This window comes from Stenotrophomonas genospecies 3, assembly GCF_054473855.1.
This window is the reverse complement of record NZ_JBTMUR010000001.1, coordinates 441065-495564: the sequence shown is the minus strand read 5'-3', so window position 1 is coordinate 495564 and position 54500 is coordinate 441065. Positions and strand designations below refer to the sequence as shown.

Genomic DNA, 54500 nt, shown 5'->3' with positions numbered 1-54500 from the left:
AGCTGGCGGCATTCACCGGCGTCACTCCGCCAAGGCCCTGTACCGTCATCAGCTCGCAGCGGCCGGGCGCGGCTTCGTACTCGTACAGGTAGCCGCCGCCCTGGCTGTCGGTGCACTGGAAGATCGGAGGAAGCGGCGGCTTCGGTGGACCGTCACCTGCGGCGGCGCGGGCCTCGGCATCGCGGCGCAGCGTCGCGCTGTCGAGGATCTGGTCGTCTCCTGCGTGTTCGACCATGCCTGCTTCCATGATCGTGCGTCCTTCGTCCGCGCGTCGCGGTTTTGCTGGGGCCGCAGGGGCAACAGCCGGTCCGGCCGGCACCGGCGCGGGTGTTTCAACGGGCGCGGATGCAGGTTCGGCGGCTACAGGCGCAGCGGCGGCCGCCTGCGAGTTGGCCGGGTCGGGGATGCGCAGCACCTGCTGCTTGCTGCCGGTGGCGCACGGCGTGCGCTGCAGGGTAGGGACGTCACTGCTGCTGGAGGTACAGCGGTAGATCACGCCCTCTTCGGCCAACGCGCTTCCGGGCAGCAGCACCAGGAGCAGCCAGATCACTCGGTTCATGCGCACAGCGTACAGGCTGCGACGGCGTGCTGCGCTCAGCGTTCGCAATCGCGCGACAGGCGCGCATCGATACCGCGCTGTTCGTTGCTGATGGCGGTGCGTTCACTCTGCAGCGCGCTGTTGTAACGGCGATCCAGCTCCCAGCGGCGGTCACTCAGCCGTGCGCAGACTTCCTGTGGTGGCAACGCATGGCAGCTGTCGCGGACCAGCACGCTGCCGGCCGGCACCTGCACGTCCATGCCGATCGAGGGGCGGCGATAACCCGTGCCTTCGCCGATCGGCGTGCCGATGGCCGGGCGTGGTCCGGGATAGGCTGGACCACGATGGCCGTGCGGCAGCCAGACACTGGTCCACAGTGGCACCCAGCGCGGATTGCCTTCGTTGTTGTCGCTGGTATAGCGCCGTCCGTCCTCGCTCACGCACTCGTACATCGGCTGCGGCGGCTGGATGTAGACGTGGCGGACTTCGCGCTCGCGGATGACCGGGGTTTCGCTGGGCGGCGGAGGCGTGGCATCACTGCGCACCACCCGTGGAGCGGGATCGCGCGGGCGCTGCAGGTCGCGCACCTGCTGGCGGCCGCTGTTGCACGGCCTGTCCTGCAGGGCGACGGCACCGTTGCTGGCAACGCAGCGGTAGACACGCACGTCCTCGGCCGCGGGTGCCGTCCACGGCAGCAGCAGGCACAGGCTCAAGGTGGCGCGCAGCAGGGTCATGGCGGCAGGGTGCGTGATTGTCCGCAGCAGCGCAATCGCCGGCTCAGGAGCGCAGCACGTTGCCGCTGAGCGCGTCGCGGATCGGGGTGGGCTGGGCCAGGCCGCCGGTCTGCCCATCGAGGATGCCGTCGAGCAGGCGCAGCAGGCGCGGGTCCAGTTCTTCGCGGCTGCGCGCTGGTGGTTCGCCGGCCAGGTTGGCACTGGTGGAGACCAGCGGGCCGCCCCAGGCGCGGCAGAGTTCGGCCACCAGCGGGTGCGCGCTGATGCGCACCGCGATACCGCTGTGTTCGCCGGTGACCCAGGGCTGCGCGCGCGGGCCGGCAGGCAGGATCCAGGTGTTGGCACCGGGCCAGCTGGCCAGCACCGCGCGCTGGCGGGCGTCGGGCAGCGCCTGCAGTCGCACCCAGCCTTCCAGCTGCGCCAGTTCGGCCGCGACCAGGATCATGCCTTTCTCGATCGGGCGCTGCTTCAGCCGCAGCACCATGTGCACCGCAGCTTCGTGCGAGGGATCACAGCCCAGGCCCCAGACCGCTTCGGTCGGGTAGGCGATCACGCCGCCCGCGCGGAGCGTGGCGACAGCAGAGTCCAGGGTGAGTTCTTTCATGGCGGCGACCGGCCCGGCGTGGGCCTTCATTATCCCCCTGCCGCGTGCAGAAGGGGTGGACCCTGGCACACGGTAGTGCCGGCCGCTGGCCGGCATCAGCGGTAGGTAATGACTGCTTATGGTGGGTGCGGACCGTTAGTCCGCACACCTTGACCCTCATCCACGCATGGCGTGGATCTACTTCTTTGCAGCGGCCTTCTTCGCCGAGGCTTTCTTCGCAGCAGCCTTCTTCACCGCTTTCTTTGCCGGGGCCTTCTTGGCAGGCGCTTTCTTTGCAGCGGCCTTCTTCGGCGCCGCTTCCTTCTTCACCGCGGCCTTCTTTGCCGGGGCCTTCTTCGCGGCAGCCTTCTTGGCGCCGAAGCCCTTGCGCACCGGCTTGCCGGTTTCTTCCATCAGCTGCTGCACTTCGGCCAGGGTAAGCGAGGCCGGCTCGCGATCCTTGGGGATCTTGCCGTTCATCTTGCCGTCGCTGATGTACGGGCCGAAACGGCCGTTCAGCACCTGGATGTCGCTGCCCTCGAACTCCTTGATGATCCGGTTGCGCGCGATCTCTTCCTTCTCTTCGACGAGGAACACGGCGCGGGCCAGGTCGATGGTGTACGGGTCGTCTTCCTTCTTCAGCGAGGCATAGGTGCTGCCGCGCTTGGCGAACGGGCCGAAGCGGCCGATGCCGACGCTGACCGGCTCGCCCTTGTCCTCACCCAGCGCGCGTGGCATCAGGAACAGTTCCAGCGCGTCTTCCAGGGAGATGGTGTGCATCGACTGGCCGGGGCGCAGCGAGGCGAACTTCGGCTTCTCCTCGGCGTCCTCGGCGGTGCTGCCGATGGCCGCATAGGGCCCGAAGCGGCCCAGGCGCACGCTGACCGGCTTGCCGGTCTTGGGGTCGGTGCCGAGCTCGCGCGCGCCACTGGCCTCGGCACGGTCGACCGATTCCTTCTTGTCTTCCACCAGCTCCTTGAACGGCTCCCAGAAGCGGGCCATCAGCGGGATCCACTCTTCTTCGCCACGCGAGACGGCGTCGAGCTCGTCTTCCAGCTTGGCGGTGAAGTCGTAGTCCACGTACCGGGTGAAGTGGCTGGACAGGAACTTGGACACCGCGCGGCCGACGTCGGACGGGCGGAAGCTGCGGCCTTCCATTTCCACGTACTTGCGGAACAGCAGGGTCTGGATGATCGAGGCGTAGGTCGAGGGACGGCCGATGCCGTACTCTTCCAGCGCCTTCACCAGCGCCGCTTCGGTGTAGCGCGGCGGCGGCTGGGTGAAATGCTGTTCGGCCTGGATGCGTTCCAGCGGCACGCGGTCGCCGGGCTTCATCGCCGGCAGCTTGCGGCCTTCGTCCTCGTCTTCGGCGCTCTTGTTGTCCTTGCCTTCTTCGTACACGGCCAGGAAGCCGGGCACCACCACGGTGGTGCCGCTGGCGCGGAACACGTGTTCGCTGCCGGCGGACAGATCGACGCTGACGGTGTTGAGGGTGGCCGGAATCATCTGGCAGGCCACCGCACGCTTCCAGATCAGCTCGTACAGCTTGCGCTCGTCATCGGTCAGGTAGCGCGCCACCTGCGCAGGCGTGCGCAGCGCCGAGGTCGGGCGCACCGCTTCGTGCGCTTCCTGGGCGTTCTTCGACTTGGTCTGGTAGGTGTTCGGCTGGTCCGGCAGCGAGGCGATGCCGTAGTCGCGGGCGATCACGTCGCGGATCTCGGCCAGCGCGTCCTGCGACAGGTTCACCGAGTCGGTACGCATGTACGAGATCAGGCCGACGGTGCCTTCGTCACCGATCGCCACGCCTTCATACAGCTTCTGCGCCACCTGCATGGTCTTGCGGGTGGTGAAGCCGAGCTTGCGCGAGGCTTCCTGCTGCAGGGTGGAGGTGGTGAACGGCGGCGCCGGGCGGCGCTTGCGCTCCTTGCTGGCCACATCGGTGACATGCAGCGAGCCCTGCGCGGCCTGCTGGATGCGCAGGCGGGCGGCCTCGGCGGTGTCGCCGTCGGTGATGGTGAACTGTTCGAACTTCTGCCCGTCCAGCTTGATCAGCTTGGCGTTGAAGTGCTGCGACGGGTGCGCGCACTCGGCGGCGATCGACCAGTATTCGCGGGCGATGAAGGCTTCGATCTCTTCCTCGCGCTCGACGATCATGCGCAGCGCCGGGCTCTGCACGCGGCCGGCGGACAGGCCGCGCTGGACCTTGCGCCACAGCACCGGCGACAGGTTGAAACCGACCAGGTAATCCAGCGCGCGGCGCGCCTGCTGGGCGTCGACCAGGTCGCTGGCGATCGCGCGCGGCTGGCTGATCGCTTCCTTGATGGCGCGCGGGGTGATCTCGGTGAACACCACGCGCTGCATCGGCTTGTCCTTGACCAGCCCGCGTTCCTTCAGGATCTCGGCGATGTGCCAGCTGATCGCTTCACCCTCGCGATCCGGGTCGGTCGCCAGCAGGATGTCGTCGGCGCCCTTGGCGGCCTTGGCGATCGCATCGACATGCTTTTCGTTCTTGTCGATCACGTCGTAGTGCATGGCGAACCCGTTGTCCGGGTCGACTGCGCCTTCCTTCGGGATCAGGTCGCGCACGTGCCCATACGAGGCCAGGACCGTGTAGTCCTTGCCGAGGTATTTGTTGATCGTCTTGGCCTTGGCCGGCGATTCGACGATGAGCAGGTGCTTGGGCATGTCAGGAAAGGTCTGTGGGCGGACCGGGGGAGAGGGGCCGCTAGGGTGGAGCAAACGGCCGCATTAGTGAAGCGGCCACGGGCAAATCCATAAACTGAACGCCCGGTAATGTGCCGGGCGTTCAGGTTTCACCTTATTAGAGGAATCACGCCCGGCCAGCCCATGTCAAGCAGCCAGGCGTGAGGATGGCCGTTCATGAGGCCATCTTGGCGATGAAGCCAACCGCGAACACCATGAGCGCCAGGCCCACCAGCGACAGCAGGCCGGTCAGTACGAGCACCAGCACGGTCACCGTGCCCAGCTCCCGGCGCTGCAGCTGCGGCTGGTCGGTGTAGGCCCAGCGGTCGACCACCAGGGTGTCGCAGATCATGTCGTGCAGGCCCTGCTTGCGCTCGGTGAAGGCGGCCATCAGGAAACCGATGCCGAGGGTGAAGGTGCTGAGCACCGCGGCCCAGTAGCGACCAAATGCGCGGGCCTTGGTCAGGCGCTCGCCATTGCTGCGCACGACCTTGATGCCGACCGCCATCTTGCCCAGCGTGGCACCGCCCTGCGAGGCATGGAACCAGGTGTAGTACGCCATGCCGATGGCCAGGTTGATCAGGGCACTGGCCAGCTGGGCCACGATTTCGATGGCCGATTCGCCGCTGCCCACCGCACCCATGCTGGCACCAAGCGCCACACCGAGGATGGCGCCGATGATGCCGCCGGGGATGGCCAGCACGAAGTAGTCGATCATGTAGGCCGCCACGCGCTTCCAGAAGCCCGCGTAGACCACTTCGCCGCCCATCACCGGCTGGGCATGGCCGCCGCCGCCGAGCGCCGCAGGGGCGCTGTAGGGCGAACTGCTGAGCGCGCCGGTGCCAGGCAGTGGCGCCGTACCGTTGTCGATCGCGGCATAGTCGCCACGCAGGTCGAAGCCGCCACTGCCGGTGGCGGTGCTGGCATCGGCCAGGGTCTGCAGGCCGAGCTCGTCGACCACCTGGCGCAGTGCAGCCCACTGGGCCATGCCCTCGCGCCAGACCAGGGTGTCCAGGTTCAACTGGCCGCGCTGGAAGCGCTGGCGGATCTCCTGGACCGGCAGCGGGCCCTGGCGTTGCTGTCCTTCGGCGTAGTACCACTCAGTCATTGCATGTTCCCTGTTGAATCATCCTTGGAGGTGCTGGCGTGCGCGTGGCTCAGCCGCGGCACGTCGGCGGCAGGTACTTGTCGTTGCTTTCGCCACTGCATTCCCAGCGGCCGCTGTCGCGATCGTATTCCAGCCACAGCAGGTCGCCGTCGATGCCCTTGCCTGGTACCGCCAGCGTTGCTTCGATGCCGCAGTGACCGTTGTTGAAGCGGCCGATGTTCACCGCCGACAGGCCCGCGTTGGCGAAGTCGCCCGGGGCCGGGAAGCCGGCGTCATTGGCACCCGGGCAGCGGCCTTCGTCATCGGCGAAATGCTGCACCTGGTCCTTCAGCGGCTGCAGCGCGGCCACGGCGCTGGCGACTTTGCTGCGCACGGTGTAGTCGTTGTAGGCGGGCAGCGCGATGGCAGCCAGGATGGCCACGATCGGGACCAGCACCAGCAGCAGGCCGCCGCCGATGATGGCGGTCAGGGCGCAGCCGGACAGCTTCTTCTTCGGCGCCGGCAGGGCGGTGGCCGATGCACTGGTGGTGTAGGGCGTGGACGGCGGCAGTACCGGCGGCTGCGGCGGAGGCGGTGCCACCGGTTCCGGATCGGGCTCGGGTTCCACCGGCGGTGCGGCAGCGTCCAGCGCCGGCACGATCAGGCCGAGTTCGTCGACCACGGTGCGCAACGGCTGCCATTGCGGCAGGCCGTCGCGCCAGACCAGGGTGTCCAGGGAGATCTGGTTGTTGCGGAACAACTCGACCAACTGTTCCGCCGGCAGCGGACCCTGCTGCCGGTTGCCTTCTGCATGGAACCACTCGCTCACGGGGACGCTCCTGAATGCGCTATGCCCCCAAGTGTACGGTCAGTGCAGGGGTTCTGGCTCGTCCATGAACATCTGCGTCTCCATCCAGGCGTACGCCGCCTCGGAGCCGGGCTGGTTGAACAGCACCATCAGCACGACCCACTTCAGGTCGTCCAGGTCCAGTTCGTCCTGGTCCAGGGCCATGGCCCGGTCCAGCACCAGCTCGCGCTGGTCGGCGTCGAGGATGCCGTGCTGTTCCAGGTACAGCAGGAAACCACGGCATTCCACGTCCAGCTTGTCCAGTTCGGGGCCGTGGTAGACGCGCACGGGGCCATCGACCCGTGCCTGGGCCACGCTCGGCCGCTGCGCGGCCAGGGCATCGAGCCAGTCGAATGCCTTGTTGATCTCGGTTGGGCTGAAACCGGCCTGGATCAGGCCGTTCTGGAGCGAATCGCGGTCACGGATCAGGTCCGCATCTTCGCTGAAATAGTGTTCAAACAGGTACAGCAGTACGTCCAGGATGCTCTCTTTCATTGCCCCTCGGCCTGCGTCGCGCGACGCTGTGGAGGTGAAGAAACTAGGGAGTTCGACAGTAGCGGCCGTGTACGCACACCACGATTCCCGCCAGTTCCATGGCCAGCAGCATGGAGGACACCTGGGGCGCCGTCAATCCACAGCGCGTGATCAGTGAATCCATACCGCTTGGGTTGTGGTCCAGGGCCCGCCACAAGCACTGGTAGTCAGGGTCGTCGGCCCAGCGCGCCGGCAGGAGTACCGGCGGTGCCTGTTCAGTGGGGGTGGCGAGCCGTGATTGCAAGCCCGGCAGCTGCTGGCGAAGGGCGGGCGCCAGCAGTTCAAGGACCTCCTCCGGGCGCTCGACCAGTGCGGCACCCTCGCGTATCAACCGGTGGCAGCCCGCGGCGCGTGGGTTGAGTACCGAACCGGGCAGGGCACAGACCTCGCGGCCGGCCTCGGCGGCCAGGCGTGCGGTGATCAATGCGCCGGAGCGCTGGGCGGCCTCGACCACCACCGTCGCCAGCGCCAGCCCGGCCACCAGGCGGTTGCGGGCTGGAAAGTGACCGGGGCGTGCCGGTGTGCCCGGCAGGTACTCGCTGAGCACCGTGCCTTCGGTGGCGATCCGGGCCTGCAGCCTGGCGTGGCTGTCCGGGTAAGCCCGGTCCGGGCCGGTGCCGATCACCGCCACGGTGCAGCCCCCGGCGTCCAGCGTGGCCTGGTGGGCGGCCGCGTCGATGCCTGCCGCCAGGCCGCTGGTCACCGCCAGCCCGGCTTCGACGAAGCAGCCGGCAAACCGGGCGGCCAGGGCGCGTCCGCCCGGCGTCGGCGAGCGGCTGCCGACCAGCGCCACCGACGGGCGCCAGGCCAGGCTGGGGTCGCCGGCGATGAACAGCGCCAGGGGTGGGTTCGGGACATCCAGCAGGGGCGGGGGGAATGCCGGATCGGTGAAGGCCAGCAGGTGCTGGTTGTCGTCTTCCAGCCAGCGCCGTGCCGCGGCCCAGGCCCGGGTGTCCGGGCGTTCCAGCGCGGCGCACTGCTCGGGCGTGCAGCCGTGCGCGCGCCAGTTCGCGGCGCCCTGCGCGATCGCAATCTCCGCGCTGCCTGCGGCCTGCAGCAGTGCCCGCCGTGGCGCCAGCGCGCCGCCTGCCATCAACAGGCGCAGCAGCGCCTCGTCAGCTTGGTTGGTCATCCCCCACTATCGAGCGCATACAACAAAGGCGCCCTAGGGCGCCTTCGCATGTGGCTGTCAGGTTTTGCCGGAGGTGCCTGCCGGCCAGCGGCCGGCACTACCTGCAGTGGCCGGGCAACCCGGGACTGGTTACTTCGCGTCCGGGTGCAGTGCGTTGAACCCCACGCGTACCGGCTTCACGCCCTGCATCACCAGCGCGTAGCTGACGTTGTCGAAGGTACGGAACACCATGGCGTGCGCGGCGTATTCGTCCGGCAGCGAAACCCGGCCGGCGCCGGTGCTGAGCGAATCGTCCATGCGCGACGAGGTGGGGTACTTCATGCGGTGCGCCACGTGGCGGCCCGGGCGCCACAGCGAGAACACGGTGCCGTTGTCCACGCCCTGTGCGCGACCTGCGGAAATCGCGATCACATCGCGCGGGCCAGCGGCGGTGAACATGTCGGTAACGGCCAGCACGCGCACATCGACGCCCTCGACACCGGCGGCCGGGACATGGGGGACGAACTGCAGGTCGTACGGCTTGGCCTCGACCGGGACCAGGCGGTCGCCGGCACGCACCTCGCGGCCGCCTTCGTTCTTGTCCAGCACCAGGGTGGACGCCTCGACCTTGCCGCCGGCGACATGGGTGATGGTGCCGGTGGCGACCTGGGCCAGCTCATAGCCGAGTATGCCGCGGCGGTGGTTGGGGGCGTTGTAGGCCCGCCACAGGTTGCCGCTGCCGGGGGTGACGTCGCCGTTGGCGGTCAGGTCCTCGGTCGGCTTGGGCTGGGCGTAGCGCACGGTCGGGCGGACCACGGCCCAGCGCTGGCCCAGCTGGGCGTCGGCCAGGCGCACGTAGACCGCACTGCCGCTGGTGACGCGCAGGCGTTCTTCTTCCAGGCCGGCCACGTAGGGTAGCTGCTCGATGCTGTCGACCACGCTCAGCTGCTTCAGGAACGGCTCGACCTGGGCCAGCGGAATGGCATCGATCGGGGCTTCCTGGCGCGGGCCGGGCTTGGCAGCGACGGTCACCCGGTCCAGATAGGCCAGGCTGAGCACGTCACCGGGATAGATCAGGTGCGGATTGGCGATCTGCGGATTGGCCTGCCAGATCTCCGGCCACAGCCACGGCTTCTGCAGGAAACGTGCGGCGATATCCCACAACGTATCCCCTTTTCGGACCACATAGGTGTCCGGGTGCCCGCCATTCACTTCCACGGCGGTAGCATAGGCAGCCACGGTCAGCATCGCCGCGGCGACGACCGTACGAAAACGAAGCAACATAGGTGTGAAGCCCTGATTCCCCAACAGGTCCGCGCACTATAGTCCAGAAACCGGGGCGCAAGGCAAGCGTTGGAGCTAGAATCTGCGACGTATGCCGGCGTGCCGGCCCCCTATCCGGAAACAGCCATGGCCCTTCTCCCCATTCTCGAGTTCCCCGATCCGCGCCTGCGTACCAAGGCTGCGTTGATCGAAGCCGCCGAAGTCACCACGCCGGCCTTCCAGGAACTGATCGACAACATGTTCCTGACCATGTACGACGCCCCGGGCATTGGCCTGGCCGCCACCCAGGTGGACGTGCACAAGCGCTTCATGGTCATCGACGTCAGCGAAGAAAAGAATGAACCGCATGTGTTCATCAACCCGGAAATCGTCGCCAAGGACGGAGGCCGGGTGTACCAGGAGGGCTGCCTGTCGGTTCCGGGCATCTTCGCCGACGTGACCCGCGCCGATACCATCACCGTGAAGTACCTGGACCGCAACGGCCAGGAACAGCAGCTGGAAGCCGGCGAAGTGCTGGCCACCTGCATCCAGCACGAGATGGATCACCTGGACGGCAAGCTGTTCATCGACTATCTGTCGCCGCTCAAGCGCGAGATGGTGCGCAAGAAGCTGGCCAAGCAGCGCAAGCACGTGGCGTGATCGCCAATCCGGGCCGCCCTTCGGGTGGCCCGTGCCTGCGCGACGCGCGCGGGCTGTACGGCGCCGGCCGACGGCGCCGTTTTCTTTCCTGCACGAATCCATCCTGCAAGTGGGGTAGCCATGAGGATTGTCTTTGCCGGTACGCCGGAATTCGCGGTGTCGTCGCTGCGCGCGGCTGCGCGCCACCATGAGGTCGTGGCCGTCTACACCCAGCCTGATCGTCCGGCCGGCCGTGGCCGTGGCCTGGCGCCGTCGCCGGTCAAGCTTGAAGCCGTGGCCCGTGGCATTCCGGTCTACCAGCCCGAATCGCTGAAGGATGAAGCCGCCCAGCAGCAGCTGCGCGACCTGCAGCCGGACCTGATGGTGGTGGTGGCCTATGGCCTGATCCTGCCCAAGGCGGTGCTGGCCATTCCGACCCACGGCTGCTGGAACGTGCATGCCTCGCTGCTGCCGCGCTGGCGCGGTGCCGCGCCGATCCAGCGCGCGATCCAGGCCGGCGATGCGAAGACCGGCGTCTGCCTGATGCAGATGGAGGCCGGCCTGGATACCGGCCCGGTGCTGCTGCACCAGGAGCTGCCGATCGCGGCCACCGATACCGGTGGCCAGCTGCATGACAAGCTGGCGGAACTGGGCGCGCAGGTGCTGTCCGACGGCCTGGGCCTGCTGCGGGCCGGCATCAAGCCGATCGCGCGGCCGCAGCCGGAGCAGGGCGTGACCTACGCGCACAAGCTGGACAAGGCCGAGGCCCGTCTGGACTGGGCGCTGGATGCAGAGGCGCTGGCACGCACCGTGCGCGCCTTCAATCCGTGGCCGATCGCCGAGGCGACGCTGGCTGGCGAGCGGGTGCGCATCCATGGCGCGGTGGCGCTGGATGAGGCCCACGGCCAGGCGCCGGGCACGGTGCTGGCGGCCAGCCGCGATGGCATCGACATCGCCTGTGGCCAGGGCGCACTGCGCCTGCGTGTGCTGCAGCGGGAAGGTGGCAAGGCGATTACTGCGGCCGACTACCTCAACGCCCGTCGCGATCTGCGCGTGGGGGCATAAGCGGTGTCGAAGCAGAACGATTTCTCCGTCGCCAAGGCGGCGCCGGGCGCGGCCACGCGCATGCTGGCCGCACGTGTGCTGGCACAGGTGTTCACCCGTGGCCGTTCGCTGAAGGCCGAACTGGCCTGGGCGCTGCCGAAGCTGGCCGACAGCCGCGACCGCGCGCTGCTGGAAGCCCTGTGTTTCGCCGTCCTGCGCCGCCGCAGCACCTATGACGCGGCGCTGCAGTCGTGGATGCAGAAGCCGCTGTCGGCGCGTGATGCCGATCTGCGCACGCTGCTGATGGTCGGGTTCGCCCAGCTGGACGTGCTGGAGCTGCCGGCGCACGCGGCGCTGTCGGCCACCGTCGATGCCGCGCGTGCACTGGGCCGTGAGCGCCAGGCGGGCCTGGTCAATGCGATCCTGCGCCGCGCGCAGCGCGAAGGTTTCCCGGAGCAGCCAGCGCGCGATGCCTTCCCGGAATGGCTGGCCGATGCGGTGCAACGCGATTGGCCGGCACAGGCCGACGCGATCTTCAGTGCCAGCCTGCAACCGGCGCCCCTGTGGCTGCGCGCCAACCGCCAGCAGGGCGGTCGTGACAAGGCACTGGCCGCGCTGGCCGAAGCCGGCATTGCCGCAGAAGCCAGTCCGCTCAGTGCCGACGCGTTGCGCCTGGCCTCTCCGGTTGCCGTGAATCAGCTGCCCGGCTTCGCCGAGGGCGCGATCTCGGTGCAGGACCTGTCGGCGCAGTGTGCCGCCGATGCGCTGGCCCCGGTGGCCGGTGCCCGCGTGCTGGACGCTTGTGCGGCACCCGGCGGCAAGTCGGCGCACCTGCTCGAGCGCGACCCCAGCCTGCGCCTGCTGGCGCTGGATATCGACGCGCGCCGCCTGGCCCGTGCACGCGATACCTACACCCGTACCGGCGTGGGCGAGCATGCGCAGACCCTGGCGGCAGATGCCAGTGATCCGGGCGCCTGGTGGGATGGCGTGCCGTTCGACGCGATCCTGCTTGATGCGCCGTGCTCGGCGACCGGCGTGATCCGCCGCCAGCCGGATGTGATGTTCCACCGTCGCGCCGAAGACATCGATGCACTGGTCGGCGTGCAGGCGCGCCTGCTGGAAGCCTGCTGGTCGATGCTGCGCCCGGGCGGCGTTCTGTTGTATGCCACCTGTTCGATCCTGCGCGCCGAGAACATCGATCAGGTGCGCGCATTCCTGAAGTGGCATCCGGATGCCGTGGCGCAGCCGCTGGGCGATGCATTCGGCGTGGATTGCGAAGGGGTGGCGCGCCAGCGGCTGCCGGGTGAAAACGATGCTGACGGTTTCTTCTACGCGCGTCTGTTAAAAGCAGCCTGACCCCCGCTGCCGTTTCGAGTCCCATGCTGAAAGCCCACGCGTCGCGCCAGACGTGGTTGTTGGTGGTGATGGCCCTGCTGGTGCTGGGGGCCGGCCTGGGCCTCCGTGATCCATGGCCCTCGGATGAGCCACGTTTCGCGCTGGTGGCCAAGCAGATGGTCGACAGTGGCTACTGGTTGTTCCCGCATCGCGGCCCCGAGCTGTATTCGGACAAGCCGCCGATGCTGATGTGGTTGCAGGCGGCGATGTACAGCCTGGTCGGCCACTGGCGGGTGGCGTTCCTGCTGCCCTCGCTGCTGGCCGCGCTGGGCACGCTGTGGTGCGTGGTCGATCTCGGCCGCCGCCTGTGGACGCGGCAGGTGGGGCTGTACGCGGGCTGGGCACTGCTGTTCGCGCTGCACTTCACCTTCCAGGCGAAGAAGGCGCAGATCGATCCGCTGGTGGTGCTGTTCATCACCCTGGCCAACTACGGCCTGCTGCGCCATCTGCTGTTGGGTCCGGCCTGGCGCTGGTGGTGGCTGGGCTGGTTCTTTGCCGGCGTCGGTGTGATCACCAAGGGCGTAGGCGTGCTGGCGCTGATGATGATCGCGCCGGCGGCAGTCGCATCCGTGCTGCACTGGCCACGGGTACGCCTGCACGTGCGCGACCTGCGTTTCTGGCTGGCACCGTTGGCCTTCCTGCTGGCGGTGTCGTTGTGGCTGGCGCCGATGCTGCTGGCAGGCTTCGCCACCGGTTCGGAGCCGTACCGCGCCTACATGGACGACATCCTGTTCCGGCAGACCGCGCGGCGCTATACGCAGTCCTGGGACCATCACCAGCCGTGGTGGTACTTCCTGGCGATCATGCCGTCGATGTGGATTCCCGCGTTCCTGCTGCTGCCCTGGGCGCTTCCGGCCTGGTTCCGGCGGCTGCGCCGGCGCGATGCGCGCTACCTGCTGCCGTTGGCCTGGTGGCTGCTGGTCGTGCTGTTCTTCTCCCTTCCGCACGGCAAGCGCGACGTCTACATCCTGCCGGCATTGCCGATGTTCTGCCTGGCGTTGGCGCCGTTGCTGCCCGGGTTGCTGAGGCGGCGCGATGTGCAGCGCGTGCTGGGCGCATTCACCGCGTTGCTGGCACTGGCGCTGGGGCTGGTGGGTGCGCTGGCGCTGCTGGGTGATCCGGATTTCGAAGTGCGCCTTACCCATGGCCGCGGGTTGCTTCCCGGTGCCACCGATGCGCTGGCCTGGGCGGCGCTGGCGATGGCGGTCTGGTCGGCCTTGAGCCTGTGGGTGTGCGGGCGCCAGCGTCGGCACGTTGCCCTGGTCTCTACCCTGGCAGGAGTCTGGGTGCTGTACAGCCTGGTCGGTTATCCGGTATTGAACGACTCCAGCTCGGCCCGTGGCCTGATGCGTGAAGTGAGTGTACGCATCGGCCCGCAGGCCGAGCTGGGACTGGTGGCATGGAAAGAGCAGAACCTGCTGATGGCCGATCGCCCGGCGGCCACCTTTGGATTCGAAGCACGTTGGCATCAACAGCTGCAGGCGGCCGTGCGCTGGCAGCGGCTGGTTCCGCAGCAACGCTGGCTGCTGGTGAACGAGGATGCGATGCAGGCCTGCATCGATCGTGCGCGGGCCGAGATGGCGGGCATTTCCAATCGTCGCCGCTGGTGGCTGGTGCCTGCCGATGCGGTCGCCGGCGACTGCCGGCCGTCAGTGGCGGAACTCGAGCACGAGCGCCGCCTGCAGGGGCCCGGCATCACCGATTGAGCGTTCGGGGAGCGTGGCTCAGGTGCTGGCCAGGGCGGCGTGGTAGCTGGCCAGCGTGGCGTCGGCGAATGTCTGCAGGCCGAACTCCCGCTGTGCATGGCGGCGTGCTGCGCGGCCCTGTTCCGGCAGCGCATCGCGCTGTGCGTACAGCGCCTGTACCTGGGCGGCGATGGCGTCGATGTCGCGTGTGGCAACCACCCAGCCATCGACGCCTTGTTCGATGTTCTCCGGCAGGCCTGCGTAGTCGCTGACCAGCATCGGCTTGGCGCTGGCCATCATCTCGCGGCAGGCGAAGGAGATCGTCTCGACGTCATGGGACAGTACGAAACCAGCATCGCCGGCCGCGATCAGGACGCGGGTATCGGCCAGCAGGCCGGTGAAGTGCACCTGCGCGGCCACCTCGCCCAGCGCCAGCACCTGTTCGCGCTGCTGCGCGCTGGGCAGGTGGCCGGCCACGGCCATGTGCACATGCGGACGCACCGCATCGGGCAGCCGTGCGATGGCCCGGGCCAGGTCGATCCAGCCCTTGTAATCGTCGGTGCCGGCGTTGCTGACCAGCACCAGCGCCTGTGGATCCTGCGTCCACTGCTGGCGCAGCGCGCTGCCGGTGCCGGCCGGCTGCGGTGAGTAGCGCTCCAGGTCAACGCCATTGCGGACCACGTCGATCGGGCAGCGACGGTACGGGCCCTGTTCCAGCAGGCGCTTGGTGTCGGCCGAGACCGCGATCAGTCGATCGGTGGCCCAGCGTGCGCGCAGCGCATTGCCAAAGGTATTGGTGGGTTTGCTGTTGTGCTTGGTCAGCACGATCGGCGGGCGGCGCATGCCCAGCAGCCCCTGCATCACGAAGCGGTGGTCGCGTGCACCGTTGACATGGATCAGGTCGATGCCTTCATCGTGGACCAGCCTGCGCAGCGCGCGCTGTTCGGCCAGCTGCCGGGGCAGCGTTGGCAGGCCGCTGCCGAACGCAATCGGCAGTGTGCGGGCAATGCCTTCATCGGCCATGGTCCGCAGCAGGCGGCTGTCGGCCGGCGCGGCGACGTGGAGCGTGTGCTGGCCGTGCAGCGCACGCGCCAGCGAGACGATGTACGTGGTGTGGCCGCCACCGTCGCCGTAGTGGAAGTTGGTGTACAGGATTTTCATGGGGGGTCTTCAGGCAACGCCCACGCAGTGTGACACAGCGTGGTCAAGGCCGGTCCGCGGAAGGTGCCGGGTCGGCCACCGCCTGTCCATTTCCCAGCATCCACAGCATGATGGTCTTCTGCCGCACGTAGTTGGCGCGGACGTAGGCGTAGACCAGGCCGTGCCAGCCGTCGCGGAAGCCGCCACGGAACAGGAAGCCGCGCCAGAACCGCCAGGCCGGCGCCAGCACCAGCTTGCCCAGCGTGGCCCGCTTGCCGCGTGCGAACTCGTGCTCGGCCATCATCCGCGCGTACTTCTCGGTCTTGGCCAGCTGCTGCTGCAATGACCGGTACGGATAGTGGATCAGGTCGCCGCGCAGGGTGCCCACACTGCCGTCGACACTGGCCGCCTCGTGGATCTCGCGCTTGCCGCGCCAGCCGCCGCGGCGGCGGTCGAACAGGCGCATCACCCGGTCCGGGTAGGCATTGCCATGGCGCAGGAACTTCCCGAAGTACTCCGAGAGGCGGGCGAAGCGGTAGCCGGCCTGGCCGGCGAAGCCACCGTCGCGGGCCTGCTCGATGGCGGTGCGCAGCTCGGGGCTGATGCGCTCGTCGGCGTCCAGGCACAGCACCCAGTCGTGGCTGGCCTGCTCGACGCAGAACGCCTTCTGGCTGCGGAAGCCCTCGAACCGGCGCTGCAGCACGCGGGCACCGGCGGACTCGGCGATGGCTACGGTGGCATCGGTGGACTGCGAGTCCACCACCACGATCTCATCGCAGAAGGCCAGCGAGGCCAGGCAGTCGCCGATGCGCCCGGCCTCGTTGAACGCGATAATGCACGCCGAGATGCGAGGCCGTTCGATGGGAGCGGTCGTGGAGGACATGATGGCCGGGTACCTGTTGTTTGCGACGGAGCGCTATGCGCTGCCTATTCTCGCCCCGTTGGCGCAGGCCTTGCACGCGTCCGGGCAGGAGGTGGCGGCCTGGTTCGAGGACGGCGCGGCCGGCAGCAGCCTGCCGGGGGTGCCCAACGTGGGCCTGAAGCAGGCCCTGGCAATGCGTCCGCGGGCGGTGTTCAGCGCGGCCAACTGGGTGCCGACCTTCCTTTCGGGGGCCAAGGTGCAGCTGTTCCATGGCTTCAACGTGGAGAAGCGGGACAGTGCGCGCGGCCACTTCCGGGTGCGCGGCATGTTCGACCTGTACTGCACGCAGGGGCCGGCCACGACCGCACCGTTCCGCGAGATCGCCAGCCCGCAGGGCCACTTCGCCGTGGCCGAGACTGGCTGGCCGAAGCTGGACCCGCTGTTCCGCGATGACGGAGGCGAGAGTTCCGCGCTGCGCGCACCGGCCGGTGACCGCCCGGTGATCCTGTTCGGTTCCACCTTCACCGAGCGGCTCAGCGCGGCTCCGCACCTGCATGCGCAGATCGCCGCTGATATCGCCGCCGGTGACCACTACTGGCTGCTGACCCTGCACCCGAAGTGCCCACCGGAACTGTTCGAACGCTACCGCGCGCTGGCCGGTGCCAATGCCCGCTTCATCGAGCCGGAGCAGGTGATGGCCGCGCAGCGCGCCGCCGATGTGCTGGTGTCGGACACCTCATCGATCGTTTCGGAGTTCATCGTGCAGCACAAGCCGGTGGTGACCTTCCGCAACCGCGTGCCGAAGCCGCACATGATCGACTTCGATGATCCTGCGCAGCTGCAGGCGATGCTGCAGCGCGCGCTGCACCCGGACGCCGCGCTGCAGGCGGAAATCGTGCGCTACGCCGATGCCATCCACCCTTACCGCGATGGCCGCTCCAGTGAACGGGTGATCGCGGCCACCGAGGATTTCCTGTCCGGTGAAATGGGTGCGTTGCGGCGCAAGCCATTCGGCAGCTGGGTGCGCGATCTGCAGATCCGCAAGGACCTGGGGTATTGGGGCCCGTCGCAGCGCTGATGCCTCGCTGACCCCGCTCGCGGTAGTGCCGGCCGCTGGCCGGCAACCTCGGGAATGGCGGCAGTTGCCGGCCAGCGACCGGCACGACCTGTAGTGCTTACCAGCGCAGCTTGCGCCGCGCCAGCGCCGCCGCCAGTTGCTCCATCACGTGTTGCGCCTGCGCCTGCGGCAGATGATGCAGCGTCAGCGCCACATCACCATGTGCACCGGCGGTGTCCAGCTGCAGGCTGCTGGTGCCCAGCAGTTTGTCCAGCGGCGAGCGTTGCAGGCGCAGGCCCTGCACCTTGTCCAGCTCGGCCCAGCGCCACCAGCGCTTCCACCAGCCGCCGCGCACCGCCACATAGTGTTCGTCCAGGTACCAGCCCATGCGTGCCATCTGCCGGTGCGCGACCAGCAGCGCCACCGGTAGCCACGCCAGCACCAGCAGGCCCCATGGGCCCCAGCGCCAGTACGCGGCCGCAGCCAGCAGCGGCACCAGCACCAGTGCGCCCAGGCACAGCCGCCACCAGCCGCGCTGCGGAATGGACTGCCATTGCAGCGGAGGCCACTGCAGCTGCGGCAGCAGGTGCTGCACCAGCTGCTCACAACGTGTACTGGACGCCAGCGGCGCGAGTTCGCGCAGGGCGCGGTCCTCATCGCGCGCGGGGCCACCGGCGGCACTGTCGATGCGCAGCTGACGCAGCCCGAACCAGCGCTGCAAAGTACCTTCGCGCAGCGTCCAGGCCTGGATGCGCCGGCGCGCCACGCTGCTGCGGGTGCGGCTGAGCAGACCGGCCGATACGGTCAGGCGTCGGTCCTGCTCGCTGAGGGTGAAGCCGTGGTAGCGCAGCAGCGTCAGCACCACCGACAGCACGCGCAGCGCAAGCCAGCCCAGCAGCAGCGCGGCAGCCAGCAGCAGAAACGCACCGGTCACGCCGGGGTGCAGATGGCTGGCGTAGCCAAAGGCTTCGCGTCCACCGCGCTGGAGGGCATCGTCCATCACCGGCCGTGGCACGGTCTGGAACAGCACGCCGAACGCGGCGATCGCCAGCGCCCAGCCGCGGTTGGAGAGCAGGCCCATGCGTACCACGTCCCAGCTCGACAGGCGCAGCAGTACCTGCTCGTTCTCAGTCGCGGTGCTGGCAACCGGGTCGGGCTCGGTGATGCCGGCGGCCTGCGGCGCCTGCCCGCGCTGGCGGACCAGCCGTTCCAGCGCCAGCGCCTGGTCCAGCTTCAGCACCCGCATCTCCGCTTCCGGGCGCACGCCACCGGCCGATTCCAGGCGCAGCTCGGCCACACCAAACAGACGGTGCAGCGGGTTCTGTCGCACCTCCACGTTGTGGATGCGCGCGAACGGAATCTCGCGCCGGTTGCGCGCGAGCAGACCGCTGCGCACGGTGATCGCATCACTGCCGATACGGTAGCGGTAGCTGAGGTACTGCAGCACCGACACCAGTACCAGTGCGGCAATTGCCGTCAGCGGAATCAGCTGCGCCCACATCGGGTCGCGGTCGCCGCGCTGGCCGAACACCAGCAGTGCGACCAGCGGCAGGAAGTAATGGCGCAACTGCATCAACAGTACGAACAACCACGACCACGGATGCAGGCGATGGTCCTCGCCACCGGCAGGCAGCGATGCGGGCAGGGGCGGCGGCAGGCTCACAGGGCGTCGGCGTCCTGGTCGAGCTGATGGGACAGGGTGTCACGCAGGCGCTCGGCGTCGGCCTCGTCCAGGCCGCTCACGGTCACTGCGCTCATGCGGGTCCCGGCGGTGTGCACGATCAGCGTGGCCAGGCCGGCACGGCGTTCCAGCGGGCCGCGGCGCAGGTCCAGGTGCTGCACGCGCGAAATGGGGATGCGCGTTTCCAGCTGCCACATCAGGTCGCGGCGCAGGCCCAGCCCTTGGGCATCCAGCCGCCAGCGGGTGCGGGTCAAGCGCCGGCGGCCGAGCCAGGCGCCGAAGACGATGCCGATCAGCAGCCCAAGGGCGGCCGTCCACAGGTCGCCGGGCAGGTCGAAGAACCACGCGGCTGCGGCCAGCGGCAGGCCCGGCACAAACAGGCCGCCGAAGGCACCTTCCAGTGCGGCCAGCCGCGCGGCGCGGCGCGGCAGCGACTGCCAGGCATCGGTGGTCGGAGCAGTAAGGGGAACGTCGGTCACGCGGGCTCCGTCAGGTGGCAGGGCGGGCGGTGGCGGCCGTGGCCGCACCGCGCAGACGGTAGCAGGTCGGCTGCGTTACTGGGCAGCCTGGATCAGCGCGTCCACATCCAGCATGTGGCCGGCACGATCAGCCTTGGTGCGCAGGTAGTGCTCGTTCTCGGCGGTGATCTCGCCGGTGACCGGAATGCAGTCCAGCACCTCGATGCCAGCGTTGCGCAGGCGCTGCGCCTTGGTCGGGTTGTTGCTGAGCAGGGCCACGCGCGAAATGCCCAGGCCGCGCAGCATCGCCACCGCGCTGCCGTAGCGCCGTTCGTCGGCGCCGAAGCCGAGCTGTGCATCGGCATCGATGGTGTCCAGGCCGTCATGCTGGTAGCCATAGGCGCGCATCTTGGCGGCGATGCCGGTGCCGCGGCCTTCCTGGTCCAGGTACAGCAGCACGCCGCCGCCCAGTTCCTTCAGCTTGCGCAGGCCGCGCCGCAGCTGGTCGCCGCAGTCGCACTTGAGCGAACCGAACAGGTCGCCGGTCAGGCACGAGGAGTGCACGCGTACCGGTACCACCGCCGACAGATCCGGTTCGCCGACGATGATCGCGACCTGGTCACGCTGGGCGACGCCACCACGGAACACCGCGAACGTGGTCATGCCGACATCGCGCAGCGGTACCGGCGAACGCGCCACCAGTTCGTAGTCATGCGCGGCATGTGCTGCGCCCTCGGCCAGGTCGCACAGCGCAACCTCGGCCGCGCCATCGAAGGTGTGGTCTTTGGCGTCCAGGCGCACCGCCACCATCGCCGGCAGCAACAGGCCGAGGCGGGCCAGTTCCACCGCGCCTGCATCGAAGGCGTCACCGGCGCTCCAGCCGTCCGGCATCGGGCCCGGTTCACGCAGGTAGCCCAGCGAGGGCAGGGCATCGAAGGCAACACCGGCCAGCGGCAGGCGCGCACCCTGCGGGGCCTCCACGCCAAGCACGCGGGCGCGGGTGGCGGTCAGGAACAGGTAGTGCCGCTCGCGGGCGGCATTGGCGAAGGCAGCGAAGCTGCTGGCCGTGGCGCTGTCCAGCGCGATCACCGCCAGGCGCTGGCCCTGGCCATCGTGGAGAAGCACCGGGCGACCGGCACGCAGTTCGGCCACCGCGCGCTCGCAGCGGATCGCGGCCGGATCGCCGAACAGGGAAGAAGCAGCAGACATGGCAGGACCGGGGGAGTCGGACATCGCAGTCTCTATGGGGGCGCCGGCGTCGTATTCAACGTGGTGCGGCCGCCGGTCGCAGGGGCCGGATGGGCCTGGGTGCGGCGGCCGTCAGTGCGGATGCTCTTCGGTCGCGTACGGGTCTTCTTCGCCGCTGCCCGGTGGCCGCAGCGTATAGCGCTTGTAGGTCCACTGGTACTGCGCCGGATCGCGGCGGGCAATGCGCTCGATGCCGGCATTGAGCGCGGTGGCGGCCACCTGCGGGTCGGGGTCGGCCACGGCGGCGTCGGTCGGTTCGATGTGCAGGGCGAATTCCATGTCCGGGCCGATGCGCTCGCACCAGCCATACAGCACGGTGGCGCCGGTGCGCTCGGCCAGCCGGTTGACCAGGGTCATGGTCAGCGCCTGCACGCCGAAGAACGGCACGAACACGCCATCGCCGGCCTTGGGCTGCTGGTCGGGCAGGATGCCGGTGGCACCGCCGTCCTTGAGCACCTTGAACAGCTGGCGCACGGCCGGGCCTTCGGCGCGCACCTGCTGTACGTTCTGGCCGCCCCGCACCAGCTGCAGGAAGGCATCGCTGGCCTCGTCCTCCGGTGGCTTGTAGACGATGGCGATCTGCCCGCGCGAGGCCAGCCACTGGTTCAGCAGCTCCCAGTTGCCGAAGTGCGGTGCGGCCACGATCACGCCCTTGCCGCTGGCCAGGGCCGCGTCGTACAGGGCCTCGCCGTGGCGCTGCTTCAGGTGCAGGCGCAGGTTGTCGGCCGGCGCCTGGCTCCACAGGCGCAGGGTCTCGATGGCCTGCAGGGCGGTGGAGCGCAGCAGCTCCCGGTGCAGGCGGTCGCGCGTGGCGCGGTCCAGGTCCGGGTAGGCCAGCTCCAGGTTGCGTCGGGTGACGCGGCTCTCACGGGCATTGAGACTGATCCAGGTCCAGGACAGGGCACGGGCGATTCCCCGCAGCAGCGGCCAGGGCAGGCGGGCGAACAGGGTGGTGGCGCGGTAGACCAGCCGGGCTTTGCGTTGCGGATTCATCTGCGCCAGTTTAGCCAAGGGCGCTGCTATCGTGGCCGGCCCCGTTCATTGGAGCCCACGATGCTCGTCCTTATCCAGCGTGTCAGCCAGGCTGCCGTCCACGTCGATGACGAAGCGGTCGGCCAGATTGGTCCGGGCCTGCTGGCGCTGGTGGGCATGGAACCGGGCGATACCGAGGCCCAGCTGCGGCGCATGGCCGAGCGCCTGCTGGGCTACCGGGTGTTCGCCGACGAGGCCGGGAAGATGAACCGGTCGCTGCGCGATACCGGCGGCGGCCTGCTGCTGGTCAGCCAGTTCACCCTGGCGGCCGATACCCGTTCGGGCATGCGGCCCAGCTTCACCAGCGCCGCACCGCCGGACGAGGCTGAACGCGGGTTCAATCGATTTGTCGAGATCTGTCGTGAAAATCACGCACCAGGGGTGGAAACGGGCCGATTTGGTGCCCATATGGTCGTCAGCCTGGTCAATGACGGTCCCGTGACCTTCCTTCTCAGGCCCTGAGCCTGCGGGACCACCGCCCGGCAGGCGGGGCCCCGGGCTGGTATAATGCTACGTTCCCTATTTCTCCCTAGCCGGTGGCGCGAGCACTACATGGCCAACGAACGTCCTGCCCAATCCGAAATCAAGCAACTGATCAGCAAGGGCCTGGAACAGGGCTACCTGACCTACGCCGAAGTCAATGACCATCTGCCGGACGACATGGTCGACCCGGAACAGATCGAAGACATCATCGGCATGATCAACGGCATGGGCATCGATGTCCATGAAGTTGCGCCGGATGTGGAAACCCTGCTTCTCAACGATGGCAACACCGGTAACCGCGAAGTCGATGACACCGCGGCCGAAGAAGCCGCCGCCGCGCTGAGCGCGCTCGATACCGAAGGTGGCCGTACCACCGACCCGGTGCGCATGTACATGCGCGAAATGGGCACCGTCGAGCTGCTGACCCGCGAAGGCGAAATCGCCATTGCCAAGCGCATCGAGGAAGGCCTTTCGCAGGTCCAGGCCGCCCTGGGCCAGTTCCCGGTCTCGGTCGAGTCGCTGCTGACCGACTACGAAGCCCACAAGGAAGGCAAGAAGCGCCTGGCCGAAGTGATCGTTGGTTTCAACGACCTGGCCGACGAAGAGCCGGCGCCGCCGGCGGCTGCTGCCGATGACAGCAGCGATGCCGACGCCGAAGGCGACGAGGACGAGGACGATGATGTCGAGGGTGGCGAGGAAGAAGCCGCACCGACCGGTCCGGATCCGGAGGAAGTCGCTGCGCGCATGCAGGCGCTGAGCGATGCCTTCAACGCCTTCAAGAAGGCCGCCACCAAGGGCGACAAGAAGAACCTGCCGCGCCTGCGCGAAGAGATGTCGGCGGTGTTCGTCACCCTGAAGCTGCCGCTGCCGCTGACCGACGTGCTGACCAAGCAGCTGCGCGACACCATGGCGTCGATCAAGGCCCATGAGCGCCGTGTGCTGAATCTGGCGACCGTCACCGCCCGCATGCCGCGCAAGGACTTCATCCGTTCCTGGGAAGGCAACCAGACCAATCTGGAGTGGGTGGAAGACGCGCTGAAGCGCAAGCAGAAGTGGTCTTCGGCCCTGCGCGAAGTAAAGGACCAGATCATCGCCGAACAGCAGGCGACGATCGACATCGAGAAGCTGACCCAGCTGGACCTGGAAGAGCTGAAGGAAATCAGCCGTGCCATGGCCTACGGTGAAGCCAAGGCGCGCAAGGCCAAGAAGGAAATGGTCGAGGCCAACCTGCGCCTGGTGATCTCGATCGCCAAGAAGTACACCAATCGCGGCCTGCAGTTCCTCGACCTCATCCAGGAAGGCAACATCGGCCTGATGAAGGCCGTGGACAAGTTCGAGTACCGCCGCGGTTACAAGTTCTCGACCTACGCCACCTGGTGGATCCGCCAGGCGATCACCCGCTCGATCGCCGACCAGGCGCGCACCATCCGTATTCCGGTGCACATGATCGAGACGATCAACAAGTTGAACCGCATTTCCCGCCAGATGCTCCAGCAGTACGGCCGCGAGGCTACGCCGGAGGAGCTGGCCAAGGAAATGGACATGCCGGAAGACAAGATCCGCAAGGTGATGAAGATCGCCAAGGAGCCGATCTCGATGGAAACCCCGATCGGCGACGACGAGGATTCCCATCTGGGCGACTTCATCGAGGACACCAACGTGGAGTCCCCGATCGAGAACACCACCAACATCAATCTGTCTGAAACCGTGCGCGACGTGCTGGCCGGCCTCACCCCGAGGGAAGCCAAGGTGCTGCGCATGCGCTTCGGTATCGACATGAACACCGACCACACCCTTGAGGAAGTCGGCAAGCAGTTCGACGTGACCCGCGAGCGCATCCGCCAGATCGAAGCGAAGGCCCTGCGCAAGCTGCGTCACCCGAGCCGCTCGGAGCAGCTGCGCAGCTTCCTGGATATCGATTGATTTCCAGCGGCTGTTGAAGCGTTGAGAGAAACCCCGCTTCGGCGGGGTTTTTCTTTGCCCACCATATCCCTGTAAAGCCGAGCCTTTGCTCGACTGAGGCTTATGATTACGTAACAAATAATGTAACGGAAGACCCGCGTCGAAGCTGGCTCTTCGTGAACATGCCCATTATTTTCAAGCTCATAGGTGCACGGCCGCGCTTGCAGTCCCGCTTTTTTGATGCTAATTACGTAACAAATTTCGTATTACGTAATGCACATGCCACGCGCTCAACGCCCACAGGTACTGGATCTGATCGCTCAGCTGGCCCCCGGCCAGCCGCTACCTGCCGCGGCGCTGGCCGAGCGTCTGGGGGTGGACCGGATGGCGCTCAGCCGGCTGGTGGCCGCCAGTGGCCCGCAGGTGGTGCGCATGGGCAGCACCCGGGCAACCGCCTATGCACTGCGGCGGCCCACCCGGGCCGGCAGCGAATGGCCGCTGTACCGGCTGCGCGAAGATGCGACGCTGGAGGAGCTGGGGCGGGTAATTGCGCTGGTAGGAGGCGGCTTCCACGTCGATGCCGGGCCTGACTGTCCGAACCTGCGACGCGCGCCCGAAGGTGACGTTGCCGCCTTCTTTCCTGACTTGCCGTGGTACCTGGATGACCTGCGACCGCAGGGATTTCTTGGTCGCAGCTTCGCCCATGGCCGTGCGCAGGCGCTCGGCCTGCCGAAGGACCTCAAGAGCTGGCAACCGGACGATGTGTTGATGGCCCTGGTAACCGCTGGCGGGACTGAAGCGGGCGATCTGCTGCTCGGTACCGCCGCCGTGGAGGCGGCGATGGAGACGTTGCAGGTGCCGATCGATCGGGTTGCGGCCGACGATCGTCTTGCACAGTATCGCGAGCGTGCGCGTGCTGCGCTGGACGGAGAGGACGTGGGCTCCTCGCCGGGTGGCGAGCAACCCAAGTTCACCGCCACCGTAGAGGCCTACGGCAGGCGCCGCTCGGTCCTGGTCAAGTTCGCGCAGCCCGATGAAGGCGCCGCCGCCCAGCGCTGGAGCGATCTGCTGGTCTGCGAACATCTGGCGCTTGAGGCCCTGCGCGAGTCCGGACAAGCCGCGGCGTCCAGCGAACTGCTGCAGTCGCCCACGCACACCTTCCTGGAAATCGAGCGCTTCGACCGCACGCCCGATCTGCTGGGGCGGCGAGGCCTGGTCTCGCTGCTGTCGCTATCGTCTGCGTTCACCGGCGAGGTCACCCCAGCGTGGCCGGTTGCAGGCGCCGAACTGCGTGATCAAGGCTGGCTGACGGCCGACACCGTGCAGGCGATGGGCCGACGCCATGCGTTCGGGCGGCTGATCGGCAACAGCGACATGCACCACGGCAACATCGCCTTCCACTTCATTGATCGCGGCCCGCTGCCGCTGGCGCCGGTCTACGACATGCTGCCGATGTCGCTGGCGCCGTCAAAGCTGGGCGTGTTGCGCGCGGACGAGCCGCTGTCGCCGGTCGCACCGCTGGGCAGTGGTGATCTGCAGCATCTGCGCTGGGCGGCACCGGTGGCTGAAGCATTCTGGCAGTGCGTGGCTGTTGACGGGCGGATCCAGTCGCCGGCAATGCGGTCGTTGGCGGGGGCGAACGCCGAGCGGGTGCGGGAGATGGGCGCGCGGTTTGGGTGAGCCAGCTGTTGCGCAAGCCTGGGCGCGTGGCGTTGCGCAGCGATGGCTGAGGGTTTTTCAGTGTGTCTTGGCGCCGGCGGGTAGCCGGTTGAGCGCAGGCTCCACTACACTGTGACGCTGCGCAGGGCCTATAGCTCAACGGTTAGAGCAGGGGACTCATAATCCCTTGGTTCCAGGTTCGAATCCTGGTGGGCCCACCATCTACTGATCCGGCAACGTCCAGGTCAGTCCGAATATCCTAGAAAAACGACCTCATTCTCGGCTTTCATGTCCAGCCAGGTCCGGTCGCGTGCGCCTTCATCCAGCTGGAACGTGAGTAACGGTGCGAGTAAGATGACCGGAAGGTCTTCGCTTACTCACATACCGGTTACTCACAGCCATGTTGACGGACACCAAGCTGCGCAGCCTCAAGCCCCAGGGCAAGGTCTATCGCCTAGCCGACGCCAATGGGCTGTGCGTCGAGGTGAGGCCTTCGGGGGCCAGGATCTGGCGCTATCGGTACCGGTTCGCCGGCAAGGCGAACATGCTGACCATCGGCGATTACCCGGCGGTTTCCCTTGCAGAAGCTCGCGCCGAGCGGGACAAGGCCCGGGCCCAGCTCAAGAAGGGCATGGACCCGGCTCTCGTGGTGAAGATCGAGCGGGCGGCACAGGAGGAAGAGGCCGGCAATACCTTTGGCTCTCTTGCTGAAGAACTAGTGGCGCAACGGGCCAAGAAGCTGACCCCCGGGTCAGTCGTTCGGGAGCGCCGGATGCTGGAGCGCGACCTAGGGAGCATCGCTGATCTGCCCGTTCGGAGCGTGACTGCGCCAATCCTGCTGAAGGCCCTGCGGAAGATCGAGGCCCGTGGAGCGCTTGAGACGGCGCATCGGGCTCGCGCCGCTGCGGGCATGGTCTTTCGCTATGCCATCGCCACCGGCCGTGCAGAGAACAACCCCGCCCTGAGTCTTGCCGGTGCGTTGACCCCTACGAAAACCAAGCACTTCTCAAGCCTGACTGAGCCAGAGGAGGTGGCAAAGCTTCTCAAGGCGATCTACGGCTACCAAGGGTCGCCCATCGTCTCCGCTGCGCTCAAGCTTTCGGCGCTCCTGTTCGTCAGGCCGGGCGAGCTCCGTGCGGCGCGCTGGGAGGATATCGACCTGGATGCGGCTGAGTGGCGTTACATCACCAGCAAGACTCAGACCCAGCACATCGTTCCCTTGGCGGGGCAGGTCGTCGAGCTCCTGGAGGATGTCCGGCCCTACGCAAGGAAAAGCCAGTACGTCTTTCCGAGCGTGCGCAGCATCCAGAAGCCAATCAGTGAGAACACGATCAACGCTGCTCTGCGCAACCTCGGGTTCGACGGCGAGATGATGACTGCCCATGGCTTTCGGGCCATGGCGAGAACCCTGCTGGACGAGGTGCTTGGATTCAGGCCGGACTTCATCGAGCATCAACTCGCCCATGCGGTACGGGATCCGCTGGGGCGGGCGTATAACCGGACTACCCACCTAGAAGAGCGCAGAAGGATGATGCGGGCTTGGGCAAACTACCTAGACGAGTTGAGACGTCGCGCATAGGCTTCGAGTCACAGATGAGTTCGCGCATCGTCGCTCAATTGACGACAATGCGCGTGGAGCAACTCGTGGTAGGGGTGCCGCTTGGCGTCGAAGAACGCGTACTGCGTCGCCAGCTACTTGGGCTCATTCGAGTTGAGGCACGCGCCGATGTGTTCGGCTTGATGCTGATGATGGTGCGGTCCTGACCTGACTGAAATGGCGTGAATGAGCCAGCGTTGTTGTTGCATTCGACTGGACGAAGTCGTGCTTTTCGCTGAGTCAGCAGCTCCGGGGAGTGCGTCTGCTGTGGTTCGAAGGCTTGACCACACAGCCCATCGCGCGACGTAGACCCCGGGGAGCAGGTTTAATTTTCCGGCAAGGTGACAATCATGCGAATGACGGACACAAGGCGCTTTGCTGAAGCGCTAGGCAGTTGGATGCACTTCGAAACCTGCTGTTTCAGGGCAGGTCTGTTTTCCGAGAGCTCGTTCAAGAGCGCAATTGGTAATGTCGCCAGCTCTCTGCATGGGGACCACAAAGCAGCCCGGGTCCATGCGGACTACCCTCTGGCCGCGCTCCAGCGCGTCCCAGATGCCGAGCGCAAGATTGGCGGTGGTCGAAAGCGTAGCGTCGACTTCGCACTGATCTATGATGACGGAAGACAGCCTGCATCAGATCCACAAGTTCTTATTGAGGCAAAATGGGCCGGATCGTCGCACTGCTCGGTGACGAATTTGATGGCGGATTTCATCCGTCTCTGCCTCATGAAGCGAGCGCACCCGAACGCAACATGTCTGCTAGTACTTGCTGGTCATTCGAGAGATATCAACAAAGTTCTCTCGCGCAGACCCTTTGTGGGGGGAGCCCGTGATGTTATGCCCTCCAAAGACAACGCCAGCAAGAGCTTTAAGTTTCTGCATAGGGACGCCGCCCACCAGAGCGCTTTTGCTGCAGCCATCGCTGCGTTTCATCAAGCGAACCTGAAAGTGCCAATTCGATTTTCTGTTTCTGGCGGCGCTCCCTATCCGACAGGAGCAGCGAAATTTCAGGCAGTGGCGTGGGAAGTTGGTAGTGTTGACGTTAGAGATTTAAGTCGCGACGAGTGGCCGAGTCCGACGAAAAGCCGTGCTACGCAGCTAGTCGAGGATGCGATTATCTAGGCCGGCCCGCCGCCAATGCGCGTTTCAGTCGGCACAACGGTGCATGGCGGTTACGGCTAGCAAGATTGCTCTGACCTGCTGGACCAGACGGTAGGGTTCCGTGGAAAGAATGCGTCCACAGACAAGATAAACTCATGCGCGTCCGCCTTGGGTCGTAAGCCGCCCCTCAAGCGACGACCGCTTCCGGACAAGAGCGGACATCACGTAGCAACGCCAGGGATGAGAGAGCGGCCGATGACTTACCGCCAAGCAAATCGCGCTGCACGCCCCAACAGATGTCATTTGGCCAGATAGGTGTCGGCTGAAATGACTTCCGCATACCCGAATGCGAGCGTTGACATCAGGGCCGTATGCACTTGCTCGGCGGGCACGCTCTTCCCATCGAACTCGAGCTCGCGGGTTGCGCAGGCGTCGTGCACGACCGTTGTCTTGTAACCAAAATAGCCGCGGCGCAAGTTGTCGCGTCGATGCACATGTGGCTCATCGGCCAATAACCGTGACTTATTCGATGCCGTCGGAATCGAGTGTCTCCTTGAGGTCCGTCTTGTGGAACGAGTTCGGATAGTTCTTTGTGATGACGTGCTCGTCGTCTTGGGGGGCTACCTTCGGATGTATCAGCACGCCCTCGGTGCCGGGTACGAAGAACGGCAGGTCGCCGGCGCGAACGCTTACCGGATCATGGACGCAGTCCGGCACTGACCGGACCCGGCACGCAGCGGTCGTTAGCCCGGGACCTTGCTCCTGGCCTGGGAAGCGTCGGCCTCGATCCTGCGGCGCACCTCTTCCTCAAGACCCTTGAGCCCCCAGGTTCTTCCGATCGCGATCGCTTCATCGGCCTCCTTTCCGTCCACCCATGCGGCCCGGAGCGCTGCCATCGCACCGACACGGTTGCCGCTGGCACAGTGCACGAGCACCGGACGTTTCGCGTCTCGAACAATGGCATCAAACGCCATCACGTTCTCACGGGTGAGATCCACTGCACCGCGTAATGGCAGGTTGGAGTACAGAAGGCCGGCCGCGCGGACGGCTGCCGCCTCGTCGAAATCTGGCGTCTCCGCATCCAAGGTGAGGTCGATGACGTGGCGGATGCCAGCATCACGCACGCGTGAGATGTCGTCGGCATCCAGCCGCCCCGCCGACACGATGCCCGGCGCAGGTGACACCGCATCCGCAACGGTCGGCAGTGCAGTCGGGTACGTGGCGGAGGCGCAGCCGGGGCCTGCGAGCGCAACGACAAGGAAGAGCAATGGAATAGGCTTCATGGCATAACCTCAGGCGCGGTTGACGACACGGTGCAACAGGATGCCAGCCAGCATGGCCGGGATGAACCACAGCGCTTCGACCGAGCCGATCCCCAGGCCCGCGAGTGCAGGACCTGGACAGTAGCCGGCGATACCCCAGCCGATTCCGAACAGTGCCGCACCGCCGAGCAGCTTGCGGTCGACCTGCTTCAGGTTCGACAGCTGGAACGTATCGGCGAGCACCGGGCTGCCACGGCGCAGCACCAAGCGGAACAGCAGCCCGGTGGTGGTGACGGCGCCGCCGAGGACGAACGCCAGCGTCGGATCGAAATCTCCGAACACGTCGAGGAAGCCGAGCACGATGCGGGGGTCGGTCATGCCCGACATTGCCAGCCCCAGACCAAACAGCGCACCCGACAGCAGCGCGGCAATCGAGAACTTCATCATCAACTCCAGACGTGGCGCACAAGGAAGGTGGTTGCAATGGCCGTGGCCATGAAGGTCAGGACGGCCGCCAGCGAGCGCATGGACAGTCGGCCGAGCCCACACACGCCGTGGCCGCTCGTGCAGCCGTTGCCCATGCGCGTGCCGAAGCCCACCAGCAGCCCGGCGACCACCAGCCCGACTCGCGAATAGTCCGTCCGCGGCAGTGGTGCACCGGGCACCAGTGCCATGTATAGGCCCGCGGCGACGATCAAGCCCAGCAAAAACATGGCGCGCCACGACACATCACCTGCCTTCGGGAACAGAACGCCGTTGAGGATGCCGCTGACGCCCGCGACCCGTCCGTTGAGCCACAGCAACAACGTCGCGGACAGTCCAATCAGCACCCCGCCTGCCAGGGCGATCATCCACGTGGTCATGCCTCACCTCCCAATTGGTTCAGGGGCAGCCGCAGGTAGCGGATGCCGTTCGCGTCCGTCGGCGGCAGCTCGCCAGCGCGAATGTTCACCTGCAACGCCGGCAGAATCAGCTTGGGCGCCGCCAGTCTTGCATCCCGTTCGGTCCTCAACTTCACGAACGTCTCCTCATCTGCCTCGCCGCCCACATGCACATTGCGCTGCTTCTGCTCGTCGAGCGAGCTCTGCGGATGCGCCTCGCGCTCGGCCGGCGGGTAGTCGTGGCACAGGAACAGGCGGGTGTCGGCGGGCAGATCGAACAAGGTGCGGATCGATCGGTAGAGCTTGCGCGCGTCGCCCCCTGGGAAGTCCACTCTCGCGGTGCCCGTTTCAGGGGCAAACACCGTATCGCCCACGAACGCGGCGTCACCAACGAGATAGGTCAGACTATCGTCGGTGTGACCGGGCGTCGCGATCGCACGCGCTTCGAGCTCGCCGATGGCGAACGTGTCTCCATCGGCGAACAGCCGATCGAACTGGCGGCCGTCGGTGGCGAACTCCGGCTCCATCCCGAACAGCGCCTTGAAGCGCTCCTGCACCTGGGTGATACCGCGACCGATCGCGACCTTCGCGCCGGTTTCGCGTTTGAGGTATGCCGCCGACGTCAGGTGGTCGGCATGCGCATGGGTTTCAAGGATCCAGTCCACGATCAGCGAATGATCGCGCACGAACGCGAGCACGCGGTCGGCCGAGGCGGTCGAGGTTCGGGCACAGGCGGGATCGTAGTCGAGCACCGGGTCGACGATGGCGGCATGGCCACCGTCACGATCGTAGACCACGTAGGTGAAGGTGAACGTGGCCGGGTCGTAAAAGCTCTGCACCTGCGGATTCATTTGACAGCTTCTTGCTCTGTACTTTAGGTACTGCTACATTACATTCGTCACCTGTCCTTGTCAAGAACTTACTAAACTACATCCGCCATGGCCCGTTCATCAAAGAAGATACGTCCGATGCCCTCGACCGAGCAGATGGCGCAGCATGCCAATGAAGCGGCCGCACTGTTGAAGGCACTGGCCCATCCGGCACGCCTGCTCGTGCTGTGCCAGCTGGTCGAGGGCGAGGCTTCGGTAGGAGAGTTGCAGCCGATTACCGGGCTCAGCATGTCCGCCCTGTCGCAGCACCTGGCCGTACTGCGCGAGATGCAGCTCGTCACGACGCGTCGCGAGGCGCAGACCATCTACTACGCGCTAGCCGAGGGCCCTGCTGCAAGCGTGCTCGATACGCTATACGCCGCCTACTGTGGCAGCCAGGAGGCTGTCCAATGACCACGTTCCAGTTAGTGATGGGGGTCATTTCCGGCGGCGTCGTCGGCTTCACGCTCGGGCTGGTCGGTGGCGGCGGCTCCATTCTCGCGGTCCCGCTCATGGTCTACCTCGTCGGGGTGCGCGACCCGCATGTGGCGATCGGCACCAGCGCGCTTGCGGTTGCGGCCAACGCACTTATCGGCCTGACCAACCATGCCCGCAAGCGCAACGTGAAGTGGCGTTGCGCCGCGGCGTTCGCTATCGCCGGCGTGCTGGGCGCGTGGTTCGGGGCGATGCTCGGCAAGGCCATGGACGGGCAGCAGCTGCTTGCATTGTTCGCGCTCCTGATGCTCGTGGTCGCCGGCATGATGTTCCGCTCGCGCGGAAGTGAAGGGGATCCGGCGGTGGTGCTCAATCGGGGCAACGCGCCGAAGCTGCTGGGTTCGGGCGCGGTCACCGGGCTCCTGTCGGGTTTCTTCGGTATTGGAGGGGGCTTTCTGGTAGTACCGGGCCTGATCGCCTCGACCGGCATGCCGATCCTGTTCGCGGTCGGTTCATCGCTGCTCGCCGTTACCGCCTTCGGACTGACCACCGCATTGAGCTACGCGAGCTCCGGACTGGTCGCCTGGTCGCTTGCGGTGGCGTTCATCGGCGGCGGCGCGGTCGGCAGTCTGTTTGGCGCCCGCCTCGCCACACGCCTGGGCGACCGCAAGGGCGTGCTCAACACGGTGCTTGCCGGCCTGATCGTCGTCGTCGCGGTGTACATGCTGTACCGCACCGCGAGTGAACTCGGCTGGATCTGAATTTCGTTCTTCCCCGCAAACGTTCCGGAGGCTCCCATGAACACACCCTGGCGCTTCGCTGAAGATCACTACGCCGGTGGGCAGCCCACGCCTGCGCATCTGGCCGAACTCGTGCGCGAGGGCGTGCGTACGGTTATCAATCTGCGTGCCCCAGAAGAGCCGGCGGAGTACGACGAAGCCGCCGAGGCCGCCCGGCTCGGCGTGCACTACGTATCGCTGCCGATCGCCGGCGCCGCCGATCTCGACCGAGCCCGGGTGCGCGAGTTCGGCCAGACGCTGGACGATGCGCGCCGCGAAGGCGGGGTCCTGATCCATTGCGCGAGTTCCAACCGCGTGGGCGCAATGATCGCGCTTGACGCGACACTCAACCGCGGCTGCTCGCTGGAAGCGGCGCTCAAGCGCGGCCGTGAGGCCGGTCTGGCGACGCTGGAGCCGGCGGTGGTCGCGCTCGCGGAAAACGAAGGAGCCCGGTCATGATCGGTCCCGCCACCATCTTCCGCCAGCTCTTCGAGCCGGTGTCTTCGACCTACACCTATCTGATCGCCTGCCCCGAAACGCGCGAAGCCGCCCTCGTGGATCCGGTGATGCCCGCCTGGCAGCGCGACCTGCAGGTAGTCAACGAGCTCGGTCTGAATCTCGTTATGACGATCGACACGCACATTCATGCGGACCACATCACGTCGGCGTCGATGCTCCGGCGGGAGGTAGGCAGCCGCATCGCTACCCCCGCGCTCGATGCATTGTCCTGTACCGACGTGCCGATGGAAGACGGCGTCCCCCTGCAGGTCGGCGGCGTGCGCATAGACCCGATGCATACGCCCGGCCACACCGACAACCACTTCGCGTTGGTGATGAATGACCGCGTGTTCACCGGCGACGCGCTGCTGATCGACGGCTGCGGCCGTACGGACTTCCAGAGCGGCGACGCGCGTGAACTGTACGAGAGCGTACGCGGTCGGCTGTTCGGCCTCCCGGGCGAGACGCTCGTGTACCCGGCGCATGACTACCAGGGGCGGTGGGTATCGAGCATCGCGCAGGAGAAGCAGCGCAACCCGCGGCTCGGCGCCGAACGCACGCTCGAGGATTTCATCGAGCTGATGGAAAACCTGAACCTGCCATACCCGAAGTTCATCGACTATGCCGTGCCGGGTAACAAGGCGTGCGGGCAGTGTCCTCCGGACCTGCCGGAGCACCTTCGCCAGTACTGTCAGGAAATGGCGGAAAGCCCCCAAGGTTAGCGAGGGTCGGGGGTTGGAGGCATTCCACGGCCGCCGAATCTAACCGTCCTGCCTCGGCAGGACGAGCTCCGCGACCGTCCCACCTCCCTCCCTGGGACGCAAGACCACGTACCCGCCATGACGCTCGGCGATTGCCTCGACGATCGTCAACCCCAACCCGCTGCCTCCTGCGCTGCCGGTCGCGCGTCCTCGCCAGAACCGTTGCGTCGCCTGCCGGTACTCGTCAGGTTCGAGACCAGCGCCACGATCGGTCAGACGGAACCGTACCGTGGTGGCATCGGCATCAGCAACAAGGTCTACGGCACTTCCCGGAGGCGAATAGCGCAACGCGTTGTCGACGAGGTTGCGCAACGCCGCCACGGACAGCGCGGGAGGCACCGCCGGCACCGCCTGACTACCGCTTCCAGCCACGACAACGACCCGGCCATTGGCCGCCGGACTGCTGGCCGCCACCGCCTGCTCCACCACCTGCGCGGCGGTGATCCACTGTCCGTCGTCGAACGGCAGCCGTCCTTCGACCCGCGCCAGCATCAGCAACTGGTCCAGCGTCGCACGCATACGCTGCACGCCTTCACCGGCATCGGCCAGCGCACGTCGTGAGTCCTCGCCACCAGTCAGCCGCGCAACCTGCAGGTGAGTGTCGATCGCAGTCAAGGGTGTGCGCAGTTCGTGCGCAGCATGGTTGGTGAAGCTGCGCTCTCGTGACACCGCGTCGGAAACGCGCTGCAGCAGGTGGTTGAGGGATTCGACCAATGGCCGGAGTTCGCCCGGCATTGGTTGCGCGTCGAGGGGCTCGTCGGCATCGGGCTGGCGTTGCGCAAGCGTGCGACGCAGCCGATCGAGCGGCGCGAGCGCACGGCCCGCGCCCAGCCACAACGCAAGCAAGCCACCCACCGCGGCAATCAGGAACGGCAGCCCGGCCGCCAGCGCGATCTGGCGGCTCAGTTCGGCACGCTCACCGAGACTGTCGGCAGTGGTAATGCTGTAACCGTTCGCCTCCAGCGTGTAGGTACGCCACGCCGTACCCTCGATCTCACGCGTGCGATAGCCCGGCGCGTCGGTCGCCATCAGTGCGCTGGATGCGCCCTGGGTGGTGGCGATCACCTCCCCACGCAGCGAGCGTATCTGGCACGCCATCCCGCGACTGCCGGCAACGGTCACCGCATCAGCCGCCGCTACCGGCGAGGCGCCCACCAACGCGCCCTGCGCCAGCAGTCCGGACACCATGCGTGCCGACATCGCCAGCCGGTCGTCGAGGGTATGCTGCAGGTTGCGATCGAGGTCACGCAGCATCCACGCCGCCGCCACGCTCCACAGCACCGCCAAGGCGATGCCGATTGTCAGCACCAGGCGGAATCGCAGGCTCATGGCTCGGCCCTGCCGAACCGATATCCGAGTCCGCGCACGGTTTGAATGACATCGGCACCGAGTTTCCGGCGCAGGTGATGGATGTGCACGTTGATTGCGTTGCTGCCGACCTCCTGTTCGAAACCGTACAGGCTGTCCTTGAGCTGTTCGCCGGACAGGCAGCGCCCGCCTGCCTGCATCAGGCTGGCGAGCAGTGCGGTCTCGCGACGCGACAGGTCGACGGGTATGCCGTCGAGCCAAGCCTGCCCACTGGCGGGATCCAGCGCCAGTGAACCGGCTTCGATTAGGTTCACGCTGCGGCCAGCGGCACGCCTCGACAAGGCGTGCAGCCGTGCCACGAGCTCGCCGAGATCGAACGGTTTGACCAGATAGTCGTCGGCGCCGCCTTGCAGGCCGGCGATGCGATCTTCCACCGCATCGCGCGCGGTCAGCAGCAGCACCGGCAATTCATCACCGCTCTGGCGCATGCGCACCAGCAGCTGCATACCGTCCTCGTCGGGCAGCCCAAGGTCCAGCACCATCGCGTCGCAATGGGTCGTCTGTCGCGCGAGTTCGGCGTGCGCGACGCTCTCCACGCGATCGGCTGTCATTCCAAAAGCCCGAAGACCGGAGACTATGCCCCGGGCGATCAATTCGTCGTCCTCAACGACCAGGATCCTCATTGATGCCAACTCCGGAAACCAGATGCGCGCTGCACCCTAGCGCAGGGTACCCGGCGTCGCCACCGCCGGGTCATGGCTCCAGCCTGGGGGGCCTTTAATCGTGACTTAATCGCGCGCCTTCATCGTGGCCGGCCTGGATCTCCGGAGTACTGAATGATGCTGTTGCTGCGCCGGTTGTTGCTAAGCCTGTTGATGTTGCCGATGTTGGCGGTTCCCGTGCCCGCGATGGCGCAAGGCTGGCTCGCACCACCGAGCGGGCAGCAGCAGCCCGAGTTCCTCGAGGTCAGCGAGGTGTTCAGGGTCGAGGCAACGGCCGTGAAGGATGGCGCGACCCGGCTGAGCGGCACTATCGCGCCGGGCTACTACCTCTATCGACACCGCCTGAGCGTTGTTCTCGACGGCGGCAAGGCGTTGCCGCTGCAGTTGTCGAACGGCAGGGCGAAAACCGACGAGTTCTTCGGCCGCACCGAGGTCTATTATGACACTGTCGAAATCATAGTCAATGGTGGCGACGCACGCTCGGCGACGCTGCATTGGCAGGGCTGCGCAGATGCCGGCATCTGCTATCCGCCGCAGACCATGCCGGTCGATCTGCCATCGGTCGAGACGCCACCGGCAACCAATGCCGCTGTGGACACCGCAGCGACGACGCCGCCCTCGGAAAAGGCGACAAGCGACAGCGCCCCGCAGCCGCCCACCTCCCCCTCTGCGGCCTCCGTCGCACAAAACTCGGCAGGCGTCGGCGCATCATCCGTCACGGGCTCGATCAGGGAGGCCGCCCCGGCGCCTTCCGTTGCCGGCGAGGACCAGCGCTTCGCCAGCCGCCTCGCCGATGCCAGCCTGTTCGCGTCGGTCGCGGTGTTCTTCGGCATGGGGCTGCTGCTCGCGTTCACGCCGTGCACGCTGCCGATGATCCCGATCGTTTCCAGCCTGATCGTTGGCGGACAGCCGACCACGCGGCGTGCGCTCGCCTTGTCGGTGGCCTACGTTCTGCCGATGGCGTTGACCTACGCCGCGCTCGGCGTGGCCGCCGGGATCGCCGGTGCCAACCTGCAGGCGGCCTTGCAGAACCCGTGGCTGTTGGGCGCCTTCGCGGCGGTGTTCGTGGTGCTTGCGCTGTCGATGTTCGGTGCGTTCGAGCTGCAGTTGCCGGCGTGGCTCGGCAACCGCCTGGATCGCGCCGGTCGCCAGCAGCGCGGCGGCACGCTCGCTGGCGCCGCCGCGCTCGGGTTCCTGTCCGCGCTGCTGGTGGGACCGTGCATGACTGCGCCACTTGCCGGCGCGCTGCTCTACATCAGCCAGTCCGGCAGCGCGCTGACCGGCGGCCTGGCGCTGTTCGCGCTTGGGCTGGGCATGGGATTGCCCCTGCTCGCGATTGCGGTGTTCGGCGCACGCATCCTGCCGCGCCCCGGCGCGTGGATGGATCGCGTCAAGGCGGTCTTCGGCTACGTCCTGCTGGCGTTGGCGATATCGATGCTGGCGCGGGTGCTGGCACCGGCGACGGCGCTGGTGCTATGGGGCGCCTGGCTGCTCGGCGTGGCGGCGGGTTTCCTGGCCCTGGTCGCACCGCCTGCAAGCGGCCCGCTGCGCCTGTGGCTGCCGCGCTATTTTGCAGCCGCGTCGGCGGTCTGGGCACTGGCACTCATGATTGGCGGTGCCAGCGGCTCCGGCGATCCGTGGCGCCCCCTGGAACGACTCGGTGCCAGCGATGCGAGTGCGCAGACAGCCGCGCCGACGGTCGCCTTCGTCCAAGCCAAGACGGCCGACGACCTGTCACGTCGCATCGCCGAAGCCGGTGCGCGAGGCCAATGGACGCTGGTCGATTTCTACGCCGACTGGTGCGTTTCCTGCCATGTCATCGAACGGGAAGTGTTCGGTGATCCGCAGGTGGCATCGATGCTCGCCGGCATGCAGGTCGTGAGGCCCGACGTCACCGCCAACGATGTGGCCGATCGGGCATTGATGAAGGCATGGCAGGTGGCCGGTCCGCCGACGTTGCTGCTCATCGGACCCGACGGCCAAGAACACCGCGCCGAGCGCACGGTGGGCGAGATCACCCCCGAAGCATTCCTGGCCCGCCTGCAGCGCGTCCAGCAAGGAGCGCAATGATGGTCAGTCTTGGCCCGTTTCCCATGTCCCTGGTGGTGCTGCTGGTCGCACTCGCGATTGCCGCACTGGTCGCCCGGCAGTTCGTTGTGCCCTTGCCCGGGCAACCCGCGATCAAGCCGCTTTCGACGTTCCTCGACATGCTGATGGTCGGCGTGCTCGCGGCGCGGCTAGCCTTCGTGCTCGCATGGTGGCCGCAGTACCTCGCGGATCCGTGGTCAATTGTCCGCATCGGCGACGGCGGCTTCTCGATCTGGGCGGGCGTGCTCGCGGGCCTCGCATTCGGCGCATGGCGAGCGCGAAACGCTCCCGCGCTGCGACGTCCGCTGCTGTTCGGTGCGATCGCAGGGCTGGCTTCCTGGGCCGTTCTCGGTGGCGCGCTGCTGTTGATGCAGCAGTCGGTGATGAAACTGCCGGCAACCGAACTGAGCACGCTCGACGGCGGCAGCACGAAGCTTTCGGCGATGACCGGCGAGCCGATGGTCGTGAACCTGTGGGCGACGTGGTGCCCGCCGTGTCGCCGCGAAATGCCGGTCCTGGCCAAGGCGCAGGAAGAACGCGGCGACGTGACGTTCGTCTTCGTCAATCAGGGGGAATCCGAATCGGAGATCCGTGACTACCTGCGCGAGAGTCACCTGCAACTGAGCAATGTGCTGCTCGATCCATTCTCGTCCGTAATGCAGGAGTCCGGCTCGCGCGGCCTGCCAACGACGCTGTTCTTCGATGCCGACGGCCGGCTTGTGGACACCCACATGGGCGAACTCTCGAATGCGAGCCTTGCCGTAAAGCTGCGGCGCTTCGGTGCTGCGCCCTCATCGAGTCCCCCAACCCTTCCAACCAAGGAGGTGCCGTGATGGCACGAGTGAACCCCACTGCAATACTGCTTTCGTCCGCCCTGCTGCTCGCCACCGGTTGCAGTCAGGCCGCCGAGGAAAAGTCGGTTTCCACCGCACCGGCTGTCCCAACGAACGCCACCAGCAACCCGGAGACTGAAAGGCCCGCCGTGATCGAAGCCATTGAAGCCCAGGGTTTCGAAGTGCTCGGCGAGTTCGACGCCCCATCGGGTCTTCGCGGCTTTGCAGGCGTCGCAGGCCAGCAGCCCGTGGCGGTATACGCGACCAACGACGGCGAACATGCCGTCGTTGGGACGCTGATCAATGCAAAGGGCGAGGACATCGGCGCCGAGGCGCTGCAGCGACTTGTCGCCGGTCCGATGTCGGCCCGCACCTGGGCACTGCTGGAGGCGAGCGAATGGATCGCCGACGGAAAGGCCGATGCGCCCCGCGTGATCTACACGTTCAGCGACCCGAACTGCCCGTTCTGCAACAAGTTCTGGAGTGCAGCGCGGCCGTGGGTGGATTCGGGCAAGGTGCAACTGCGGCACATCATGGTCGGTGTGATCCGTCCGGACAGCGCCAACAAGGTTGCCACGATCATGACCGCCAGCTCGCCGTCGGAGGCGCTCCGTCGCAATGAAACCAGCTACAGCTCAGGCGGCATCAAGCCGGCGGCCTCCGTGCCCGCCAATGTGCGCGCCACCCTCGATGCGAACCAAAGACTGATGGTCCAACTAGGGTTCCAAGGCACGCCGGGCATCCTGTTCCGCGACGACAACGGCACGGTCCAGCGCCGAGCCGGCATGCCGGCACCAGATGACCTGGCCACCGTGCTCGGACCGCGCTGATGCGGGGCACATCCTTGCTATTGGGCCTGGTGCTGGCGGGCATGACCTACTTCGCGCAGGCGGCGACGCCGGCGACGTCTCCCGCCCACACTATCGCCATGCATGGCAAAGCGATCGTCCTGCCGGACGCCGCCCACCAACCCGACCCGAAAATGCGCCAGCGGGCGGTATTCAGCCTGACCGTGGCGCCGGCTTCACCCGCTGCGACGGATCCGGGCTTGGAGCGGGTCGCGCGCGCCGTCAACCTGCTCAAGGCAAGCGGAGTGACGAAGAAGCAGTTGGACTTCGTCGTGCTGCTCAGCGAAGGAGCAACGGATTCAGCGCTGGCTGATCCCGCGTACCGCGTCCGCCATGGGGTCGCTAACCCGAACCTCGGGCTGATCGCGCAACTGTCGGCGGCGGGAGTGCAAATGTTCGTGTGCGGCCAGGCCTTGCACTCCCGGCAGCTGGACAGCAACTCGCTGGCACCCAGCATCGCAATATCGCTTTCGGCGTTGACCAGCATCATCACGCTGCAGCAGCAAGGCTATGCGCTGGTTCCGCTGTGAACCAGCAGCAGACGCCGCTGGCTGAATCGACTGTGCCCAGCGATGGTCTCCGGACACCGATCTCGGTGCCTTCCGCAATAGGAGTTCGTCGGCAGTCACTGAGGGGGGGGGGCTCGCCGGCCCGCTGCTCCAGGGTCGGCTCCTGTACCGCTTCTAGGTATGCGGTCGAAGCGTTGATCACGAGAATCAGTCGACCGCGACGGAGACTTGGAGCCAGCGATGTCCGCTTTGGGTCGGGAGCGGACGTTGGCTGGTCGGTGCCGGCAGAGGCTGACCCGCCACAACTGATCCGTGACGCAGCGGCATCAGCGCACGCACTGTCGGCCGAGGGGTTGAACAACGCATCAATACTCGATTCAAAAATGTTTCATCCACATATCACCCCGTTGAAGCCAGTAGGGTCTGGCTTTGCGCAAGGGCACAGCGCTCCTTGTGCGCCTTCATCATGGATTCTCTATGAGTGACAGGTCGGAGGCGATCTACTGCGTCCTTGTAGTAATCGCAGCAGCTCTGGTGAGTGTTGCCAGATGCGTCCACTGTAAACGCCCGAAGTTCCCCTGTTCCAACCCGTGACAGACCACAAGGCCCGGCAATCGCCGGGCCTTGTGCGTTTATGCCCGAGATTAAGGAGATGAGACGATGCACCTGGTTGAAACAATGGCCTATGCCGGCGAGCAGCCCTGGCACGGCCTCGGTCACAAGCTGGCGCCGCAGCAGCCGATCGATGTCTGGAAGCGAGAGGCCGGGATGGATTGGTCGATCGAAGAGTCCGAAGTCCGCTACGTGGTCGGCAAGAACGGGATCGGGGCCATCAACGCCTTCCCAGACCAGAAGGTCCTGTACCGGTCCGACACGCACGCGCCGTTGTCGGTCGTGTCCAAGCGGTACAAAGTGGTCCAGCCGGGCGAGATCCTGGAGTTTTACCGCGATCTGACCGAAGTCGGTGGCTTCGAGCTGGAATCGGCCGGTGTCCTGCGCGAAGGCCGCAAGTTCTGGGCCTTGGCCAAGACCGGCCAGAGCACCGTCCTGAAGAGGAAGGATCGCGTTGACGGCTACCTGCTGCTGGCCACGGCCTGTGATGGGACACTGGCGACCACCGCCCAATTTACTTCGGTGCGGGTCGTGTGCAACAACACCTTGGCCATCGCGCTCGGCAGCAACGCGGGAGCCGTCAAGATGCCGCATCGCAGCCACTTCGATCCCGACGTGGTGAAGCGCCAGTTGGGGATCACCGTGTCGAGCTGGGACTCGTTCGTGGCCCGGATGAAGGCGCTTGTCGAGTGCCCGGTGGATCCCGACTCGGTGGATGGGCTCCTGCGCCGGGTGCTGACCTACCCCAACCCGGACGGGCAAGGGGTGGCGGTCAACGAACAGGCGTTCACGGTGGCCCGGGCCTTGTACGACGGAGCAGGCAAGGGCTCGGATCTGGCGAGTGCCAAGGGAACGGCCTGGGGTGTTCTGAGCAGCGTGACCGAGTTCGTCGATCACCACCGGCGGGCCAGGAGCGACGACCATCGCAGGGAGGCGGCATGGTTCGGGGCGGGTGCCCAGATCAAGCGGCGGGCGTGGGACGAAGCCATGAAGCTGGTGACCTGACCAATGGAAGTCGATCAGCTCGACGTTGCGTACATCGCGATAGGCGCCAAACAGGCGCTGGACAAAAGCGGGGCCCCGTACGCGAAGGTTCCGTTCCAGGGGGAGTTGGGCTACGTCCAGGTATGTATCGACCAGGCCGAGCTTCTGACTCGCGCCTGGCGCGCATGCAGTGAGGTGTTCCCCGGTGTCTGGTGCTACGAGGTGGCCGAGCCCTTCGGCGTGGCCTTCGGCAAGCACCTCTTGGCCGGAGGGGGTCCTGAGAGCGCTCAGAGCATCCTCAACGGCGTGGTGGCCGCAGCGATGGCGACATCGCCGGCCTAAGTTTCGACGTTGTCAGGCAACCCCATAAGCCCGGCCTCCCCACGGAGGCCGGGCTTCTTCTATTGGAGAATCGGAAATGAGCAGATCAGCGGCGATTCGCCTGGTCGATACACGCTCCCTGGAGCGAGAGCAGTGGTTGGAAGTTCGCAAGCAAGGCATCGGCAGCTCAGACGCGGCGGCCGCGGTGGGCTTGTGTCCGTACAAGAGCCAGCTGGAACTCTGGATGGAGAAGACCGGCAGGGCCGTTCGTGGCGAAGAGCCGGGTCAGGACAGTCCCATGTATTGGGGCACCCTGTTGGAGCCGCTTGTCGCCGCGGCCTACACCGAGCGGACCGAGCGAAAGGTGCGCCGCGTCAATGCGGTGCTTCAGCATCCGACCTACAGCTTCATGCTGGCCAACATCGATCGGGAAGTGGTCGGTGTGCCGGATGTCCAGATTCTCGAGTGCAAGACAGCTGGGGAGTTCGGGTCACGGCTCTGGCGCGACGGTGTGCCGGAGTACGTCCAGCTCCAGGTCCAGCACCAGCTGGCCGTGACCGGCAAGCAGGCCGCAGATGTGGCGGTCCTCCTGTGCGGCCAGAAGCTTGAGGTCCATCGGATCGAACGGGACGAGGAGGTGATCTCCCGCCTGATCGTGCTGGAGGCCAGGTTCTGGGAGCACGTGACCCAGGACACCCCGCCGCCGGCCGATGGAAGCGAGTCTGCCGCTCGGGCGCTACGCAGCCTCTACACCGGCAACGACACCAGCATCGACTTCAGCGAAGACGCCGAGTTGTCGGCCACCTTCGACGGGCTGGTGCTGCTGCGCGACGAGATTGCGCAGATGGACAAGCGGGCAGAGCAGATGCGCCAGCAGCTGGAGCAGTCGATGGGGGATGCCTCCCGGGCGATCTTCCCGACCGGCGAGATCACCTACCGGCGCTCCAAGGACGGCACGAGCGTCGACCTCAAGAGGTTGACCGAGGCTCACCCGGATCTCGTGGTCGGTTTCACCGTTGAGCGTCCCGGATCCCGGCGGTTCCGGATCGTCCCCAACCAGAACGAAGGAGCATGATCATGCTGAAAGGCTTGGCGATCACACCGCCCGTGATCGGGCGGATCTCAATCGGCCGCGTGGTCGAGCGCAACGGCAAACGCCTGCCGGAGAAGGATGACCAGTTCACTCTGACGAGCCAGGTCCAGAATCGGGAAGGCTGGATTTTGCATCCGCTGGATGAAACGTTGCGCAAGGAGTCCGGCGGCAAGCTGCGTTCGATTCCGGTTTGCCTGCTCTTCAACGATCCCGGCTTGAACCTGCGCGCGGACTATTCGCTCTTTGACCGGACGACCGGCAGGCCGGTGTGTGTCGGCAACGGGGAGACCAGCCGGAGGATGGGCAAGGGCGGAATCACGCAGGAAGCTTGTCCTGGCCCCGACGGCTGCCCCTTCGCCATGGGCGAGTGCAAGGCGTACGCCCGCTTGAACGTGAGGGTCGGGGACGAGGACGAACTCGGAAGCTTCGTGCTCCGCACCACGTCGTACAACACGATCCGGACGTTGGCAGCCCGGTTGGCGTACTTCGATGCCGTCTCGGGTGGTCGTCTGGCGTGCATGCCGCTCGAACTGAAGCTCCGCGGCAAGTCCACGACGATGAGCTTCAGGTCGGCGATCTACTACGTCGACCTGGTGATCAGGTCAGGCCTGTCGCTGGAGCAGGCCATCGTGGAGGCGAGGACGCTTGACCAAGCCCGCAAGGACGCGGGATTCGATCAGGCGGCGCTGGATGAGGCCGCCAGGCACGGTTTTGCCAACGGTGCGTTCGAGGACCTGGTGGAGGACGTACCGGCCGTGGTGGAGGAGTTCTATCCCGCCGAGGCGGGTGTGGGCGGGAATGGCGTCACGAACGGGCCTGCAGGCGGCAACTTGCAGGACAGGCTGGAAAACAAGGTCGCCCGATTGGGGACCGGTTAGTCGTCAACGAATAGGAGAAAGACAATGCTGAAAGCGATTGGTGGGGCTGTGGTGTACGGCTTCGCGCTTTACGGCCTCAACACCTTCATGGAGAAGGTCAAGGTCATGCAGCGCGTCAAGCGACCGCTGGATCTGGGGGATCCCGGTCAGGTTGCCGGGCAGGAGGACGTCCCCGTCGCGTAGCGGGGGCTCGTCGGAACTGCCTGGCTTGCGGGCAAGGCAGGGCAACGTGAGGGCAGGGAACAAGGGGCGCATCCGCGCCCCTTTTCTGTTGCCGTCGAATCAGGACACGAAAATTCATCGAGGAGAACCAGATGGAGTCACCACCCATGAGCTTGCCCCCGCTGTACGTTCGAAGCGGCACGCGATCCTACAAGGTTGCCAGCGCCGACGAGGTCTTGGAGGCGGCCCGCGCCGTCGTCGGGCAGAGGATGCACCGTGGGGCCGCCTTTTCGGACCCCCAGACCGCCAAGGCATTCTTCCGCGACAAGCTGGGCGGGTTGGGTCAGGAGGTCTTTGCCGCTGCCTTTCTGGACACCCGTCACCGTCTGGTCGAGTACGTGGAACTGTTTCACGGAACCATCGATGGAGCCGAAGTCCATCCGCGGGAGGTAGTCCGTCATGCACTCCGCTGCAACGCCGCCGCGGTGATCGTGGCCCACAATCACCCTTCTGGTTCGGAACATCCCTCAGCTGCCGATCGCGCCGTGACAACACGCCTCAAGCAGTCGCTCGCCCTGGTCGATGTGCGCCTGATCGATCACGTGGTAGTCGGTGGACTGCAGACGGTGACCCTGGCGGAACGTGGCTGGCTTTGACTGCCACACGCGACGCCCGGTGGGGAGCGCAACCTGATCGACTAGCCTGCCAGCCAATGGGGGCTGGCAGGCTGGGGTCGAGTCTTCATTTTTTTGGTCTTACGAGGGTGAATTAGTCTCTTCGCGCGTTGTTTCGACCAGCGGCCGACCCACTAGGCGCACCGGGTCGAACGAGAACACGTGCTCCAGCGGTGCATCATGGCAGCGACCAACCAGCCGATCCGGGAACGCGGCCCGTCCGTGGTCGAGATCCACTTCGGCCGAGCAGATCGGGCACGTGCCCCAGTGGCGCACGACGGCGAATTCGCGGGACTTCAGCTTTCGACCAGGTGCCGGCATGGTGCGAAGCTGGCGGTAGAGCTCGCTCAGAGCCAGAAATGACGGCCCTGCCATGGTGACCCGCTGTGTGGGCAGCTGGAACACCGGCCGCGACAACCACCACAGCCCGGCTGTCACCAGCATCACGAGGCCGAGCTGAGCCAGTGTTGCGGTGGTCACAGGGGCGCTCCGGCCCCATGAGGAAAACAGCAAGAACCAGGCGATTCCCATCAGCACCATGTTCATGGCGGCACTGCCGATGAGCACGTAGCCACGCCAGGACTGCACAGGGAACGGCCGGCTGCCGACCGTCAGCCTTAGCCACAGCGCAGGCTTGACCGGATCCATTTGGTAGCGCATCGAGGTCGGGTTGACCTCGGGCGTCGTGTTGTCCTCAGTTTCCGCCTCACGCGTCGGGCGAAACCCGAAGGACAGCCGGGAGGGTAGGCCACGGCCGCCACCCTTCTTGACCACGAGGTCGGGGGTCAGGGCGCAGCCCTGCTGGGCGCACCGCTGTCGGAGCTGCTCCTGTCGCGAGTCCCACCATTTCTCCAGCTCGGTCGCCCGGAATACCTTGGAGAGGCCATCGCCGGTTCCTTCGAGTTGGTGAAAGAGTGCTCGAAGTGTCGTGGTGTCCGTCTCAGGAGGCGGTTCTCCGCGCGAGATCGCCGTCAGGGTCGTGTCCATGACCTCCCGGAGGACACGAGCGTTGCGCTGCTGGCCCCCCTCCCGATCAAGCCATCCAAGGGCCAACTGGAGGGATTCAACCTGCGGATTACCCGTTTGAGCGGGTTTAGATCTGTTTTCGTCCATGGCCTGCCGCGAATTTCTGCTTTCCCTCCGATCAAGGAAAGCACCATGGACACCATCCCAGAGCGGTTCTCACTCCGCAATCCGTCGGGCAATCCGCTGGCACGGCGCGGCGGGTTTCGCGTTCCATTTGGACTGAAAGATGGCCGTGTCTTAGCGCCGAGCGAGGTCCCGAAGGGCAAAGCGTGCGGCTGCGTTTGCCCGGGGTGCCATGCCCCCTTGTCCGCCAAGGCCCAAGAAAGCCGGCGCAAGCGCCCCCACTTCGCTCACCTGGTCGACACTGGCTGCCACACTGGTCGCGAGACCGGAATCCACGAGCGAGCCAAGCAACTGATTGCCGATCATCGGCGGCTGGTGATCCCGGCCTGGACCGGTGACCCAATAGACATGCCCAATCCGCCGCATGCCCGGGACGCAGATGGTCTGCTCCACTGGGGCCGCCAGATCGATCATCCGACCCGCGGCATGGAGTTGCGCGACATCGAGATTGAGCGATCGTTTGGCACCTACCAGCCCGACGTGGTTGCCCGAGATGAGGTCGGCGAGCTCCTGATAGAGATCCGCGTGACCCATGCCGTTGGCGACATCAAGGCGGCGCGAGTTCAAGCCGAGGGCCGGAGGATGGTCGAAGTCGACCTCTCCCAGCTGCACCGGGACATTCCTCACGACGTGGCGGCCTTCGAGCATGCGGTGCTTGTCGACCCCGCCAATCGCAGCTGGATCTCCTGCCCCAAAGCAGTTGCGGAGTGGCAGGCCTCCAAGCTGGAATTGGACGAGCAGGTTGCAGCCCGGAACCTGGAGATCGCCCAGCAGCGCGACCAAATGGTCAAGGCGGCCCAGGCACGCCAGGAGCGTGAGGCCCAAGAGACCAAGGACAAGGAGGGCCGGAAGGCCTACGTGCGTCGACAGAAGCGCGCGAAACACGCCGAGGACCTGGAGCATCTAATCGAGCTGACGTCGCCTGAGCGAATCGACCGGGTCCTGCGCGAGTACCGGATCAGTGCAGAAGATCGGGTCAGCGAGCTCCTGAACTCTGTGCCGGCGGCGGTGCGCTCGGCCTGTCTGCGCGCCCACAAGGATGCTTGGATCTTTGGAGTGGATCCGGTTCTCTGGCAGCTCCTGGCCCATGACCACTTCATCACGAAACGATCCCCAGGTGATCGGTTCAACCAGAGGGACGTCGCCACTTGGGTTCGCCGGAGCTTCTACACAGAGAGGGCGCTATACAGGCTCTTCGTCACCCAATATGCCAACCGAGCCGAGGCCCAACGCGCGGGCTTTCCCAAAAGGCGGCTGGCCTACTGGGTATTCACTGACGAAGAGAACGACCGGATTCCGAACTTCTACACCCCCGTCAACGACTTCATCGACCGGCTAGAGTCCGCCAGAGTCATTCGGCAACTGCCGGCGCCCAAAGGCGAGTGCGAAGTCCTTCCGCCGCCGTCTTCGGGCTTCACGCCTGCGGCGGCAGTGGCAATGGGGCCGCTTCCGCTCGGCTAGAAGGGGGAGCGCGGAGGGCCTCTGTTCCTCTTTTCTCTTTTTTTTCAATAGGATAGAGTGCTTTTGGCACGCTAGCCTACCGAAAAAACTGAACATAATTTAAATAAACACAACCGCATTAGGCAATTACTGCAGCTTTCGCATTGACTTGCGCCGCGCATAGGTGCAGCCTACGCTTAACAGCGGAGGGAGCTGCAATGCATAAGACGAAGCACTTTCAGCAGCGGATGGGCCAGCGGGGCATCAACCAGGCGATGATCGATCTGGTTTTGGGGTACGGCGAAAACGAGGGCAGCAAGGTGGTCCTGAGCCGCAAGAAGTCGGAGCAGCTTCGCGAAGCGCTTCGCACCCTCATGAAGATCGTAGACAAGGGCGGCTTGGTGGTCGTTGCCGAGGGCGATGCCCAGATCACCACGTATAACTATGCGGGCAGGAGCCAGTGACTATGTCCAAGGACAATGCCGGACAGGTCCTGTTCCAGGTGATGGAGCACTTCCGCAGCACCTCTCTCAGCGTCGACGAGTCCAAGTTGCTCGCGTTCCAGTTGCTCACGTGGGCGCATCTGTCGGCAAAGGACAGGCTTGAGCCCAGTGTCACGCTTGATACCGCCGTGGCTCAGGGAGGCGTCGAGGGGCTGTTGAGCGTTCTGAAGAAACTGTTCTGGCAACCCGGCGCGCTCGGAATGGCGTTTTTCAATGCCAATCGATACGTCGAGCAGGCGAATGATGCGGTTTTCGCTGCGCTGAGAACGGTGAAGTACCTGGTCGACGGCGGTGTATTCGAGAGGTTCTCGCCGGTCGATGTCGCCGGTGACCTGGTCGGTGGCACTTTCGAGGGTTTCGATGTGCCCGTCGAGCTGGCGCGTCTGATGAAAGATGTAGCGGTCGGTGAGACTACGCGTGCGGCCTACTTGCCTTGGGAGACTAGCGGCCAGCTTGTCGGGGTGCTGATGGATCAGCCTGACCTCCGCGTCCACGCTGAAGCACATCTCGGATCGCAAGTTGCGGCATTGCTGGCCCTGTTTCGTGGAGCGCCTACAGACGTTGCGTCAAACGATCCGCTGCGTGCGCCTGCAGCAGTTCATGGCGGACACCTGGAAAGATTTGACGCAACTCTTTCGATTCCACCGATGGGCATGGCCGGCGGCGTCGATGACGTGGTGATGCAGGACATCTACAGCCGCTTTCCTGTGGTCAAGGCCAGCGTGACAGGTCTGATGGTGCAGCACATTGCAGCGCAGACACGTGGCATTGCCGCCATCGTTGTACCTAATGGCTTTCTCTTCAGCTCAGGCAAGGACAGGGACGTTCGCGAATACCTGTTGAAGCAAGGCTGGGTCGAGGCGGTCATTGCGCTGCCCAATGGCATCTTCCAATCCAGCGGGCTGGGAACATCCATGCTGGTGTTGAACACGCAGGCACGCCACCGTCGCGTTGGATTCGTCGATGCATCGTTGCCGCACTTCCGTGCGTCGATGGGCAGGGGGCGGGTTGCGCTGCAGAGTACTGGCCTCATTCTGGACTTCTGCAGGCAGGTGCGCGTCGAGTCTGATATCCAAGCGGCTGCTGGACGTCAAGAAGAGGACTCGTATACGCAAGTCGTCAGTCTGGACGCCATCTTCGACAACGATGCCACGCTGGATGTCGGTCGCTACGTCATTCCAGACCAGCAGCGTGAAGCGCAAGCGCGGATGGAAACCCTGCCAACCGAAACACTGGAAGATGTGGTCCGCATTCTCATTCCAATACCCAACAGGGACCGCGGAGTGGATGTGTCAGCAGGAGTCGATGTTCTCGAGGTCGGGGCCGTCGATCTTCCCAGCGCAGGCTACATCCGGACCCCCGAGAAGAGTGTCAGAGTGCAACTGGCCGCCAAGCGTTCCGGCGATGTAATGGATATCTTCCTGCGGCCGCATGATCTGCTGTTGGTCGTGAAAGGCACCGTTGGAAAGATTGGCATCGTGCCCGACAACGTGCCGCCACCCGGGGATGGTGGCTGGATTGCCGGACAGTCGTTCGTGGTCCTGCGGGGGGCAAAGCCCGGCGTGGACCTCCGTGGCCTGGGTTTGTGGTTGCGGTCGAAGATGGGCCAGCAGGTGCTGGACGGCATCAAGACCGGCGCGACCATTCCCATGATGTCCATCAGTACGCTGCGCAAGCTCAAGGTCTTTGCGCTGAACGCGGCATTGACTGAGGCCGCAGTCGAAATCATCGAACGAGAAAAAGAGCTGCAATGGCAGATTGAGAGCTTGCAGGATGAGCAAGCCGGGATTGCAGAGGACTTCTGGAAGGAACTTCTCGCACAGCTACAGCAGGTCGACAAGGGTCAGAACACCCCATGAACATCCAGCAACTCGAAAGCGACCTGTGGCAATCGGCAGACGACCTGCGCGCCAACTCCAAGCTCACCGCCAGCGAATACTCGATGCCGGTTCTGGGGCTGATCTTCCTGCGCCACGCCAGCAACCGCTTCAATGCCTACCTGTCCGGGATCACCGCCGGAATCGGCCCGAAGGTTCCCGCTTCACGGCGGGAAGCCCTCATCAAGCTCGGCTTCCAGGGCAAGGCCGCAATCTATCTGCCGGAGGCGGCGCGCTTCGAGAACATCGCCGCCCTGCCGGCGGGCCCAGGAGTCGGCGAAGCGATCGATGCGGCCATGGACAGCATTGAAGCCGAGCATGAAGTCCTGCGAGGCGCGCTGCCGCGTGGCTTCCCCGCGTTCGAACCGGACCTGCTGGCGCGGCTCATCAAGGTCTTCGACGGGGAGGCGATCCGCAACGCTACCGGCGACGTGTTCGGGCGCATCTACGAGTACTTCCTCAACAAGTTCGCCATGACTGGCGCCCAGGAGGGCGGTGAGTTCTTCACCCCGCCATCGCTTGTGCGGATGATCGTCAACGTCATCGAACCCGACCACGGCCTCGTGCTGGATCCGGCCTGTGGGTCGGCGGGCATGTTCGTGCAGTCCGGCCATTTCATCGAGGGCCGCGGGCAGGATCCGCTGGACTCCGGCGTGGTGTTTCACGGGCAGGAAAAGAGCGACACCAACACCAAGCTGGCGCGCATGAACCTGGCGGTGCACGGACTGGATGCCAGCAACATCCGCCAAGGCAATACCTTCTACGACCAGATTGAACCGCTGATTGGCGAGTGCGATTTCGTCATGGCCAATCCGCCGTTCAACGTGGACGGCGTGGAGACCAAGAAGGTCGAAAGCCAGGTCGCGCTCGGTAGCCGCTTGCCGTTCGGTCTGCCCGGCTTGAACGCCAAGACCGGGGCGATCTCCAATGCCAACAGCCTGTGGATCCAGTACTTCCACTCCTATCTGAACCCGACCGGCCGCGCCGGGTTCGTGATGGCGTCGAGTGCATCGGACGCCGGCAACAAGGACAAGGAGATCCGCGAGAAGCTGGTCAGGACCGGCGATGTGGACGTGATGGTCGCCATCGGCAACAAGTTCTTCTACACCCGCAGCCTGCCGTGCACGCTGTGGTTCTTCGACAAGGGCAAGCCGGAGTCGCGCAGGGACACGGTGCTGATGCTGGATGCACGCAACGTCTATACGGTCGTCTCCGCGCGTTCGCATGTCTTCACCGAGGAGCAGCTCGCCAACCTCAACGCGGTGGTGTGGCTGTATCGGGGGGAGGGCGACAGGTTTGCGGCGCTGGTGGCCAGCCATCAGCAGCAAGCGGATGGCTGGTTGGCGCAGCTGCCGCAGCGGCTGGCCGACGACACGGCGGCAATCGAGGCGCTGGCCCGGAATCTGACCGTGTTCGGCACAGGCGCGACGCTGGCCGAGCTCAATGACGGCGTTGACGACGAGGCCCGGCTCGATGAAACAACGCTGGAGGCCTTCAAGGCAGAGCTGGACGCGGCTCGGGAGGACGGCAAGGACACCGGGCAAGCCGTCGCAGACCTAGAGGCGGCGGTGAAGCTTGCACGCAAGGTCGTTGCGAAGGCCCGGCCGGACAAACTTGCCAGCGTGAAGGTCGCGCAGGCCGCGCTGGAAGACCTTGCGCCGCAACTGAAGGCCACGGCCCGGCAGCTTGAGGCCCGACACAAGCAATGGCTGAAGCTGCTGGACAAGGCTGAGAAGGAACTGCGCGGGCGCAAGAGCGACGCCTTCGATGCCAAGGCCATCCGAGAGGCCAGGCGCGCCTTGCTGGCCGCCGACCGAAATCGGAACGAAGAGGCCACGGTTCGCGACCTGGCGCTGGAGGCGCTCAAGCAATCCGGCTACTTCATCGCCCAGGGGCACTGGTTGCTTTCGAGATTTCCCGACGGCGTGTTCGTGGACGTTCAGGGCCTGTGCGCGGCCGTCACCCGCGAGCGCATCGGGCAGAACGACTGGTCGCTCACGCCGGGACGCTATGTCGGCGTGGCGGTTGTCACCGAGGATGACGAGGAAGGGTTCGTCGACCGGATGCGGATCATCCATGACGAGCTGGTGGAGTTGAACGAGAAGGCTTCAGAGCTTGCAGCGACGATCAGCGCCAACTTCGAGGAGTTGTTGGCGTGAGTTGGAAGTCAATGCGGTTAGGGGATGTGCTTCGCCTGAAACGTGGCCACGACTTGCCGAAAAATAGTCGAACTTCTGGCGATATCCCAATCGTGTCGTCCTCGGGCATCACTGGCTGGCACAACGTAGCTAAAGTTGCCGGGCCGGGCGTGGTGACGGGACGATACGGAACACTCGGCGAAGTGCATTACATTGAAGGCGACTATTGGCCGCTGAACACGGCGTTGTATGTGGAAGATTTCAAGGGAAATCATCCGCGTTTTGCCGCATATTTGCTGATGACTCTGGAGCTAGGGTCTCAGAACGCGGCCGGGGCGGTTCCAGGCGTGAATCGGAACACACTGCATCAAATGCCGGTGAGCGTGCCGGATGTCGAAACACAGAGACAGGTCGCTCAGGTGCTTTTCGCCTACGACGATCTCATCGCGACAAACCAGCGCCGGATCGCCCTGCTGGAGGAAGCTGCCCGCCGCCTGTACCGCGAATGGTTCGTGCACCTGCGCTTTCCGGGCCATGAGGCCGTCAATGTGGTGGATGGCGTGCCGGAAGGATGGGCAAGAACTGCTTTCTCCGATGTTGTACAGATCAATCCGAGAACACCGTTCGAGAAGGGTGTCGAACGCCCATTCGTCGAGATGGCCGCATTGTCCGAAAGGTCAATGGTGGTTGGGGAGCGCTCGTCGCGAGTCATCAGTGGCGGGGCGAAGTTCAGGAACGGTGATACGTTGCTGGCGCGTATCACCCCTTGCATCGAGAATGGAAAGACCGGGTTCGTCCAGTTTCTGGAAGGCGATGATGCGGTCGCCAGTGGGTCGACCGAGTTCATCGTTCTCCGCAATGCGAAGGTCAATCGATGGTGGGTCTACTGCATGGCACGCGAGGACAGTTTTCGCGAGCACGCGATTCGTAGCATGTCGGGTTCCGACGGTCGTCAGCGTGTGAACACAAAATCATTCTCACAGTTTGAAGTGCTGCTACCACCACAGAGTTTGCTGGCGCAGTTCGCGGAGATGGTGGGCGGCTCGTTCACTCAGATCGAGCAACTGGCCAGTCAGAACAGCATGCTGGCCAAAGCCCGCGGCGCCCTGCTGCCCAAGCTGATGAGCGGACAGCTGCACGTCTCCGGGCTCCCGCTGCCGCAGCCAGAAGCGGCGTAACCCGGCGGACGGATTTGCCAGACATAAACGAATACATTAAGGTTTGCATGTACTAACTCCCGGAGCCCGCCATGCCTATTACCTCGCAGGACATCGTGCCCTTCAATAAGGCCCGTGCCGACCTGACCCGGCTGGCCGATGAAGTCCGCGCCGGCCACGAAAAGATCATTACCCGCAACGGCGAGAGCTATGTGGCGCTGGTGGACGCACGCAAGCTGGACTACTACCACCGGCTGGAGCGCGAAACCCTAGCGCGGGCCAACTTTCAACTTGGCCTGCTGAACGACGTGGCCGCCGGTTTGCAGGACGTTCGCGCGGGTAAGCCCGGGATCCCGGTGGAGGAGGCCAGGTCGCGGTCGCAGGCCCGGCTGGACGCGGCCAGGGCCGCACGCAAGACGGACGCCTGACGCATGCAGGTCGTCCTGGGTGCGGCCTACGAGCGCAGACTGGACGAGGCCGTGGCGTACCTGATCGGCGTTAGCGCGGATGCCGCGGCGCAGGAGCTGCTGGACGACGCCTATGACGCCTTGCCCAAGCGCCTGGCTCAGACGCCGCGCATCGGGCGCGAATTCATCGCCCACAACCCTGAAGCGCCCGAAGTGCTCGCTGCCTGGACAGCCGTGCGCGACCTGCTGGGCGATGACATCGAGCTGCGCGAGTACATTCTGGAAGAATACCTGGCGCTGTATGCCATCCATCAGGACTGCATCCATCTGCTGACGCTGCGCCATCACCGCCAGTGCGGCTTCGACTTCAGCGAGGCGTAAGGCGATGAACGCACGGGGGGATTACAGCGAAGACGGCATGATCCAGAAGGATGCCGCCGCAATCCTGGGTGAGCTTGGTTGGTCGTCGATCCATGCCCAGGCCGAGACCGAGGACAGGCCGCATCTCACCGGACGTAACAACTTCACCGAGACGGTGCTCAAGCCCGACCTGCGCGCCGCGCTGGAGCGTCTCAATCCCGGTCTGCCCGAAGAGGCCTACCAGCAGGCCATCGACCAGGCGACCGCCCACGATCACGCCAAGACCCTGGTCGCCATCAACCAGGACAAGTACGAGCTGTTGCGCAACGGTGCGCTGGTCCGGTTCAAGGATGGTGCCGGGCGAGCCGTGGAACGCCGCCTGCGGCTGGTCGATTTCGTCGATCCGGACAACAACAGCTTCAAGGCCGTGCGCGAGCTGTGGGTGCGCGGGAGAAACTACCTGCGTCGCGCTGATCTGGTGGGCTTCGTCAACGGCCTGCCGCTGGTGTTCGTCGAGCTCAAGCGCTTCGACGTGGACTACCACGACGCCTACAAGAAGAACTACCGCGA

General features: G+C 65.8%; 57 protein-coding genes and 1 tRNA gene (2 of these 58 running past the window's edge). 34 read left to right on the top strand and 24 right to left on the bottom strand.

The genetic code is table 11. The features are described from left to right. The 9 genes from ACX9OT_RS02235 to ACX9OT_RS02195 form a co-directional block, all read right to left on the bottom strand. On the bottom strand, positions 1–559 hold the 5' portion of the coding sequence (locus tag ACX9OT_RS02235) for a hypothetical protein (RefSeq protein WP_049461961.1). The gene continues 188 nt to the left of window position 1, outside the view; 559 of the gene's 747 nt are visible here — the first part of the coding sequence; it begins with the start codon at positions 557–559; the stop codon falls past the left edge of the window. A 35-nt stretch (positions 560–594) separates the two neighbouring features. Further along, entirely contained in the window at positions 595–1272 is a 678-nt protein-coding gene (locus ACX9OT_RS02230; protein WP_049401000.1) for a DUF4124 domain-containing protein, read from the bottom strand. Positions 1273–1315: 43 nt separating this feature from the next. Beyond that, a complete protein-coding gene (locus ACX9OT_RS02225) occupies positions 1316–1906 on the bottom strand; it encodes an L-threonylcarbamoyladenylate synthase type 1 TsaC (RefSeq protein WP_019338925.1) in 591 nt (196 codons plus the stop codon). A 147-nt stretch (positions 1907–2053) separates the two neighbouring features. Continuing rightward, positions 2054–4540, bottom strand: coding sequence for a DNA topoisomerase I (locus ACX9OT_RS02220; protein ID WP_049461962.1), 2487 nt, complete (start codon positions 4538–4540; stop codon positions 2054–2056). A gap of 193 nt (positions 4541–4733) precedes the next feature. Then, positions 4734–5666, bottom strand: coding sequence for an RDD family protein (locus tag ACX9OT_RS02215; protein WP_049461963.1), 933 nt, complete (start codon positions 5664–5666; stop codon positions 4734–4736). A gap of 49 nt (positions 5667–5715) precedes the next feature. Next, positions 5716–6474: a pilin gene (locus tag ACX9OT_RS02210; RefSeq protein WP_049461964.1), complete on the bottom strand. Its 759-nt coding sequence runs from the start codon at positions 6472–6474 to the stop codon at positions 5716–5718. A gap of 39 nt (positions 6475–6513) precedes the next feature. After that, positions 6514–6987: a DUF494 family protein gene (locus ACX9OT_RS02205; RefSeq protein WP_005411195.1), complete on the bottom strand. Its 474-nt coding sequence runs from the start codon at positions 6985–6987 to the stop codon at positions 6514–6516. 43 nt (positions 6988–7030) lie between these two features. After that, complete coding sequence (gene dprA / locus ACX9OT_RS02200) at positions 7031–8158, bottom strand: DNA-processing protein DprA (protein WP_049461965.1); 1128 nt, start codon at positions 8156–8158, stop codon at positions 7031–7033. A gap of 129 nt (positions 8159–8287) precedes the next feature. Then, a complete protein-coding gene (locus ACX9OT_RS02195) occupies positions 8288–9421 on the bottom strand; it encodes a LysM peptidoglycan-binding domain-containing protein (RefSeq protein WP_032128553.1) in 1134 nt (377 codons plus the stop codon). 126 nt (positions 9422–9547) lie between these two features. Here ACX9OT_RS02195 and def point away from each other — a divergent pair, with 126 nt between their 5' ends. The 4 genes from def to ACX9OT_RS02175 all read left to right on the top strand — a co-directional run bounded on the left by def (position 9548) and on the right by ACX9OT_RS02175 (position 14184). After that, positions 9548–10060 (top strand): peptide deformylase, encoded by a 513-nt coding sequence (gene def / locus ACX9OT_RS02190; protein WP_008267110.1) that lies wholly within the window; start codon positions 9548–9550, stop codon positions 10058–10060. A gap of 120 nt (positions 10061–10180) precedes the next feature. Then, positions 10181–11104, top strand: a complete 924-nt coding sequence (fmt, locus tag ACX9OT_RS02185) for a methionyl-tRNA formyltransferase (protein WP_049461966.1) — start codon at positions 10181–10183, stop codon at positions 11102–11104. Between the two features lie 3 nt (positions 11105–11107). Then, positions 11108–12439 carry a 16S rRNA (cytosine(967)-C(5))-methyltransferase RsmB gene (gene rsmB, locus ACX9OT_RS02180; protein ID WP_032128556.1) on the top strand — a complete coding sequence of 444 codons (1332 nt, stop codon included), beginning with the start codon at positions 11108–11110 and terminating at the stop codon, positions 12437–12439. 23 nt (positions 12440–12462) lie between these two features. Next, positions 12463–14184, top strand: coding sequence for an ArnT family glycosyltransferase (locus ACX9OT_RS02175; RefSeq protein WP_049461967.1), 1722 nt, complete (start codon positions 12463–12465; stop codon positions 14182–14184). A gap of 18 nt (positions 14185–14202) precedes the next feature. Here the strand turns inward: ACX9OT_RS02175 and ACX9OT_RS02170 are convergent, their stop codons facing one another. Then, complete coding sequence (locus tag ACX9OT_RS02170) at positions 14203–15324, bottom strand: glycosyltransferase family 4 protein (protein WP_049461968.1); 1122 nt, start codon at positions 15322–15324, stop codon at positions 14203–14205. A 43-nt stretch (positions 15325–15367) separates the two neighbouring features. Beyond that, entirely contained in the window at positions 15368–16186 is an 819-nt protein-coding gene (locus ACX9OT_RS02165; RefSeq protein ID WP_049461969.1) for a glycosyltransferase family 2 protein, read from the bottom strand. Here ACX9OT_RS02165 and ACX9OT_RS02160 point away from each other — a divergent pair. Continuing rightward, positions 16185–17243, top strand: coding sequence for a CDP-glycerol glycerophosphotransferase family protein (locus ACX9OT_RS02160; protein WP_459000677.1), 1059 nt, complete (start codon positions 16185–16187; stop codon positions 17241–17243). The two genes, ACX9OT_RS02165 and ACX9OT_RS02160, sit on opposite strands and share 2 nt — an antisense overlap. 97 nt (positions 17244–17340) lie before the next feature. Here the strand turns inward: ACX9OT_RS02160 and ACX9OT_RS02155 are convergent, their stop codons facing one another. The 4 genes from ACX9OT_RS02155 to ACX9OT_RS02140 all read right to left on the bottom strand — a co-directional run bounded on the left by ACX9OT_RS02155 (position 17341) and on the right by ACX9OT_RS02140 (position 21602). Beyond that, positions 17341–18885 (bottom strand): PH domain-containing protein, encoded by a 1545-nt coding sequence (locus tag ACX9OT_RS02155; RefSeq protein ID WP_049461971.1) that lies wholly within the window; start codon positions 18883–18885, stop codon positions 17341–17343. Further along, positions 18882–19382, bottom strand: a complete 501-nt coding sequence (locus ACX9OT_RS02150) for a PH domain-containing protein (protein ID WP_049461972.1) — start codon at positions 19380–19382, stop codon at positions 18882–18884. The genes ACX9OT_RS02155 and ACX9OT_RS02150 overlap by 4 nt, the downstream gene beginning before the upstream one ends. 75 nt (positions 19383–19457) lie before the next feature. After that, a complete protein-coding gene (gene ribA, locus ACX9OT_RS02145) occupies positions 19458–20594 on the bottom strand; it encodes a GTP cyclohydrolase II RibA (protein ID WP_049461973.1) in 1137 nt (378 codons plus the stop codon). 87 nt (positions 20595–20681) lie between these two features. Further along, a complete protein-coding gene (locus ACX9OT_RS02140) occupies positions 20682–21602 on the bottom strand; it encodes a lauroyl acyltransferase (RefSeq protein ID WP_049461974.1) in 921 nt (306 codons plus the stop codon). Positions 21603–21662: 60 nt separating this feature from the next. Here ACX9OT_RS02140 and dtd point away from each other — a divergent pair, with 60 nt between their 5' ends. From dtd to ACX9OT_RS02105, 7 genes are all read left to right on the top strand, one after another. Beyond that, entirely contained in the window at positions 21663–22103 is a 441-nt protein-coding gene (dtd, locus tag ACX9OT_RS02135) for a D-aminoacyl-tRNA deacylase (RefSeq protein WP_049401012.1), read from the top strand. Positions 22104–22193: 90 nt separating this feature from the next. Then, a complete protein-coding gene (rpoD, locus tag ACX9OT_RS02130) occupies positions 22194–24047 on the top strand; it encodes an RNA polymerase sigma factor RpoD (RefSeq protein WP_014038623.1) in 1854 nt (617 codons plus the stop codon). 258 nt (positions 24048–24305) lie between these two features. Beyond that, the gene (gene yjjJ, locus ACX9OT_RS02125) at positions 24306–25706 is read left to right on the top strand and encodes a type II toxin-antitoxin system HipA family toxin YjjJ (protein WP_065428852.1); all 1401 of its coding nucleotides are present in this window, start codon (positions 24306–24308) and stop codon (positions 25704–25706) included. A 124-nt stretch (positions 25707–25830) separates the two neighbouring features. Beyond that, positions 25831–25906: transfer RNA gene (locus ACX9OT_RS02120), tRNA-Ile, on the top strand. A gap of 179 nt (positions 25907–26085) precedes the next feature. After that, on the top strand, positions 26086–27264 hold the full coding sequence (locus tag ACX9OT_RS02115) for a tyrosine-type recombinase/integrase (RefSeq protein WP_153854613.1): 1179 nt from the start codon (positions 26086–26088) through the stop codon (positions 27262–27264). A 14-nt stretch (positions 27265–27278) separates the two neighbouring features. Next, the gene (locus ACX9OT_RS02110; protein WP_153854612.1) at positions 27279–27449 is read left to right on the top strand and encodes a hypothetical protein; all 171 of its coding nucleotides are present in this window, start codon (positions 27279–27281) and stop codon (positions 27447–27449) included. A 183-nt stretch (positions 27450–27632) separates the two neighbouring features. Beyond that, positions 27633–28403, top strand: coding sequence for a hypothetical protein (locus ACX9OT_RS02105; RefSeq protein WP_153854611.1), 771 nt, complete (start codon positions 27633–27635; stop codon positions 28401–28403). A gap of 278 nt (positions 28404–28681) precedes the next feature. Here the strand turns inward: ACX9OT_RS02105 and ACX9OT_RS02100 are convergent, their stop codons facing one another. The 6 genes from ACX9OT_RS02100 to ACX9OT_RS02075 are packed head-to-tail and all read right to left on the bottom strand — an operon-like array spanning position 28682 to position 31376. After that, complete coding sequence (locus tag ACX9OT_RS02100; protein WP_198551474.1) at positions 28682–28876, bottom strand: hypothetical protein; 195 nt, start codon at positions 28874–28876, stop codon at positions 28682–28684. A gap of 28 nt (positions 28877–28904) precedes the next feature. Further along, positions 28905–29099, bottom strand: coding sequence for an isochorismatase family protein (locus tag ACX9OT_RS02095; RefSeq protein ID WP_052338391.1), 195 nt, complete (start codon positions 29097–29099; stop codon positions 28905–28907). Between the two features lie 26 nt (positions 29100–29125). Then, the gene (locus ACX9OT_RS02090; protein WP_100441027.1) at positions 29126–29665 is read right to left on the bottom strand and encodes a protein tyrosine phosphatase family protein; all 540 of its coding nucleotides are present in this window, start codon (positions 29663–29665) and stop codon (positions 29126–29128) included. Positions 29666–29674: 9 nt separating this feature from the next. After that, positions 29675–30091, bottom strand: coding sequence for a DUF6691 family protein (locus ACX9OT_RS02085; RefSeq protein WP_024890249.1), 417 nt, complete (start codon positions 30089–30091; stop codon positions 29675–29677). After that, positions 30091–30507, bottom strand: coding sequence for a YeeE/YedE family protein (locus ACX9OT_RS02080; protein WP_024890248.1), 417 nt, complete (start codon positions 30505–30507; stop codon positions 30091–30093). Before ACX9OT_RS02080 ends, ACX9OT_RS02085 begins: the two co-directional genes overlap by 1 nt. Further along, positions 30504–31376 (bottom strand): MBL fold metallo-hydrolase, encoded by an 873-nt coding sequence (locus ACX9OT_RS02075; RefSeq protein ID WP_100441026.1) that lies wholly within the window; start codon positions 31374–31376, stop codon positions 30504–30506. The genes ACX9OT_RS02080 and ACX9OT_RS02075 overlap by 4 nt, the downstream gene beginning before the upstream one ends. Before the next feature lie 117 nt (positions 31377–31493). Between ACX9OT_RS02075 and ACX9OT_RS02070 the strand changes: the two genes are divergently transcribed. Genes ACX9OT_RS02070 through ACX9OT_RS02055 form a run of 4 tightly spaced genes read left to right on the top strand, consistent with a single transcriptional unit; the run spans position 31494 to position 33828 of the window. After that, entirely contained in the window at positions 31494–31808 is a 315-nt protein-coding gene (locus tag ACX9OT_RS02070; protein WP_043689608.1) for an ArsR/SmtB family transcription factor, read from the top strand. After that, positions 31805–32590: a sulfite exporter TauE/SafE family protein gene (locus tag ACX9OT_RS02065; protein WP_024890245.1), complete on the top strand. Its 786-nt coding sequence runs from the start codon at positions 31805–31807 to the stop codon at positions 32588–32590. Before ACX9OT_RS02070 ends, ACX9OT_RS02065 begins: the two co-directional genes overlap by 4 nt. 36 nt (positions 32591–32626) lie before the next feature. Beyond that, positions 32627–33067: a protein tyrosine phosphatase family protein gene (locus tag ACX9OT_RS02060; RefSeq protein WP_100441024.1), complete on the top strand. Its 441-nt coding sequence runs from the start codon at positions 32627–32629 to the stop codon at positions 33065–33067. Further along, positions 33064–33828: an MBL fold metallo-hydrolase gene (locus ACX9OT_RS02055; RefSeq protein ID WP_100441023.1), complete on the top strand. Its 765-nt coding sequence runs from the start codon at positions 33064–33066 to the stop codon at positions 33826–33828. Before ACX9OT_RS02060 ends, ACX9OT_RS02055 begins: the two co-directional genes overlap by 4 nt. 39 nt (positions 33829–33867) lie before the next feature. Here the strand turns inward: ACX9OT_RS02055 and ACX9OT_RS02050 are convergent, their stop codons facing one another. Beyond that, entirely contained in the window at positions 33868–35196 is a 1329-nt protein-coding gene (locus ACX9OT_RS02050; protein WP_100441022.1) for an ATP-binding protein, read from the bottom strand. Then, on the bottom strand, positions 35193–35858 hold the full coding sequence (locus ACX9OT_RS02045) for a response regulator (protein WP_100441021.1): 666 nt from the start codon (positions 35856–35858) through the stop codon (positions 35193–35195). Before ACX9OT_RS02045 ends, ACX9OT_RS02050 begins: the two co-directional genes overlap by 4 nt. Positions 35859–36011: 153 nt before the next feature. On the opposite strand from ACX9OT_RS02045, the gene dsbD reads away from it, so the two are divergent. The 10 genes from dsbD (at position 36012) to radC (ending at position 44881) form a co-directional block, all read left to right on the top strand. Beyond that, complete coding sequence (dsbD, locus tag ACX9OT_RS02040; protein ID WP_459000668.1) at positions 36012–37967, top strand: protein-disulfide reductase DsbD; 1956 nt, start codon at positions 36012–36014, stop codon at positions 37965–37967. Beyond that, positions 37964–38818: a TlpA disulfide reductase family protein gene (locus ACX9OT_RS02035; protein WP_228756294.1), complete on the top strand. Its 855-nt coding sequence runs from the start codon at positions 37964–37966 to the stop codon at positions 38816–38818. The genes dsbD and ACX9OT_RS02035 overlap by 4 nt, the downstream gene beginning before the upstream one ends. Then, on the top strand, positions 38818–39648 hold the full coding sequence (gene dsbG / locus ACX9OT_RS02030; protein ID WP_153854610.1) for a thiol:disulfide interchange protein DsbG: 831 nt from the start codon (positions 38818–38820) through the stop codon (positions 39646–39648). Before ACX9OT_RS02035 ends, dsbG begins: the two co-directional genes overlap by 1 nt. Positions 39649–39689: 41 nt before the next feature. Then, complete coding sequence (locus tag ACX9OT_RS02025) at positions 39690–40196, top strand: DsrE family protein (RefSeq protein ID WP_194936599.1); 507 nt, start codon at positions 39690–39692, stop codon at positions 40194–40196. Between the two features lie 639 nt (positions 40197–40835). Beyond that, a complete protein-coding gene (locus ACX9OT_RS02020; protein WP_153854608.1) occupies positions 40836–41792 on the top strand; it encodes a DUF932 domain-containing protein in 957 nt (318 codons plus the stop codon). 3 nt (positions 41793–41795) lie between these two features. After that, the gene (locus ACX9OT_RS02015; protein ID WP_101101290.1) at positions 41796–42113 is read left to right on the top strand and encodes a hypothetical protein; all 318 of its coding nucleotides are present in this window, start codon (positions 41796–41798) and stop codon (positions 42111–42113) included. A gap of 76 nt (positions 42114–42189) precedes the next feature. Next, complete coding sequence (locus ACX9OT_RS02010) at positions 42190–43167, top strand: YqaJ viral recombinase family nuclease (protein ID WP_101101288.1); 978 nt, start codon at positions 42190–42192, stop codon at positions 43165–43167. A gap of 2 nt (positions 43168–43169) precedes the next feature. Further along, positions 43170–44063 (top strand): recombination directionality factor, encoded by an 894-nt coding sequence (locus ACX9OT_RS02005; protein ID WP_101101481.1) that lies wholly within the window; start codon positions 43170–43172, stop codon positions 44061–44063. Positions 44064–44087: 24 nt separating this feature from the next. Next, positions 44088–44246 (top strand): hypothetical protein, encoded by a 159-nt coding sequence (locus ACX9OT_RS02000; RefSeq protein ID WP_153854607.1) that lies wholly within the window; start codon positions 44088–44090, stop codon positions 44244–44246. Between the two features lie 146 nt (positions 44247–44392). After that, a complete protein-coding gene (radC, locus tag ACX9OT_RS01995; protein WP_228756292.1) occupies positions 44393–44881 on the top strand; it encodes a RadC family protein in 489 nt (162 codons plus the stop codon). 99 nt (positions 44882–44980) lie between these two features. Here the strand turns inward: radC and ACX9OT_RS01990 are convergent, their stop codons facing one another. Continuing rightward, positions 44981–45886 (bottom strand): hypothetical protein, encoded by a 906-nt coding sequence (locus ACX9OT_RS01990; RefSeq protein ID WP_459000664.1) that lies wholly within the window; start codon positions 45884–45886, stop codon positions 44981–44983. 171 nt (positions 45887–46057) lie between these two features. On the opposite strand from ACX9OT_RS01990, the gene ACX9OT_RS01985 reads away from it, so the two are divergent. The 8 genes from ACX9OT_RS01985 to ACX9OT_RS01950 all read left to right on the top strand — a co-directional run. Next, entirely contained in the window at positions 46058–47509 is a 1452-nt protein-coding gene (locus ACX9OT_RS01985) for a competence protein CoiA family protein (RefSeq protein WP_101101282.1), read from the top strand. Positions 47510–47706: 197 nt separating this feature from the next. After that, complete coding sequence (locus ACX9OT_RS01980) at positions 47707–47952, top strand: DUF4258 domain-containing protein (protein WP_101101280.1); 246 nt, start codon at positions 47707–47709, stop codon at positions 47950–47952. A 2-nt stretch (positions 47953–47954) separates the two neighbouring features. Then, positions 47955–49850: an N-6 DNA methylase gene (locus ACX9OT_RS01975; protein WP_101101278.1), complete on the top strand. Its 1896-nt coding sequence runs from the start codon at positions 47955–47957 to the stop codon at positions 49848–49850. Continuing rightward, positions 49847–52027, top strand: a complete 2181-nt coding sequence (locus ACX9OT_RS01970; protein WP_153854605.1) for an N-6 DNA methylase — start codon at positions 49847–49849, stop codon at positions 52025–52027. The genes ACX9OT_RS01975 and ACX9OT_RS01970 overlap by 4 nt, the downstream gene beginning before the upstream one ends. After that, on the top strand, positions 52024–53184 hold the full coding sequence (locus ACX9OT_RS01965) for a restriction endonuclease subunit S (RefSeq protein ID WP_153854604.1): 1161 nt from the start codon (positions 52024–52026) through the stop codon (positions 53182–53184). The genes ACX9OT_RS01970 and ACX9OT_RS01965 overlap by 4 nt, the downstream gene beginning before the upstream one ends. 71 nt (positions 53185–53255) lie before the next feature. Then, positions 53256–53591 carry a type II toxin-antitoxin system Phd/YefM family antitoxin gene (locus tag ACX9OT_RS01960; RefSeq protein ID WP_153854603.1) on the top strand — a complete coding sequence of 112 codons (336 nt, stop codon included), beginning with the start codon at positions 53256–53258 and terminating at the stop codon, positions 53589–53591. Between the two features lie 3 nt (positions 53592–53594). Beyond that, positions 53595–53951, top strand: a complete 357-nt coding sequence (locus ACX9OT_RS01955; RefSeq protein ID WP_153854602.1) for a type II toxin-antitoxin system RelE/ParE family toxin — start codon at positions 53595–53597, stop codon at positions 53949–53951. Between the two features lie 4 nt (positions 53952–53955). Beyond that, on the top strand, positions 53956–54500 hold the beginning of the coding sequence (locus ACX9OT_RS01950) for a type I restriction endonuclease subunit R (protein WP_153854601.1). 2785 nt of this gene lie beyond the right edge of the window; only the first 545 of its 3330 coding nucleotides appear in the window; it begins with the start codon at positions 53956–53958; its stop codon lies off the right edge, out of view.

Excerpts from the sequence above, each read along its gene's own strand:
- ACX9OT_RS02230 (WP_049401000.1), bottom strand. The coding sequence starts at position 1,272 with ATGACCCTGCTGCGCGCCACCTTGAGCCTGTGCCTGCTGCTGCCGTGG.
- ACX9OT_RS02225 (WP_019338925.1), bottom strand. The coding sequence starts at position 1,906 with ATGAAGGCCCACGCCGGGCCGGTCGCCGCCATGAAAGAACTCACCCTG.
- ACX9OT_RS02220 (WP_049461962.1), bottom strand. The coding sequence starts at position 4,540 with ATGCCCAAGCACCTGCTCATCGTCGAATCGCCGGCCAAGGCCAAGACG.
- ACX9OT_RS02215 (WP_049461963.1), bottom strand. The coding sequence starts at position 5,666 with ATGACTGAGTGGTACTACGCCGAAGGACAGCAACGCCAGGGCCCGCTG.
- ACX9OT_RS02205 (WP_005411195.1), bottom strand. The coding sequence starts at position 6,987 with ATGAAAGAGAGCATCCTGGACGTACTGCTGTACCTGTTTGAACACTAT.
- dprA (WP_049461965.1), bottom strand. The coding sequence starts at position 8,158 with ATGACCAACCAAGCTGACGAGGCGCTGCTGCGCCTGTTGATGGCAGGC.
- ACX9OT_RS02195 (WP_032128553.1), bottom strand. The coding sequence starts at position 9,421 with ATGTTGCTTCGTTTTCGTACGGTCGTCGCCGCGGCGATGCTGACCGTG.
- def (WP_008267110.1), top strand. The coding sequence starts at position 9,548 with ATGGCCCTTCTCCCCATTCTCGAGTTCCCCGATCCGCGCCTGCGTACC.
- fmt (WP_049461966.1), top strand. The coding sequence starts at position 10,181 with ATGAGGATTGTCTTTGCCGGTACGCCGGAATTCGCGGTGTCGTCGCTG.
- ACX9OT_RS02175 (WP_049461967.1), top strand. The coding sequence starts at position 12,463 with ATGCTGAAAGCCCACGCGTCGCGCCAGACGTGGTTGTTGGTGGTGATG.
- ACX9OT_RS02170 (WP_049461968.1), bottom strand. The coding sequence starts at position 15,324 with ATGAAAATCCTGTACACCAACTTCCACTACGGCGACGGTGGCGGCCAC.
- ACX9OT_RS02160 (WP_459000677.1), top strand. The coding sequence starts at position 16,185 with ATGATGGCCGGGTACCTGTTGTTTGCGACGGAGCGCTATGCGCTGCCT.
- ACX9OT_RS02165 (WP_049461969.1), bottom strand. The coding sequence starts at position 16,186 with ATGTCCTCCACGACCGCTCCCATCGAACGGCCTCGCATCTCGGCGTGC.
- ribA (WP_049461973.1), bottom strand. The coding sequence starts at position 20,594 with ATGTCCGACTCCCCCGGTCCTGCCATGTCTGCTGCTTCTTCCCTGTTC.
- ACX9OT_RS02140 (WP_049461974.1), bottom strand. The coding sequence starts at position 21,602 with ATGAATCCGCAACGCAAAGCCCGGCTGGTCTACCGCGCCACCACCCTG.
- dtd (WP_049401012.1), top strand. The coding sequence starts at position 21,663 with ATGCTCGTCCTTATCCAGCGTGTCAGCCAGGCTGCCGTCCACGTCGAT.
- rpoD (WP_014038623.1), top strand. The coding sequence starts at position 22,194 with ATGGCCAACGAACGTCCTGCCCAATCCGAAATCAAGCAACTGATCAGC.
- yjjJ (WP_065428852.1), top strand. The coding sequence starts at position 24,306 with ATGCCACGCGCTCAACGCCCACAGGTACTGGATCTGATCGCTCAGCTG.
- ACX9OT_RS02115 (WP_153854613.1), top strand. The coding sequence starts at position 26,086 with ATGTTGACGGACACCAAGCTGCGCAGCCTCAAGCCCCAGGGCAAGGTC.
- ACX9OT_RS02110 (WP_153854612.1), top strand. The coding sequence starts at position 27,279 with ATGAGTTCGCGCATCGTCGCTCAATTGACGACAATGCGCGTGGAGCAA.
- ACX9OT_RS02105 (WP_153854611.1), top strand. The coding sequence starts at position 27,633 with ATGCGAATGACGGACACAAGGCGCTTTGCTGAAGCGCTAGGCAGTTGG.
- ACX9OT_RS02090 (WP_100441027.1), bottom strand. The coding sequence starts at position 29,665 with ATGAAGCCTATTCCATTGCTCTTCCTTGTCGTTGCGCTCGCAGGCCCC.
- ACX9OT_RS02085 (WP_024890249.1), bottom strand. The coding sequence starts at position 30,091 with ATGATGAAGTTCTCGATTGCCGCGCTGCTGTCGGGTGCGCTGTTTGGT.
- ACX9OT_RS02080 (WP_024890248.1), bottom strand. The coding sequence starts at position 30,507 with ATGACCACGTGGATGATCGCCCTGGCAGGCGGGGTGCTGATTGGACTG.
- ACX9OT_RS02075 (WP_100441026.1), bottom strand. The coding sequence starts at position 31,376 with ATGAATCCGCAGGTGCAGAGCTTTTACGACCCGGCCACGTTCACCTTC.
- ACX9OT_RS02070 (WP_043689608.1), top strand. The coding sequence starts at position 31,494 with ATGCCCTCGACCGAGCAGATGGCGCAGCATGCCAATGAAGCGGCCGCA.
- ACX9OT_RS02065 (WP_024890245.1), top strand. The coding sequence starts at position 31,805 with ATGACCACGTTCCAGTTAGTGATGGGGGTCATTTCCGGCGGCGTCGTC.
- ACX9OT_RS02060 (WP_100441024.1), top strand. The coding sequence starts at position 32,627 with ATGAACACACCCTGGCGCTTCGCTGAAGATCACTACGCCGGTGGGCAG.
- ACX9OT_RS02055 (WP_100441023.1), top strand. The coding sequence starts at position 33,064 with ATGATCGGTCCCGCCACCATCTTCCGCCAGCTCTTCGAGCCGGTGTCT.
- ACX9OT_RS02050 (WP_100441022.1), bottom strand. The coding sequence starts at position 35,196 with ATGAGCCTGCGATTCCGCCTGGTGCTGACAATCGGCATCGCCTTGGCG.
- ACX9OT_RS02045 (WP_100441021.1), bottom strand. The coding sequence starts at position 35,858 with ATGAGGATCCTGGTCGTTGAGGACGACGAATTGATCGCCCGGGGCATA.
- dsbD (WP_459000668.1), top strand. The coding sequence starts at position 36,012 with ATGATGCTGTTGCTGCGCCGGTTGTTGCTAAGCCTGTTGATGTTGCCG.
- ACX9OT_RS02035 (WP_228756294.1), top strand. The coding sequence starts at position 37,964 with ATGATGGTCAGTCTTGGCCCGTTTCCCATGTCCCTGGTGGTGCTGCTG.
- dsbG (WP_153854610.1), top strand. The coding sequence starts at position 38,818 with ATGGCACGAGTGAACCCCACTGCAATACTGCTTTCGTCCGCCCTGCTG.
- ACX9OT_RS02025 (WP_194936599.1), top strand. The coding sequence starts at position 39,690 with ATGACCTACTTCGCGCAGGCGGCGACGCCGGCGACGTCTCCCGCCCAC.
- ACX9OT_RS02020 (WP_153854608.1), top strand. The coding sequence starts at position 40,836 with ATGCACCTGGTTGAAACAATGGCCTATGCCGGCGAGCAGCCCTGGCAC.
- ACX9OT_RS02015 (WP_101101290.1), top strand. The coding sequence starts at position 41,796 with ATGGAAGTCGATCAGCTCGACGTTGCGTACATCGCGATAGGCGCCAAA.
- ACX9OT_RS02010 (WP_101101288.1), top strand. The coding sequence starts at position 42,190 with ATGAGCAGATCAGCGGCGATTCGCCTGGTCGATACACGCTCCCTGGAG.
- ACX9OT_RS02005 (WP_101101481.1), top strand. The coding sequence starts at position 43,170 with ATGCTGAAAGGCTTGGCGATCACACCGCCCGTGATCGGGCGGATCTCA.
- ACX9OT_RS02000 (WP_153854607.1), top strand. The coding sequence starts at position 44,088 with ATGCTGAAAGCGATTGGTGGGGCTGTGGTGTACGGCTTCGCGCTTTAC.
- radC (WP_228756292.1), top strand. The coding sequence starts at position 44,393 with ATGAGCTTGCCCCCGCTGTACGTTCGAAGCGGCACGCGATCCTACAAG.
- ACX9OT_RS01990 (WP_459000664.1), bottom strand. The coding sequence starts at position 45,886 with ATGGACACGACCCTGACGGCGATCTCGCGCGGAGAACCGCCTCCTGAG.
- ACX9OT_RS01985 (WP_101101282.1), top strand. The coding sequence starts at position 46,058 with ATGGACACCATCCCAGAGCGGTTCTCACTCCGCAATCCGTCGGGCAAT.
- ACX9OT_RS01980 (WP_101101280.1), top strand. The coding sequence starts at position 47,707 with ATGCATAAGACGAAGCACTTTCAGCAGCGGATGGGCCAGCGGGGCATC.
- ACX9OT_RS01975 (WP_101101278.1), top strand. The coding sequence starts at position 47,955 with ATGTCCAAGGACAATGCCGGACAGGTCCTGTTCCAGGTGATGGAGCAC.
- ACX9OT_RS01970 (WP_153854605.1), top strand. The coding sequence starts at position 49,847 with ATGAACATCCAGCAACTCGAAAGCGACCTGTGGCAATCGGCAGACGAC.
- ACX9OT_RS01960 (WP_153854603.1), top strand. The coding sequence starts at position 53,256 with ATGCCTATTACCTCGCAGGACATCGTGCCCTTCAATAAGGCCCGTGCC.
- ACX9OT_RS01955 (WP_153854602.1), top strand. The coding sequence starts at position 53,595 with ATGCAGGTCGTCCTGGGTGCGGCCTACGAGCGCAGACTGGACGAGGCC.